The organism is Mesorhizobium sp. M0991, from assembly GCF_040318915.1.
Taxonomy (GTDB): Bacteria; Pseudomonadota; Alphaproteobacteria; order Rhizobiales; family Rhizobiaceae; genus Mesorhizobium.
Genome location: NZ_JAMYNE010000003.1, coordinates 55035 through 108892, shown reverse-complemented (window position 1 = coordinate 108892; position 53858 = coordinate 55035). Strand labels below are relative to the sequence as shown.

Annotated in this window: 63 protein-coding genes (2 of these 63 cut by a window edge); 25 read left to right on the top strand and 38 right to left on the bottom strand. The window is 63.1% G+C overall.

Annotated elements, in window-relative coordinates; all coding sequences use genetic code 11:
• From NKH70_RS06255 to NKH70_RS06230, 6 genes are all read right to left on the bottom strand, one after another.
• Positions 1-382 carry the 5' portion of a cation:proton antiporter domain-containing protein gene (locus tag NKH70_RS06255; RefSeq protein ID WP_352977719.1) on the bottom strand. Its footprint begins 1955 nt before the window's first position, so 382 of the gene's 2337 nt are visible here — the first part of the coding sequence; it begins with the start codon at positions 380-382; its stop codon lies off the left edge, out of view.
• A 71-nt stretch (positions 383-453) separates the two neighbouring features.
• A complete protein-coding gene (locus tag NKH70_RS06250; protein ID WP_502908322.1) occupies positions 454-1140 on the bottom strand; it encodes a DUF2270 domain-containing protein in 687 nt (228 codons plus the stop codon).
• A 68-nt stretch (positions 1141-1208) separates the two neighbouring features.
• On the bottom strand, positions 1209-3317 hold the full coding sequence (locus NKH70_RS06245) for a molybdopterin-containing oxidoreductase family protein (protein ID WP_352911392.1): 2109 nt from the start codon (positions 3315-3317) through the stop codon (positions 1209-1211).
• Positions 3318-3359: 42 nt separating this feature from the next.
• Positions 3360-3554 (bottom strand): hypothetical protein, encoded by a 195-nt coding sequence (locus NKH70_RS06240; protein WP_352911394.1) that lies wholly within the window; start codon positions 3552-3554, stop codon positions 3360-3362.
• 4 nt (positions 3555-3558) lie between these two features.
• Complete coding sequence (locus NKH70_RS06235) at positions 3559-5436, bottom strand: ABC-F family ATP-binding cassette domain-containing protein (RefSeq protein ID WP_352911397.1); 1878 nt, start codon at positions 5434-5436, stop codon at positions 3559-3561.
• 437 nt (positions 5437-5873) lie between these two features.
• A complete protein-coding gene (locus NKH70_RS06230) occupies positions 5874-6053 on the bottom strand; it encodes a hypothetical protein (RefSeq protein WP_254820275.1) in 180 nt (59 codons plus the stop codon).
• 132 nt (positions 6054-6185) lie between these two features.
• Between NKH70_RS06230 and NKH70_RS06225 the strand changes: the two genes are divergently transcribed.
• The 3 genes from NKH70_RS06225 to NKH70_RS06215 all read left to right on the top strand — a co-directional run bounded on the left by NKH70_RS06225 (position 6186) and on the right by NKH70_RS06215 (position 9000).
• Positions 6186-6359, top strand: coding sequence for a hypothetical protein (locus NKH70_RS06225; RefSeq protein ID WP_023677660.1), 174 nt, complete (start codon positions 6186-6188; stop codon positions 6357-6359).
• A 93-nt stretch (positions 6360-6452) separates the two neighbouring features.
• Entirely contained in the window at positions 6453-8534 is a 2082-nt protein-coding gene (locus NKH70_RS06220; RefSeq protein WP_352911400.1) for an ATP-dependent helicase, read from the top strand.
• Between the two features lie 163 nt (positions 8535-8697).
• Entirely contained in the window at positions 8698-9000 is a 303-nt protein-coding gene (locus NKH70_RS06215; protein WP_352452964.1) for a DUF982 domain-containing protein, read from the top strand.
• A 12-nt stretch (positions 9001-9012) separates the two neighbouring features.
• Here NKH70_RS06215 and NKH70_RS06210 read toward each other — a convergent pair whose 3' ends face one another.
• The 3 genes from NKH70_RS06210 to NKH70_RS06200 form a co-directional block, all read right to left on the bottom strand.
• Positions 9013-9801, bottom strand: a complete 789-nt coding sequence (locus NKH70_RS06210) for a GGDEF domain-containing protein (protein WP_352717597.1) — start codon at positions 9799-9801, stop codon at positions 9013-9015.
• A gap of 130 nt (positions 9802-9931) precedes the next feature.
• A complete protein-coding gene (locus NKH70_RS06205; protein ID WP_352911406.1) occupies positions 9932-10297 on the bottom strand; it encodes a hypothetical protein in 366 nt (121 codons plus the stop codon).
• A gap of 52 nt (positions 10298-10349) precedes the next feature.
• A complete protein-coding gene (locus tag NKH70_RS06200) occupies positions 10350-10862 on the bottom strand; it encodes a DinB family protein (protein ID WP_352717594.1) in 513 nt (170 codons plus the stop codon).
• Positions 10863-10939: 77 nt separating this feature from the next.
• On the opposite strand from NKH70_RS06200, the gene NKH70_RS06195 reads away from it, so the two are divergent.
• The 5 genes from NKH70_RS06195 (at position 10940) to NKH70_RS06175 (ending at position 14480) form a co-directional block, all read left to right on the top strand.
• Positions 10940-11650: a glutathione S-transferase family protein gene (locus tag NKH70_RS06195; protein ID WP_352717592.1), complete on the top strand. Its 711-nt coding sequence runs from the start codon at positions 10940-10942 to the stop codon at positions 11648-11650.
• A 414-nt stretch (positions 11651-12064) separates the two neighbouring features.
• Positions 12065-12700 carry a 5,6-dimethylbenzimidazole synthase gene (bluB, locus tag NKH70_RS06190; protein ID WP_352911410.1) on the top strand — a complete coding sequence of 212 codons (636 nt, stop codon included), beginning with the start codon at positions 12065-12067 and terminating at the stop codon, positions 12698-12700.
• Between the two features lie 156 nt (positions 12701-12856).
• A complete protein-coding gene (locus tag NKH70_RS06185; protein ID WP_352911412.1) occupies positions 12857-13153 on the top strand; it encodes a DUF1905 domain-containing protein in 297 nt (98 codons plus the stop codon).
• 142 nt (positions 13154-13295) lie between these two features.
• On the top strand, positions 13296-13718 hold the full coding sequence (gene ndk / locus NKH70_RS06180) for a nucleoside-diphosphate kinase (protein ID WP_023719783.1): 423 nt from the start codon (positions 13296-13298) through the stop codon (positions 13716-13718).
• 153 nt (positions 13719-13871) lie between these two features.
• Positions 13872-14480, top strand: a complete 609-nt coding sequence (locus NKH70_RS06175; protein WP_352911415.1) for a class I SAM-dependent methyltransferase — start codon at positions 13872-13874, stop codon at positions 14478-14480.
• 71 nt (positions 14481-14551) lie between these two features.
• Here NKH70_RS06175 and NKH70_RS06170 read toward each other — a convergent pair whose 3' ends face one another.
• Positions 14552-14821, bottom strand: coding sequence for a hypothetical protein (locus tag NKH70_RS06170; protein WP_352911417.1), 270 nt, complete (start codon positions 14819-14821; stop codon positions 14552-14554).
• A gap of 271 nt (positions 14822-15092) precedes the next feature.
• Positions 15093-15548, bottom strand: coding sequence for a MarR family winged helix-turn-helix transcriptional regulator (locus NKH70_RS06165; protein ID WP_352911420.1), 456 nt, complete (start codon positions 15546-15548; stop codon positions 15093-15095).
• Between the two features lie 65 nt (positions 15549-15613).
• On the opposite strand from NKH70_RS06165, the gene NKH70_RS06160 reads away from it, so the two are divergent.
• Positions 15614-16084, top strand: coding sequence for a cupin domain-containing protein (locus NKH70_RS06160; protein ID WP_352911423.1), 471 nt, complete (start codon positions 15614-15616; stop codon positions 16082-16084).
• Between the two features lie 79 nt (positions 16085-16163).
• Here NKH70_RS06160 and NKH70_RS06155 read toward each other — a convergent pair whose 3' ends face one another.
• Positions 16164-16931, bottom strand: coding sequence for a YbaY family lipoprotein (locus tag NKH70_RS06155; RefSeq protein ID WP_352911426.1), 768 nt, complete (start codon positions 16929-16931; stop codon positions 16164-16166).
• Positions 16932-17226: 295 nt separating this feature from the next.
• Between NKH70_RS06155 and NKH70_RS06150 the strand changes: the two genes are divergently transcribed.
• From NKH70_RS06150 to NKH70_RS06135, 4 genes are read left to right on the top strand one after another with little or no spacing between them, the layout of a single operon-like run.
• Complete coding sequence (locus NKH70_RS06150) at positions 17227-17550, top strand: BufA1 family periplasmic bufferin-type metallophore (RefSeq protein WP_352479258.1); 324 nt, start codon at positions 17227-17229, stop codon at positions 17548-17550.
• Positions 17551-17583: 33 nt separating this feature from the next.
• Complete coding sequence (gene bufB / locus NKH70_RS06145; RefSeq protein WP_502908321.1) at positions 17584-18504, top strand: MNIO family bufferin maturase; 921 nt, start codon at positions 17584-17586, stop codon at positions 18502-18504.
• Positions 18491-19291: an HvfC/BufC family peptide modification chaperone gene (locus tag NKH70_RS06140; protein WP_352911430.1), complete on the top strand. Its 801-nt coding sequence runs from the start codon at positions 18491-18493 to the stop codon at positions 19289-19291. The genes bufB and NKH70_RS06140 overlap by 14 nt, the downstream gene beginning before the upstream one ends.
• Before the next feature lie 5 nt (positions 19292-19296).
• Positions 19297-19791 carry a DoxX family protein gene (locus NKH70_RS06135; protein ID WP_352911433.1) on the top strand — a complete coding sequence of 165 codons (495 nt, stop codon included), beginning with the start codon at positions 19297-19299 and terminating at the stop codon, positions 19789-19791.
• Positions 19792-19811: 20 nt separating this feature from the next.
• Here NKH70_RS06135 and NKH70_RS06130 read toward each other — a convergent pair whose 3' ends face one another.
• The 5 genes from NKH70_RS06130 to NKH70_RS06110 all read right to left on the bottom strand — a co-directional run bounded on the left by NKH70_RS06130 (position 19812) and on the right by NKH70_RS06110 (position 24093).
• Complete coding sequence (locus NKH70_RS06130) at positions 19812-20282, bottom strand: molybdenum cofactor biosynthesis protein MoaE (RefSeq protein ID WP_352667162.1); 471 nt, start codon at positions 20280-20282, stop codon at positions 19812-19814.
• 3 nt (positions 20283-20285) lie between these two features.
• Positions 20286-20543 carry a molybdopterin converting factor subunit 1 gene (gene moaD, locus NKH70_RS06125; protein ID WP_023677674.1) on the bottom strand — a complete coding sequence of 86 codons (258 nt, stop codon included), beginning with the start codon at positions 20541-20543 and terminating at the stop codon, positions 20286-20288.
• 1 nt (position 20544) lies between these two features.
• Positions 20545-21141, bottom strand: a complete 597-nt coding sequence (gene pgsA / locus NKH70_RS06120; RefSeq protein WP_023719790.1) for a CDP-diacylglycerol--glycerol-3-phosphate 3-phosphatidyltransferase — start codon at positions 21139-21141, stop codon at positions 20545-20547.
• A 100-nt stretch (positions 21142-21241) separates the two neighbouring features.
• Positions 21242-23320: an excinuclease ABC subunit UvrC gene (gene uvrC, locus NKH70_RS06115; protein WP_352911436.1), complete on the bottom strand. Its 2079-nt coding sequence runs from the start codon at positions 23318-23320 to the stop codon at positions 21242-21244.
• Positions 23317-24093: an SDR family oxidoreductase gene (locus NKH70_RS06110; protein WP_352717574.1), complete on the bottom strand. Its 777-nt coding sequence runs from the start codon at positions 24091-24093 to the stop codon at positions 23317-23319. The genes uvrC and NKH70_RS06110 overlap by 4 nt, the downstream gene beginning before the upstream one ends.
• 420 nt (positions 24094-24513) lie before the next feature.
• Here NKH70_RS06110 and NKH70_RS06105 point away from each other — a divergent pair, with 420 nt between their 5' ends.
• On the top strand, positions 24514-25164 hold the full coding sequence (locus tag NKH70_RS06105; protein ID WP_292662341.1) for an outer membrane protein: 651 nt from the start codon (positions 24514-24516) through the stop codon (positions 25162-25164).
• Between the two features lie 77 nt (positions 25165-25241).
• On the opposite strand, the gene NKH70_RS06100 is transcribed toward NKH70_RS06105, so the two are convergent.
• Complete coding sequence (locus tag NKH70_RS06100) at positions 25242-25838, bottom strand: glutathione S-transferase family protein (RefSeq protein WP_352911438.1); 597 nt, start codon at positions 25836-25838, stop codon at positions 25242-25244.
• Positions 25839-26332: 494 nt separating this feature from the next.
• On the opposite strand from NKH70_RS06100, the gene NKH70_RS06095 reads away from it, so the two are divergent.
• Positions 26333-26794: a hypothetical protein gene (locus tag NKH70_RS06095; protein WP_292662348.1), complete on the top strand. Its 462-nt coding sequence runs from the start codon at positions 26333-26335 to the stop codon at positions 26792-26794.
• A gap of 451 nt (positions 26795-27245) precedes the next feature.
• Here NKH70_RS06095 and NKH70_RS06090 read toward each other — a convergent pair whose 3' ends face one another.
• Positions 27246-27776, bottom strand: a complete 531-nt coding sequence (locus NKH70_RS06090) for a DinB family protein (protein ID WP_352911441.1) — start codon at positions 27774-27776, stop codon at positions 27246-27248.
• Between the two features lie 61 nt (positions 27777-27837).
• Between NKH70_RS06090 and NKH70_RS06085 the strand changes: the two genes are divergently transcribed.
• Positions 27838-28473, top strand: coding sequence for a TetR/AcrR family transcriptional regulator (locus NKH70_RS06085; RefSeq protein WP_352911443.1), 636 nt, complete (start codon positions 27838-27840; stop codon positions 28471-28473).
• Positions 28474-28626: 153 nt separating this feature from the next.
• On the opposite strand, the gene NKH70_RS06080 is transcribed toward NKH70_RS06085, so the two are convergent.
• The 5 genes from NKH70_RS06080 to NKH70_RS06060 form a co-directional block, all read right to left on the bottom strand.
• Entirely contained in the window at positions 28627-29379 is a 753-nt protein-coding gene (locus tag NKH70_RS06080; RefSeq protein ID WP_352911445.1) for a sulfite exporter TauE/SafE family protein, read from the bottom strand.
• A 125-nt stretch (positions 29380-29504) separates the two neighbouring features.
• Positions 29505-29957, bottom strand: coding sequence for a hypothetical protein (locus NKH70_RS06075; RefSeq protein ID WP_352911446.1), 453 nt, complete (start codon positions 29955-29957; stop codon positions 29505-29507).
• Between the two features lie 124 nt (positions 29958-30081).
• The gene (locus NKH70_RS06070) at positions 30082-30930 is read right to left on the bottom strand and encodes a 23S rRNA (adenine(2030)-N(6))-methyltransferase RlmJ (RefSeq protein ID WP_352911448.1); all 849 of its coding nucleotides are present in this window, start codon (positions 30928-30930) and stop codon (positions 30082-30084) included.
• Complete coding sequence (locus NKH70_RS06065) at positions 30927-31538, bottom strand: hypothetical protein (RefSeq protein ID WP_353024961.1); 612 nt, start codon at positions 31536-31538, stop codon at positions 30927-30929. Before NKH70_RS06065 ends, NKH70_RS06070 begins: the two co-directional genes overlap by 4 nt.
• Positions 31539-31542: 4 nt before the next feature.
• Entirely contained in the window at positions 31543-32214 is a 672-nt protein-coding gene (locus NKH70_RS06060; RefSeq protein WP_352911451.1) for a TetR/AcrR family transcriptional regulator, read from the bottom strand.
• A gap of 85 nt (positions 32215-32299) precedes the next feature.
• On the opposite strand from NKH70_RS06060, the gene NKH70_RS06055 reads away from it, so the two are divergent.
• A complete protein-coding gene (locus NKH70_RS06055; protein ID WP_352911453.1) occupies positions 32300-32701 on the top strand; it encodes a carboxymuconolactone decarboxylase family protein in 402 nt (133 codons plus the stop codon).
• Positions 32702-32818: 117 nt separating this feature from the next.
• On the opposite strand, the gene NKH70_RS06050 is transcribed toward NKH70_RS06055, so the two are convergent.
• From NKH70_RS06050 to NKH70_RS06030, 5 genes are all read right to left on the bottom strand, one after another.
• A complete protein-coding gene (locus tag NKH70_RS06050) occupies positions 32819-33694 on the bottom strand; it encodes an aminoglycoside phosphotransferase family protein (RefSeq protein WP_353024958.1) in 876 nt (291 codons plus the stop codon).
• A gap of 120 nt (positions 33695-33814) precedes the next feature.
• Complete coding sequence (locus tag NKH70_RS06045) at positions 33815-34264, bottom strand: DNA polymerase III subunit chi (RefSeq protein ID WP_352911459.1); 450 nt, start codon at positions 34262-34264, stop codon at positions 33815-33817.
• A gap of 37 nt (positions 34265-34301) precedes the next feature.
• A complete protein-coding gene (locus NKH70_RS06040) occupies positions 34302-35798 on the bottom strand; it encodes a leucyl aminopeptidase (RefSeq protein ID WP_352911461.1) in 1497 nt (498 codons plus the stop codon).
• 85 nt (positions 35799-35883) lie between these two features.
• On the bottom strand, positions 35884-36267 hold the full coding sequence (locus NKH70_RS06035) for a VOC family protein (RefSeq protein WP_292664497.1): 384 nt from the start codon (positions 36265-36267) through the stop codon (positions 35884-35886).
• 73 nt (positions 36268-36340) lie between these two features.
• Positions 36341-37507, bottom strand: a complete 1167-nt coding sequence (locus tag NKH70_RS06030) for a flavin-containing monooxygenase (RefSeq protein WP_352911464.1) — start codon at positions 37505-37507, stop codon at positions 36341-36343.
• 354 nt (positions 37508-37861) lie between these two features.
• On the opposite strand from NKH70_RS06030, the gene lptF reads away from it, so the two are divergent.
• From lptF to NKH70_RS05995, 7 genes are all read left to right on the top strand, one after another.
• Complete coding sequence (lptF, locus tag NKH70_RS06025) at positions 37862-39064, top strand: LPS export ABC transporter permease LptF (RefSeq protein WP_292664502.1); 1203 nt, start codon at positions 37862-37864, stop codon at positions 39062-39064.
• Positions 39061-40146, top strand: coding sequence for an LPS export ABC transporter permease LptG (gene lptG / locus NKH70_RS06020; protein WP_352911633.1), 1086 nt, complete (start codon positions 39061-39063; stop codon positions 40144-40146). The genes lptF and lptG overlap by 4 nt, the downstream gene beginning before the upstream one ends.
• Entirely contained in the window at positions 40146-42563 is a 2418-nt protein-coding gene (locus tag NKH70_RS06015; protein ID WP_352911467.1) for an LPS-assembly protein LptD, read from the top strand. The genes lptG and NKH70_RS06015 overlap by 1 nt, the downstream gene beginning before the upstream one ends.
• Positions 42564-42680: 117 nt before the next feature.
• The gene (locus NKH70_RS06010) at positions 42681-43607 is read left to right on the top strand and encodes a peptidylprolyl isomerase (RefSeq protein ID WP_352911469.1); all 927 of its coding nucleotides are present in this window, start codon (positions 42681-42683) and stop codon (positions 43605-43607) included.
• Positions 43608-43619: 12 nt separating this feature from the next.
• On the top strand, positions 43620-44639 hold the full coding sequence (pdxA, locus tag NKH70_RS06005; protein ID WP_352911472.1) for a 4-hydroxythreonine-4-phosphate dehydrogenase PdxA: 1020 nt from the start codon (positions 43620-43622) through the stop codon (positions 44637-44639).
• A 55-nt stretch (positions 44640-44694) separates the two neighbouring features.
• Positions 44695-45534: a 16S rRNA (adenine(1518)-N(6)/adenine(1519)-N(6))-dimethyltransferase RsmA gene (gene rsmA, locus NKH70_RS06000; protein WP_352911474.1), complete on the top strand. Its 840-nt coding sequence runs from the start codon at positions 44695-44697 to the stop codon at positions 45532-45534.
• 75 nt (positions 45535-45609) lie between these two features.
• Entirely contained in the window at positions 45610-45903 is a 294-nt protein-coding gene (locus NKH70_RS05995; RefSeq protein WP_352467161.1) for a DUF1330 domain-containing protein, read from the top strand.
• Here the strand turns inward: NKH70_RS05995 and gmk are convergent, their stop codons facing one another.
• From gmk to fabD, 9 genes are all read right to left on the bottom strand, one after another.
• Positions 45904-46560, bottom strand: a complete 657-nt coding sequence (gmk, locus tag NKH70_RS05990) for a guanylate kinase (RefSeq protein WP_023677701.1) — start codon at positions 46558-46560, stop codon at positions 45904-45906. It lies immediately after the preceding gene.
• Positions 46561-46593: 33 nt separating this feature from the next.
• Positions 46594-47484 carry a YicC/YloC family endoribonuclease gene (locus NKH70_RS05985; RefSeq protein WP_352911478.1) on the bottom strand — a complete coding sequence of 297 codons (891 nt, stop codon included), beginning with the start codon at positions 47482-47484 and terminating at the stop codon, positions 46594-46596.
• Between the two features lie 136 nt (positions 47485-47620).
• On the bottom strand, positions 47621-48841 hold the full coding sequence (gene mltG / locus NKH70_RS05980; RefSeq protein ID WP_352911481.1) for an endolytic transglycosylase MltG: 1221 nt from the start codon (positions 48839-48841) through the stop codon (positions 47621-47623).
• 93 nt (positions 48842-48934) lie between these two features.
• Positions 48935-50197, bottom strand: coding sequence for a beta-ketoacyl-ACP synthase II (fabF, locus tag NKH70_RS05975; RefSeq protein ID WP_352911483.1), 1263 nt, complete (start codon positions 50195-50197; stop codon positions 48935-48937).
• A 34-nt stretch (positions 50198-50231) separates the two neighbouring features.
• Entirely contained in the window at positions 50232-50468 is a 237-nt protein-coding gene (locus NKH70_RS05970) for an acyl carrier protein (RefSeq protein ID WP_006203723.1), read from the bottom strand.
• A 187-nt stretch (positions 50469-50655) separates the two neighbouring features.
• Positions 50656-51393 (bottom strand): 3-oxoacyl-[acyl-carrier-protein] reductase, encoded by a 738-nt coding sequence (fabG, locus tag NKH70_RS05965; RefSeq protein WP_292663869.1) that lies wholly within the window; start codon positions 51391-51393, stop codon positions 50656-50658.
• Positions 51394-51447: 54 nt separating this feature from the next.
• Positions 51448-51714, bottom strand: coding sequence for a type II toxin-antitoxin system RelE family toxin (locus NKH70_RS05960; protein ID WP_352911486.1), 267 nt, complete (start codon positions 51712-51714; stop codon positions 51448-51450).
• Positions 51698-51919: a type II toxin-antitoxin system RelB family antitoxin gene (relB, locus tag NKH70_RS05955; protein ID WP_352467166.1), complete on the bottom strand. Its 222-nt coding sequence runs from the start codon at positions 51917-51919 to the stop codon at positions 51698-51700. The genes NKH70_RS05960 and relB overlap by 17 nt, the downstream gene beginning before the upstream one ends.
• Before the next feature lie 65 nt (positions 51920-51984).
• Positions 51985-52950: an ACP S-malonyltransferase gene (fabD, locus tag NKH70_RS05950; protein ID WP_352911489.1), complete on the bottom strand. Its 966-nt coding sequence runs from the start codon at positions 52948-52950 to the stop codon at positions 51985-51987.
• A gap of 248 nt (positions 52951-53198) precedes the next feature.
• Between fabD and NKH70_RS05945 the strand changes: the two genes are divergently transcribed.
• A protein-coding gene (locus tag NKH70_RS05945; protein WP_352911492.1) for an LTA synthase family protein crosses the window boundary here: on the top strand, positions 53199-53858 show its 5' end (the start). Its footprint extends 1266 nt past the window's final position; 660 of the gene's 1926 nt are visible here — the first part of the coding sequence; the start codon lies at positions 53199-53201; its stop codon lies beyond the right edge, outside the window.

The window sequence follows — 53858 nt, the reverse complement described above, 5'->3', positions numbered from 1 at the left end:
CCATGCCGGTCAGCAAAAGCAGCATCAGGATGCCGAGCTGCGAGACCGCGTCGATCATGCCCTTTTGCGCGGGATCGCTGGGAAAGATCAGGTGCTGAGCCGACGGCCACAGCCAGCCGAACAGCGAAGGACCAAGCAGGATGCCGCCGATCAGTTGGCCCATGATTGCCGGCTGGCCATAGCGCTGCAGCACTTCGCCCAGGCCGCGCCCGACAAGCAGCAGAAGCACGATCTCGGCGACGAAAGCGCCCTCGCCCGAACCGCCCATGCCGGAGGCCTTGGACCCGGCAACAAGCGTCTCCGCCGCCCAGGCCGCGCCTGCGGGGACGAAAGCGCAAACCAGCAGCGCCAGGCTGGAACGTGTCGGAGCCTGCCAAGCCATGAAACCCCCATCGCCCAATGCACGTGTCCAACAACGCGCGACAGCGCGTTGCGTTGCCAGACAGGGCGTTGCTAGACGTGGACGTCACCGAAGGAGAGTTCGCCGTCGTCGCTCTCCGTCAGGAAGGCTGCCACCAATAGGCCGGCATAGAGGACGGCGACCAGCACGACGATGACCGCGCCCGGAACTGGGCCTAAGGCAGCACTGGTGACGGCCTCACGCATCGACCCAACGAAACCGATGCGGACGCCTTCGTTTAAGAGGCTGGGGGTCGACAGTTTGAGGATCCAGGCCAGCAGCAGGATCAGCAGCATGTAGATGTAATTGCGACGCAGGCGGCGCGCCAAAGCCACTCGTTGCGAAATCAGGAATTTTGGTGCGCGCAGGCTCTCGCCGACGATCAACAGCCAATCGGACGCGAAATCCGGCCGCGGCGAGAATACCTGCGCGAAATAGTGCCGTTCGAACTGGCGCACGCGAGCCCGATAGAAGTCGAAGAAGCGGTATCGCCGCGCCTCTATCCACAGCAGCAGCAGAACAAGCAGCATGGCAAACAGCAGCACGCCGTGGTGAGCGCTGGCTGTCGAAAGCGAGACAGACAGCATCGCCGCGACAACCGTTATCGCCCAGTTGCTCGTCCGGTCCAGGCGGTCGCGCCACCCAGCCATGCGCGCAATCTCGGCGCGATGAAAGTGGGACATCGTGGTTACGAGTTCGCCGGACGACAGTGTCCTTCCGATGGGATCCGGCGCCGCCAACGCTTCTGCCATGACCATGCCTCCACCCGCCACGCGAAAACGGCCGGATGGAGATATCGTTCCGACGCTCAATCCGCCGGGCGCAGCCAGACCTTGTTGTCGTGGAAGGCGGCGCCGCCATAGGGCGCCGGCGCATCGGCGCCGGTCAGCACGTTGATGCCCTCGCCGCGCTCATGGGCGCTGTTCGGCCAGATGCCTTCGGCGACGACCACGCCGCGCCTGATGCCGTCAAACAATCTTACGTGCAGCACCACCTCGCCACGCTGGTTGCCGACTTCGACACGGCCGCCGTCAGCAACGCCGAGTGCCGCCGCATCATCGGGATGCAAGAGCAGCTCCGGCCGGCGCTCTTTTGCCTGCGACACCGGCGTTTCGGCAAAGGTCGAATTGAGGAAATTGCGCGCCGGCGAGGTAGTCAGCCGGAACGGGTGCGCCTCGTCCGCCACCTCGATCAGGTCGACATGATCGGGGAATTCCGGCAGGCGCGCCACCGGCCCGAACAGGCCCATGGTTTTCGGTGGCCGATTGGGCGACGCCTGGCCCGTCCAGTCGGCGCGAAAATGGAATTTCTTGTCGGCATGGCCGAAGCCGTCCAGGAAGTGCGCGGCCGCGAAATTCGGCTGCAAATCGACCCATTTCTGCTCTTTCAGGCTCGAAAAGCTGCCCAGCCCGCGTTTGCCGAGAATGACATCGATATGCTGCTGCTCGGTCATGCCGAAGCCCGGGCGATCGGCGACACCGAGCCTTTTGCCGAGCTCCTCGATGACGAAATGATTGGTGCGCGGTCCTTCCGGCGGGTCGATCAGCTTCGGCCCGAGCGTGATGTGCTGGTTGCCGCCGCCCTTGTAGACGTCGTCATGCTCGAGAAACATCGTCGCCGGCAGCACCACATCGGCGAGTTTGGCGGTGTCGGTCATGAACTGCTCGTGCACGCAGGAAAACAGATCGCCGCGCAGAAAACCTTGCTTCACCAGCCGCTGCTCCGGCGCGACATTGACCGGATTGGTGTTCTGGATCAGCAGCGCCGTCACCGGCGGGCCGCCATAGAGCGCATCCTCAGCCCCGGTCAGCACCGGGCCGATGCGCGAATGATCGAGATGACGGATCGCGGGGTCGCGCATCCGCGTGCCTTCGAGCAGTTCCTGGTTGAGCTTGAAGATGCCCGAATTGGTATGGAAGGCGCCGCCGCCCTCATATTGCCAGCAGCCGGTGACCGCCGCGATCGAGGCCGCGGCATGCATGTTGACCGAACCGTTGCGCTGCCGGGAAAAACCGTAGCCGAGGCGGAAATAAGTCTTCTTCGTCGTGCCGACGAGACGGGCGAAGGCCTCGATTTCGTCGACGGAAAGCCCGGTGATGTCAGCGGCCCATTGTGGCGTCCGCGTCTTAAGATGCGCTTCTAGACCGTGCGGATCGTCGGTGTATTTTTCCAGATAGGCGCGGTCGGCCATGCCGTCACGGAACAGCACGTGCATCACCGCGCAGGCCAGCGCGCCGTCGGTGCCGGGCTTCAGCACCAAGCCGAGATCGGCCTGCTTCATTGTCGCATTTTCGTAGACGTCGATGACGACGATCTTGGCGCCGCGTTCCTTGCGCGCCTTGATTGCGTGTGTCATGACGTTGACCTGCGTGACCACGGCATTGGTACCCCAGATCACCACGCAGTCGGACTTCGCCATTTCGCGCGGATCGGGGCCGCGCAGCGCGCCGGCGCCCATCATCCAGCCGGTCCAGGCCAGATTGGTGCAGATCGAACCGAAGAAGCCGGAGTATTTTTTGGCGTGCCTGAGCCGCTCGATGCCGTCGCGCTGCACCAGCCCCATCGTGCCGGCATAGTAATAGGGCCAGACCGTCTCCGAGCCGTATTTCGCCTCCGCCGCAATGAACTTTTCGGCGACGAGGTCGAGTGCGGCCTCCCAGCTCGCTTCCTTCCATACGCCCTCGCCCTTGGCGCCGGCGCGGACCAGCGGCTTCAGCAAACGGTCGGGATGATGGATGCGGTCGGCATAGCGGGCGACCTTGGCGCAGACAACGCCGGCCGTATAGCTGTTGGCCTTGGCGCCATGGACCCGGCCGATGCGCCTGGCGTCGAGCAATTCGACCTCGAGCGCGCAGGTCGACGGGCAATCATGCGGACAGGCCGAATGGCCGATTTTGAGCTTGGCGTGCTGATTCATGGGAGCAAACTAGCCGGTTGTGATAGCGGCGTGTAGGGCCAGTTACCCGCCATCAATGCTCTTAAGCAAGGCGTTGTAGGCGCCGCATTTCGGGCAATGTATGTGGCGCTCGACATGCGATGATCCGGCTGCGTCGATGACCAGCAGATTGCCGTCTCCACACTCAGGGCATTTTACGACAGCTTCGGAATTGACAACCAAAACCTTGGCAGCTTCGATCCAGAGTTTTGTCGACATCGTCCTACTCCGCCGTGCCTTCCTCGTACTCCGCCGACATCGACAGCCATTTTTCCTCGTGGCCGGCCAGCTGTTGCGCAAGTTGTGAGCGCTCCTTGGCCAGCCTTGTCGCGGTTGAGGGGTCCTTTTCGTAGACGGCCGGGTTGGCGAGTTCATCCTCGATCAGGTCGATGCGCTTACGGAGGCGGTCCATCAGCGCTTCGGTGGCGCGGATTTCCTTGGCCAGCGGCTCGAAGGCAGCGCGGCGCGCGGCTGCATCGCGGCGGCGGTCGGCTTTCGAGGCTTTGTCCGCCTCGCGCTTGCCGCGGCGGTCGCCGGAGACGCCGGTGACCAGCGTCTTGTAATCTTCGAGGTCGCCGTCATACGGATTGACCGCGCCGTCCTTGACCAGCCACAGCCGGTCGGCGGTCGCTTCGAGCAGATGGCGGTCGTGCGAGATCAGCATGACGGCACCAGGAAAATCGTTCAGCGCATGGATCAGCGATTCACGGCTGTCGATGTCGAGATGGTTGGTCGGCTCGTCGAGGATGAACAGGTTCGGCCCCTCGAAGGCCGACAGGCCCATCAGGAGCCGGGCCTTCTCGCCGCCGGACAGATCCTTGGCGGCCGTGTTCATCTTTTCGGTGGTCAGGCCGAACTGGGCGACGCGGCCGCGCACCTTGGATTCCGGCGCGTCCGGCATCAGCCGGCGGACGTGCTCATAAGCGTTTTCGTCGGGCCTGAGGTCGTCGAGCTGGTGCTGGGCGAAGATTGCCGCCTTCAGCCCGGGCGCCACCGTCATGCTGCCGGTCTCCGGTTTCAGCCGGCCGGCCAAAAGCTTGGCGAAGGTCGACTTGCCGTTGCCATTGGCGCCGAGCAGCGCGATGCGATCGTCGGCATCGATGCGCAGCGTCATCTTTTTCAGGATCGGCTCGCCCTCGGTATAGCCGACATTGACGTTGTTCAGCGCAATGATCGGCGAGGCAACCGTCTTCACCGGCTCCGGAAAGGAGAACGGCCGAACCGTGTCGTTCACGATCGCGGCGATCGGCTTCATCTTCTCCAGCGCCTTGATGCGCGACTGCGCCTGCCTCGCCTTCGACGCCTTGGCGCGGAAGCGCTCGACGAAGGATTCCATGTGCTTGCGCGCGGCCTCCTGCTTGACGCGGCCCTTCTCCTGCAATTCGCGCTGCTCGGTATATTGGCGCTCGAACTGGTCGTAGCCGCCGCGCCAGAAGGTCAGCTTCTTCTGGTCGAGATGGACGATCGAGTTGACGGCGCGGTTGAGCAGGTCGCGATCGTGCGAAATCAAGAGCACGGTATGCGGGTATTTCGATACGTAGTTTTCCAGCCACAGCGTGCCTTCGAGGTCGAGATAATTGGTCGGCTCGTCGAGCAGCAGCAGATCGGGCTCGGCAAACAACACGGCGGCCAGCGCGACGCGCATGCGCCAGCCGCCGGAGAAGGACGAGGCCGGGCGCCGCTGCGCGGCATCGTCGAAGCCGAGGCCGGCGAGAATGGTCGCCGCGCGTGACTCGGCCGAGTGCGCATCGATATCGGCCAGCCGCATGTGGATGTCGGCGATGCGGTGCGGATCGGCCGCCGTCTTTTCCTCTTCGAGCAGTGCACTCCGCTCAAGATCGGCCTTGAGCACGATCTCGATCAGCGGCTCCTCGGTGCCCGGCGCTTCCTGCGCGACCTGGCCGATGCGCGTGTTTTTGGGCAGGCTGATCGAGCCGGTCTCGGAGGCGAGATCGCCGGTGATTGCCTTGAACAAGGTCGTCTTGCCGGTGCCGTTGCGACCGACAAGGCCAGCCTTGCTGCCGGCCGGCAAGGTCAGCGAGGCATGGTCGAGAAGCAGGCGTCCGGCCATGCGGAGCGAAAGGTCGTTGATGATCAGCATGGCCGCGCTTTTGCACGGGACAACCATGCTTCGCAAGGGCTGGAGCCCCGGTTCGCCGCATAAGGCGCGAAAACCGGCAAGCAGGTAAGTCAATCCGCCTGGCGGCGACTCCCGCAAGACGCAAAAAGAACCCGCTATCCTGAGGGGGGACAAGGAGAGCGGGTTCTTTCGTGAACGGCGGCCTTGGGAGCGTCCGATCGACACCCAAACACGCAGCAGGCGGGTTTGTTCCATGTGTTGATGAACAAACGCTGGCGTGGCCGGCAGGTTTGTCCACAGGGGCGTGCCGTCTGTACGCTATCGACCATGACGCTGCGGAAAGACTCGGCTATCCTTGGATGTGCGGCGGGCCTGATCTCCGCCTGGCCGGCGCCATCAGCTTCCTCCCAAGCGGCGCCGGCCACCTCTTTGACCGGTGCCGATGCTATTTCAGGTGGTCATTGTTTCGGCGGCGTGCCGGGCTGATCGCCGCCGGTCGTCGACTTCGGCACCGGATTCTTGTCGACCTGCGGGTTCTGCTCGACCGTGTCGCCAGGGGCCTTGGTCGGCTGGATGTTGTTGTCGCAACCCGCAACCGTCAGAGCTGCCATAAGCAGCAGGATTGAGCGCTTTTTCATCGCAGTCTCCTCTCGCCCGACAACGAGGCGTCGGCGATTTGGTTGCGCGGCCGGTGTCGTTCCTGCATTCGCCAAGGGGCCTGGGAACAAAATGCCGCGTCTCCGGTTGCTCCACAATCAATGGAGGAAGGCATGATCCGTCTGCTCATCGCCGGGGCAATCGTCTATGTCGCCTATCGCGTCGCCAAGAAAGTGATCGACGAGGTACCCGACGATTTTGATCCGCTGCTGCTGCCGCCGCCACAGGACGATCGCGAGGCGCTGCGGCGGCAATCGGCAAGGATGGGCGTCGAGCCCGAGCGTTAGTCGACAGGTCCGCCCGCAAGGCTCCGTCGCTCACGAGCCCTATTGGTCTCCGCAAACCGTTGCGAACAAAGCAGAAACGATGCTTGATGAGCGATGAACCTCGCCGCCAGTGATTCGTCTTTCCAGCCGGCCTATCTGGCGAAGCTCAATGCCGAGCAGCGGCTTGCCGTCGAACATGGCGACGGCAAGATCGCCGGACCGTTGCTGGTCATTGCCGGCGCCGGCTCCGGCAAGACCAACACGCTGGCGCACCGGGTCGCCCATCTGATCGTCAGGGGTGCCGACCCCCGCCGCATCCTTTTGATGACATTTTCGCGCCGTGCCGCAGCGGAAATGGCCAAGCGGGTCGAGCGCATCGCCGGCGAGGTGCTGGGCCGCGATGCTTCTGTCATCACCGATGCGCTGAGTTGGGCCGGCACATTCCACGGCATCGGCGCCAGGCTGCTGCGCGATTATGCGCTGGAGATCGGTCTCGATCCGGCCTTCACCATCCACGACCGCGAGGATTCCGCCGACCTGATGAACCTCGCCCGCCACGAGCTTGGGTTTTCGAAGACCGAAGCCCGCTTCCCGACCAAGGGCACCTGCCTTGCGATCTATTCGCGTGCCGTCAATGCACAGGCGCCGCTCGGCGAGGTGCTGGGTTCGGTGTTCCCGTGGTGCGCCGGCTGGGCCGAGCAGCTGAAACAATTGTTCGCCCGATATGTCGAGGCCAAGCAGGCGCAGAACGTGCTCGATTACGACGACCTGCTGCTCTACTGGGCGCAGATGGCCGGCGAGCCGGAAATCGCCGCGCATCTGGGTGCACGTTTCGACCATGTGCTGGTGGATGAATACCAGGACACCAACCGGCTGCAGGCATCGATCCTGACGGCGCTGAAGCCCGACGGATCGGGGCTGACGGTGGTCGGCGACGACGCGCAGTCGATCTATTCGTTCCGCGCCGCGGAAGTGCGCAATATCCTGGATTTTCCCAAGCAGTTCGCGCAGCCGGCCGAGGTCGTCATGCTGGAGCGCAACTACCGCTCGACCGAGACGATCCTGGCGGCGGCCAACGCGGTGATCGGCGAAGCGTCGGAACGTTTCACCAAAAATCTCTGGTCCGAGCGCAAATCGGCGGAAAAGCCGAAGCTGGTGAGCGTGCGCGACGAGACCGAGCAGGCGAGCTATGTCTGCCAGGCGATACTCACCGAACGCGAGGCCGGCACCGTTCTCAAAGCGCAGGCCGTGCTGTTTCGCGCCTCGCACCATAGCGGCCCGCTGGAGATCGAGCTGACGCGCCGCAACATCCCCTTCGTCAAGTTCGGCGGGCTGAAATTTCTCGATGCGGCTCACGTCAAGGACGTGCTGGCCGTGCTGCGCTTTGCCGAGAACCCGCGCGACCGCGTCGCCGGCTTTCGCGTGCTGCAACTTCTGCCCGGCATCGGCCCTTCGGCGGCGAATGCGATCGTCGAGACCATGGCCACGTCGCTCGACGAGACGATGGGGCTTGCCCGCTACCGGCCGCCGCAGCGGGCCGCCGACGACTGGCCGGGCTTTGTCGCGCTCTATTGCGGCCTGCGCGCCGGCGCGCAAAAATGGCCGGCCGACATCGAGCAGGTCAGGCTCTGGTACGAGCCGTATCTGGAACGCATCCACGAGGATGCAACGACGCGCCGGGCCGATCTCCTGCAGCTCGAACAGATCGCTTCCGGCTATGCCTCGCGCGAGCGCTTCCTCACCGAGCTGACGCTCGATCCGCCGGACGCGACCAGCGACGAGGCCGGCCCGCCGCACCGCGACGAGGATTATCTGATCCTGTCGACCATCCATTCGGCCAAGGGCCAGGAGTGGAAGAGCGTCTTCGTGCTCAACACCGTCGACGGCTGCATCCCGATCGATCTCGGCGTCGGCAGCAAGGAGGACATCGACGAGGAGCGGCGGCTGCTCTACGTGGCGATGACGCGGGCCAAGGACAGCTTGCACCTGGTCATGCCGCATCGCTTTTTCGTCCACGGCCAGGCGGCGCGCGGCGACCGCCATGTCTATGCCTCGCGCACGCGCTTCATCCCGCGCTCGATCCTCGGCGCGTTCGAGCAGGTGGCTTGGGCCAGCGTCCAGGCCAGAGACGATCCGCGCCGCCAGCCGCAGGTGCGTGTCGATCTCGGCGCCCGCATGCGCGGCATGTGGAAATAGGCACCCGCCTCGCCGCTGGCGCTGCTCGCCCGGCGACCGCTCCCAGAGCCGGCGAAAAACAATCCCGGCAACATGGAACCTCGCGCCGTGATCCGCGTTTCTGCCCGACCCCCAGACCGGAGAACGGCGTCCGCCGTGACCTCCGCCCATTCGAGAGGCCAGAATGCACGACAGGACGTTTTCCACCCCGGTCGCCCTAACCGTTGGCGCCGGCTACAAGCGTACGATCGCTTCGTTCTCCGAGATGCACGAATTCCTGACCGAGTTCCCGCCTTCGCGCCGGCGGCTGAGCTATGGCGCCGCGGTAAAGGCCTGCGAGGCGGCACGTGCCGGCGAGATCTCGGCCGAAGCGGCACGCGACGCCCTGATCACCTTCGCCGTGACGGCAGGCATCCTCTGGCCGGCCGCGCAGCCGGCAGTCTCGGTCAAGCCGGTCGCCCGGGGCCTCGGCGGCTACGCCGCCTGACAGAAACGACCGTCAATGGACCGTCATCGGGCCGCCGCCCGGCGGGTCGCCCGCTGCCGCGGTCTCGAAACTGACCTGATCGCGGCCGTTCGATTTGGCCTTGTAAAGGTGCTTGTCCGCCACCACGAACATCTCGGCGTAGGTGGTCGGCCCGCTGAAGGCGACGCCGCCGATGCTGACCGAGAGAGGACAGGGCCGGCCGCCAGGCGAGAACTCCGCCTCACGGACGCGTCGGCGAATTGTCTCCGCCACCAGCCAGGACTGCGAAGGATCTGCGCCGGGAAGGAAAACCGCAAATTCCTCGCCGCCGATCCGGCCGACGATATCGGCGCCGCGCAGCTGGCCCTGGATCGTCCTGGCGATCAGCTTGAGCGCCTGGTCTCCGCAGTCGTGGCCGAGGCGGTCGTTGACGGATTTGAAATGGTCGGCATCGACGATCAACAAGGCGCCGGCATTGACGACGGAATGGCTGCGGGCCTGTTCGAGATAGGCTTCGACGAGCATCGAAAACGCACCCCGGTTGAACACCGCCGTCAGGCTGTCGGTCGCCGCGACGATGGCCAGTGCCTTCTGCGCGATGGCCAGCTGGCGCATTTTCCACATCAGGAAAAAGAAGAACGAGCCGGCCAGCACAAGCGGCAGCAGCAGGTCGGTGAGCTGCGCCCGCCACAGCGCTTCCGGCGACAAATACGGGAAATTGAAGGAATCGACGAAGAACGCGGCTGCAATGCAGACCACGGTGCCAGCGACGGTAACCGCCACGACCCTGCCCCAGCTCGTCGGGGACAAATCGATCCGCATTTTTTTGCTCCTGCTTCAGCCGGCCACCTTGAAGCAACAGCGCAAACGAAGTCCTAAGACTTTGCTTTCAATTCGATCGCAGTCGAAGCGAACCGGCCGTCGAGATGGCGGCCAGATAAGCGGGTCGGTCCTAAATCAGCTGCCTTCTGACACTCATCCGGGTCACCGCAGTCACAAGAATGGCGCCGATCATGAAATAGATGGTCGCGACGATGTCCCCCTGGTGGAAATAATAACCGGAGTTGAGGAGCGCCAGGACCACGGCGAAGAACGCCACAAGGCGCAAGGGTTCATTGGGCATGCGTGCCAATTCTCGCTGTTGCTGCTGAATGCTGCTGAAGCGGCCGCCCTCACGACCGTGCGCTCCATAAAATGTTTTGGCGCGTTTTGCAATCTCGGCAGATCGTCCTCTATCCACCGTCCGCTTCACCAGCCGCCCCAGGGTTAATGCATGTCGCGCAAAAGTGTGCAGCGGTTTTGCGATTACGACATGCATCAAACAAGAACCTAAAGCGCGTCGCATGGAGGCCGGTCGAACGCGACGCGCTTTAGGCGAATGCTCTGCCCTCCTCGCTGCGCTGGAACATCGTCAGGTCCAGTCCGAGGCTTGGCTTGCCCAGAACGGTCAGGATCGCATGCGCCTGGCCGCGGTGGTGGGTCTGGTGGTTGAAGAAGTGATCGAGCGCCGGCGCCAGCCGCTGCGAGACGGTGCGCATATCCGAGACGGTCATGTAGGAGAAGCGGCCCGACAGCGCCTTGTCGCTCAGGCCGTCGACCCAGTCGATGATCCGTTTGTCCTCGGCCTCGCGCGCCAGCCGCAAGCCGGGCAAGGCGCGGTGCAGGATCGTGTCGAGCCTTGCCGGCGCGTCGCCCTCGCCGGTGAAGCGTTTCATCCAGATACGGTCGGCTGCCAGGAGGTGGTTGAGCGTTCCCATCATCGAACCGAAGAAGACGCCGACATTGCGGTCGAACTCTTCCTCGTCGAGATCGGCGGCGGCGTCGTAGATGCGGCCGTTGGCCCATTGATTGTAGGCCGCAAACATCCTGAAATGCTGTTTCATTCTTCTCTCGACCTGCGAGACCCTGTTTCGCGCGGGTCTGTTTCGGGCATAGTTAGACTGCAAGGACGCTGCCGCCAATGACCATTCTGCTCTATGACCTTGTCGGACGCGACGCCGCCCGCCCATTCAGCCCACATTGCTGGAAGGCGGCGATGGCGCTGGCCCACAAAGGGCTCGACATCACCAGCGTGCCGACCCGTTTCCTCGAAGTGCCGAAGGTGGAAGGCGGCGTCTCGAAGCTCGTTCCGGTGATCCGCGACGGCGAGACGGTGGTCGCCGATTCCTTCGCCATCGCGCTCTATCTCGAGGAGGCCTATCCCGAGCGGCCGACATTGTTTTCCGGCGACGGTGGTAAGGCGATGGCGCGCTTCATCGAACGCTGGTCGCAGCTGACCATCCATCCCTACGTCACCACCGCTGCGATACTGGACCTACACGCCATGCAGGACGAGGCGAACGCCGCCTATTTCCGGCAGACCCGCGAGCAGCGCTTCGGCAATCGCCTGGAGGCGGTATACGCCACCCGCGACGCTGGGCTCGCCAGCTTCCGCGCCTCGCTGGAGCCGCTCCGCTCGATGCTTGGCTATCAGCCCTTCATCAGCGGCCAGTCGCCGCTATTTGCCGACTACATCGTTTTCGGCGCGCTGCAATGGGCGCGCATCGCCACGCCCTACCGGCTGCTCGACGACAGCGACGTCGTGGCGCAATGGTTCGAACGATGCCTCGATCTGCATGGCGGCGTCGGCCGCACGGTCGCGCCGGCAGCGATCGCCCCGCTTGAGGGGTGAAATCGGCAGTTTCATCGGCAACGCCACATTTTGTTCTTGCTTTGTGCGGCAGCTATGCTACTAATTTGGGTATGGTGCTGATTCGTACCGACGACCCGCCCGGCTTGCCGAGGCGGGTTTTGTTTGCCGATCAAGGTCCAACGGCGTAGATCGCGGCAATGTCGTCCAGCCTTGGCTAGAGCGCGTCGCGTCCGACCGGCCTCATGTGACGCGCTTTAGGTTCTTGTTTTGATGCATGTCGTTACCGCAAAACCGCTGCACACTTTTGCGCGACATGCGTTAGAATTGCCGCCCGGCGAAATGCGACAATGCGGGTAGCAGACGTGTCGCTCGAAGCGCCTCATCAGCACCCGGATCGCAGCAAACAAGACGAACATCCGGCGAACCGGACAATCACAACAAAGGCAGCGCGCCATGACCGCAAACCCAGAGTTCCCGGCCGACTTTCGCGCCGGGCTCGCCAATCTCTTCCTGTGGCGACGCGACGTCAGGCGGTTCAAGCCGACGCCGCTCCCCGAAGGGGCGCTGGAGCGGCTGCTCGAGCTTGCCAGCGCCGCGCCGTCCGTCGGGCTGAGCCAACCTTGGCGCTTCGTCGTCGTCGAGAGCGTAGTATGCCGCGCTGCCGTCAGGACATGCTTCGAGCGCTGCAACGCGGAGGCACTCCAAACCTTTTGCGGCGAACGCGCCGCGCTTTATGCGCGCCTGAAGCTTGCGGGCCTGAATGAGGCACCCTGCCAGCTTGCGGTTTTCGCCGACCGTACAACCTCGCAAGGGCATGGGCTCGGCCGCCTGACCATGCCAGCCACCATAGACTATTCGGCTGTCATGGCGGTCCACACGATGTGGCTGGCTGCGCGCGCCGAAGGAATAGGCATGGGCTGGGTCTCGATCCTCGATCCGGCCGAGATGGCGACGATCCTGGACGTGCCGCCGGAGTGGACACTGATCGGTTACTTCTGCATCGGCTACCCGAGCGAGAACCACAGCGTGCCGGAGCTGGAACGGGAAGGCTGGGAAATCCGGCGGCCGTCTATCGTGACAAGGCGGTAGTGGTATGGCGGCGCTGCCATCCTCTTTGCGGGGAAGAATGACTCCTCCGCTGCAGGGCTGTGGATATCATGGATGGTTTCGCCGATCGTCAGCATTGCCAACAAGACACCATGGCAAAGCCGGTCGTGACGACCTTGACCTGAGGAAGGGCATAGAATGTTTCGCTACGACATGCAGGCCGAGATCTGGGTCTATCCGGGCAAGGGCGGCTGGCATTTCGTGACGTTGCCGCCGGAGCTTGGGACCCGGATCAAAACGGCGATGATGGGGATGGCACGGCCCTGGGGTTCGCTTGGCGTGGAAGCCGTCATCGGCCAGACCAGATGGCGGACATCGCTGTTTCCCGACAAGAAATCCGGCAGCCTGCTCCTGCCGATCAAGACGGCGGTGCGGGTCCGCGAAGGCCTTCGGGCTGGCGACACCGCCAACCTGACGATCGAGATGCAGTTATGACGACATTGGCCCTGACGGTGACGCGCTGTGCGGCGGCTAGTGCAGAAATGCGCGCCGCGCCAGCGTCCCCTTGGCAAGCCGGCGGGCGGCTTGTATAGAGCCCGCCACCCTCAATTCCACTCTCCATCACAAGGACGATCCCATGGCGCTCGAACGCACCTTTTCCATGATCAAGCCGGACGCGACCCGCCGCAATCTCACCGGCGCCATTACCAAGATACTGGAAGATGCCGGCCTGCGCGTCGTCGCTTCGCGCCGGGTGTGGATGAGCCGCCGCGAGGCGGAAGGTTTTTATGCCGTCCACAAGGAGCGTCCGTTCTTCGGCGAGCTGGTCGAGTCCATGTCGTCGGGCCCGACCATCGTGCAGGTACTGGAAGGCGAGAACGCCATTGCCAAGAACCGCGAAGTGATGGGCGCCACCAATCCGGCAAGCGCCGCCGAAGGCACCATCCGCAAGCTGCACGCGCTGTCGATCGGCGAGAATTCCGTGCACGGTTCTGATGCGCCGGAAACCGCCGCGCAGGAGATCAAATACTGGTTCTCGGACACCGAGATCGTCGGCTAAGCCGGCATCCCGAACCCCATCAAAGAGGCCGGCGCAACGCCGGCCTTTTTTGTTAGCGGACATTTTCAGCTTCAGGCTCCTCGACGGATCATGGGTGCGTTAAGCTCGAGGGCACCGATCAAACGCGGTCCCGACAATGGAGCCGACCAGGCCATGACCAGCACCATTCCCGGCTTCTTCCAGGGCACCGAAATGCCGACCGGCGGCTGGTGGGAAGCGCTGTGGCCCGAGCCTGCCAGTGTCGTGGCGGCAGTAGGCATGAAGCCCGGCACGGACGTGGTCGATCTTTGCTGCGGCGACGGCTGGTTCACGCTGCCAATCGCCAGGGTCGCCCGTCATGTAGTCGCCATCGACATCGATGCCGATCTCCTCGAAGTCGCCCGGCGGCGACTGGCCGAAGGTGGCGCGAGCAATTGCGAGTTTGTGGCGGGCGATGCCTATGAGCTTGCCAGGCTGGTGCCTCAAACCGTCGACTTCGTCTTTATGGCCAACGCTTTCCACGGTGTTCCGGATCGGCCGCGCCTTGCCCGCGCCGTGCGCGCGACGCTTGGCCCTGCTGGTCGTTTTGCCATCGTCAACTGGCACCAGCAGCCGCGCGAGCAAACCACGGTCCTCGGCGAGCCGCGCGGGCCAAAGACCGAGCTGAGGCTGTCACCCGAACAGACCACCGCGGCGGTGGAAGCGAGCGGGTTCAAGCTCGCCGAGCTGGTTGATGTGCCGCCCTATCACTATGGCGCGGTATTCAAACTCGCAACAAATTGAGAATGCCTGGTGTATGCGGTCGTCGCCCGATAGATCTCGCCCGCCGCCCCCTAGCGGCGGGTTCTGCCAGTCTATTTCGCCTGGCGTTCCTTCACGTTCGCATGTTCATTCGCCGCGTCCGTGTCGGTGGCCGGGGTCTTGGTCTCCTCACCTGTGAACGGGCTGCCCTGCCCGGGCGCGAGATCGCCGCTATGACCAGCCTTGTTGGTCTCGAAAGGCTGGCTGTCAGGACTGAGACCATGCTGAAGGGCATCGAACAGATGGTCGTCCGCCTTGGCAAGACCGGTAAAGGCAAGAAGCGATGCACCGGTGGCGGCAACGATAAGCGTATGCGTTTTCATCTCTGGACTCCTTTGAGTGGCCAGAACGAGCCGCAGCCATTCTGGCGGCTTCAACGAAGGGACAAACGTCCCTTTTGCCTTACCCGCCATCTTATGAACGACTAACGCGCCCCCTGCCCGGCCTATTCCCGCTGAAACACAACGTGATCGGCATGCGGCCGATCAGGCGACCGAATAGCCGCCGTCTGCGAGCAGGCCGTGGTCGGAGACAAACGAGGCGTCATCCAACGCCTCGGGAGTGAGCGGAGCGTCGAAGCTGCCGATCTCCTTCTCAGCGAATGAGCGGCGTGTCCCAAAGGTCGCCGAGCAGCATCTTCAGCTCATGAAAGCGTTTTGAGCCAAGTTCCTCAGCCCATTCCCGCTCGATATCCAGCAATATGTCGGCCATCTTCTGATAGGCGGCGCGCCCGCGGTCGGTGAAATTGACGATCGTCCCGCCGCTTTCGTCAGGTGCTGCGGAGCGCCTGATGTAGCCCATCGTTTCCAGCGTCTTCAGCAGCTGGTTCATGGCCTGTTTGCTCATGGCGGCGCGCTCGGCAAGCGCGCTTGGCCTCAGGCCGTCAGGGCCGGGATATTGGATCACGGCCATATGCGGCGGGCTGAGATCCTCGAAACCCGATGCCCTGAGTTCTCTGATCAGCTTGCGGTGGATGGCCATGGCAGGCACGCGCAGCAGCGCGCCGATCAGCGGCGGCTTCCTTGGCGGATCTTCAATGGGCGATGGCATTGACACCTTGGTAAATTGAGTTTACTCGTCATCGGTAAATTCGATTTACCACATGGGAGGATGGAATGCTAGAAAAAGCCAGCCAGGTCCGCGTCAATCCTGCTGACGAGACGATCAGCCATGGCGGTCTTGCCGTGCGTTTCCTGCTCACCGGCGATCAATCGGCCGGCAGCATCGCGGCCTTCGAACTGACTGTCCCCGGCTCGCAGCGCCTGCTCGCGCCGGCACACAGCCACGACCACTACGAAGAGACGATGTACGGGATCGATGGCGTGCTGACGCTGACCGTCGACGGATACCGGCACGATTTGGGGCCTGGACAGGCACTGTGCATTCCGCGCGGAGCAATCCATCGCTTCGACAATAACGGCACAGAGACGGCCAAGGTGCTCTGCATGGTGACGCCGGCGGCGATCGGGCCGGAATATTTCCGCGAGGCCTTCGCCATCTTCGGCGCCGGCGGCCCGCCCGACCGCGCCAGGATCATGGATTTGATGCACCGCTTTGGCCTGACGCCTGCGCCACCACAGGTGTGATCGTTTCGGAACGGTCCAAGGCCTGTTGAGATTCAGGGCAGGCCGAGCCGGTGAAGCCCTTACCTGAATAGCGACAGGCTCAGCTCGCAGCATTGAACCGCAGGATGACGCGATCATCCTTGTCGGCGATGATGAGCTTGCCGGCGTCGATATGGTACGACGCTGCCTTGGCCAGCGCCTCGAACAGCGCCTTTTCCTCGGCCATGGTCTCGGACGCGCAGGCCTTGAAGGTGGAACCGATGTCACTGATGGTAATCGTCGAACCATCGACTTTGGCGGTGGCGAAGTAGACGTTGCAAGGGCCGCTGCCGCCGGCCTTGCCGGCTTCGCTGATCCGGAACGTCGCCCGCGGCTCGGCAATCACGCCGATGCCGTCGATATATTCGATCAGCCAGCTTTGACCGAACACGGAGGCTGCCGCCGGCTCGTCGCTCGGCGCCGCCATTTTCAGCATGATGGTCAGCGGTGCATCGCTCAGCGGGTCGACCTGATGACGCTCGTCGGAGATGAACAGCAGCCTGTCGTCGGCGGTGATGCGTGCCTGCAGCACGTAGGTCATGTTCGGCCTGATCGCCTGCGGATCGAAGCTGATCTCGAACTTGATCGGCACCTGGCCGGTGGGCACGATCTTGCGTTCGCCGATAATTGCGGCCGGCGCGTCGGCCAGCGATACGTCGGCAAGCTGCACGGAAAGCACGGCGTTGGGCGGCAGCGTGATGCGCTCGCGATACATCACCTCGCCCTTGAGGGTCTTTTCGGCGGCCACGGAGTGATCCGGAACGGCCAGTATGCCGACGGCCAGCGGCACCAGCCCGAAGATGAAGAACTCGGCGATCCTGTCCAGCATGATCCTGCTCCCCTTCCGGCCAAAGGTCTCGCAGGATTGCGGTCAATGAATGGCTGGCGGGGTATGGGCACGGCTGTCCCAGGGATTTATTTGGACGGCGGGCGCTTCCAGTGGCCCGCCGCCTTGTCGTCGGCCTTCTTGGCCGCTCCGCAAACCCTGTTCAGGCCACCCTCGGCCAAGCCTCAGGCGATCACGAATTCGTGTTCCAAACAGACGTAACACGGCGGGCGTCCGGACCGAACTGACCAATGCGCACTGAGGAGAGTGCGCTTGAAACCCAACCGGAGGTGAAATCATGTCAACGAGATCAACCGTGAGCGCGGCCTTACTGGCCAGCGCCGTTGCCACGGCTCTTGCTTCTTTTGCGACGGCCGCGCCGCTGACCGAGGCACAGGTCAAGGCAGCAATGGACGCCGGCAAGGAGAAGTGCTTTGGCGTCGCCTTGAAGGGACAGAACGACTGCAAGGCAGGCCCGGGAACCACCTGCCAAGGTACCTCGACCGTCGACTATCAAGGCAACGCCTGGAAGTTCGTCGACGGCGGCACCTGCACGACGATGGACCTACCCGGCGGCCGCAAGGGCTCACCCACCGAGCTGACCCGCGACGTCCCATCGTAAGCGATGCACCCTGCCCGGAAAGTGGCGATGACAATGAACGGACCGACCCGTCCAGCATCCCGCATGTCGAAGACCTCGCGCTTTCCGGCGCACCCGGTCGCCGGCCTTGCCGGCACCAGTTTCAAGCATGAGCGTTTATCCGCAATCCTCGGCGACGGTCCCCAAAGCGGCTTCTTCGAGGTTCATGCGGAAAACTACATGGGCGCCGGCGGCCCGCCGCACGACGCGCTCGCCCGCATCCGCCGCAATTATCCCGTCTCGCTGCATGGCGTCTGCATGTCGATCGGCGGCCCGCAGCCGCTCGACAAGGCGCATCTTGGTCGTTTCAAGGCGCTGGTCGATCGCTACGAGCCGGCGCTCGTTTCAGAGCATCTCGCCTGGTCGACGCACGACACCACCTATTACAACGACCTGCTTCCCCTGCCCTACACGCCGGCAACGGTTTCGCGCGTGGCTGATCACATCGACGAAGTGCAGGGCACGATAGGCCGCCCGATCCTGCTCGAGAATCCTTCGACCTATGTGCTTTTTCCGGAATCGACGATGAGCGAGACGGATTTCATCCGCGAGCTGGTTCGGCGTAGCGGCTGCGGCCTGCTGCTTGACGTCAACAACGTCTTCGTCTCGGCCACCAATCACGGCTATTCGACACGTTCTTATCTCGCGGACTTCCCGCTCGAACATGTCGGCGAAATCCATCTGGCCGGGCACGCCAAGCAGGAGGACGACGAAGGCGACCTGCTGCTCATCGACAGCCATGACGGCCCGGTTGCCGACGCGGTCTGGAAGCTCTTCGATACCGTCATCGGCCGATGCGGGCCACTGCCGACGCTGATCGAATGGGACAGCGACATTCCCGAGTGGCTGGTGCTCAAGGCGGAGGCCGCCGCCGCCCAAGCCATCCTCGACCGTCATGCCGACAGCTATTTCGGAAAAGCCCATGCCGCAGGATGAGCTCCAGTCGGGCGATCTCGGCCACCGGTTTGACTATGCCGCGGCATTCACCGCCGGTTTGCTCGATCCTGACCGTGCCCCGCCTGACTCTGTCTCGGGGCCGAACGGGAAGGCTGTGGTCAAGCGATATGCCGTCTACCGCAACAACGTCACGGTCAGCCTGATCGATGCGCTGGCCGCCAGCTTTCCAGCGACGCTGCGCATCACCGGCCCGGATTTCTTTCGCGCGATGGCGCGCTTTCACATCCGCGAAACGCCACCCACCTCGCCGCTTCTATTCGAATATGGCCGCGACTTTCCCGATTTCATCGAGCGCTACGAATACGCGCAGTCAATGCCGTGGCTGGCCGACGTGGCGCGCATCGAGCGGGCCTGGCTCGACGCCTATCATGCCGCCGACGCGGAGGCGCTGTCGGCTGAGGCACTGGCGTCGATCCCTTGCGAGAGGCTTGCCGATACCGTGCTGCGGCCGCATCCGGCGACGCGGGTCGCGCGCTCCCGGTTCCCGGCAGTCACGGTCTTCGCGGCAAACCGGAACGAGGCTCCTGTTGGGCCGATCCGGGCAACGGGCGCTGAAGATGCGCTGGTCACGCGGTCCGGCCTCGAGGTCTTCGTTCGCCACCTGCGGCCCGGCGGCGCAGTGTTTATCTCGCATCTGATCGCGGGCGAGGCGCTCGGCGCGGCGGCCGCGGCGGCATTTGCGGAGAGTGCCGAATTCGAGCTTTCCGCCAACATTGCCGGCGTGCTGGAAGCGGGAGCCTTCACGACGGCACATCAGGAAAGGTGAGCACGATGAGCGATGGGCAGAACGCGAGCACCGAACCGCGAGGGGTCGCCGCTCTCGTCGAAAGGCTGAATGCCGCCCTGCGCACGATCGCGACGCCATCGCTGACGCAGCTTGTTCTGCGCTGCGCCCTCGCCGTCCCGTTCTGGCGGTCCGGCGTCAACAAATGGGACGGTTTTCTACAGTTGAACGATGTCGCCGTGCTGCTTTTCAGCTCGGAACTCAAATTGCATCTGCCGGGCGGCCCTTACGATTTTCCGGCACCTGGGCTGGTGGCGTTCGCCTCAGGGTCAGCGGAGATCGTGTTGCCAGTTCTCCTTGTTTTCGGCCTGGTGACGCGACTGGCGGCATTCGGGCTGCTGCTGATGACGCTGATCATCGAGCTCACCGTGCCGGACGGCTGGCCGCTGCACATTACCTGGGCGGCGATGGCGCTTGGCATCGTGGCTTGGGGACCCGGCCGGATTTCGCTCGATCATTTGATCGGCACCGACAAAGGCTGACGCCCTCGCGGAAAGCCTGGTCAGTCTCGCTTCCAGCGGCTCGCCGCCTTGTCGTCGGCCTCCTTGGCGTCGACCCAGCCGCCCTCGGAACCGTCGCTATGGTGTTCCTTTTTCCAGAACGGCGCCCGTGATTTCAAATAGTCCATCAGGAAATTCGCGGCCTCGAACGCCGCCTGCCGGTGGGCGGAAGCGGCCACCACCAGCACGATGTTTTCGCCGGGAGCGATCTTGCCGTGGCGATGGATCGCGGTGAGCCCCTGCAGTGGCCAGCGCTCGATTGCCTCGCCGGCGATGCGGGATATCTCGGCTTCGGCCATGCCGGGATAATGTTCGAGCTCGAGTGCGGAGAGCCTGCCTTGCTCGTCGCGGCAAAGGCCGGAGAAAGTCACCACGGCGCCGATGTCGTTGCGACCCCTGGTCAGCCTGGCGATCTCGGCGGCGACGTCGAAATCCTCCGCCTGGATGCGCACGACAGGCACCACCGCCGACATGGTTCAGCCACCGGTCATCGGCGGGAACAGCGCGATCTCGCGCGCGCCGGCGATCTTCTCGCGGTGCTCGACATGTTCCTGGTTGATGGCGACGCGGATCACGTCAGGATATTGCAGCGCGTTCTCGTATTCCTCGCCGCGTGATTTCAGCCAGCGCAACAGGTCGGCGACCGTTTCGATGCCGGCCGGCAGTTCGACCTCTTCCTCCGGTCTGCCGATCCGCTCGCGCACCCAGGCGAAATAGATGAGCTTCGTCGACATTTTATTCATCCATGATGTGCTTGAGGCCGGCGCGGAAATAGTCGTAGCCGGTGTAGAGCGTGACCAAGGCGGCGATCCACAGCAGCACCAGCCCGGTCTGGGTGGTCAGCGGGAAGATCTTGTCGCCGGCAGGTCCCGCCAGCAGGAAGGCGATGGCGATCATCTGGATGGTGGTCTTCCACTTTGCCAGTTGCGTCACCGGCACCGAGACCTTCAGGGCCGCCAGATATTCGCGCAGGCCCGAGACCAGGATCTCGCGGCACAGGATGATGATCGCCGCCCACAGCGACCAGCCGGCGATGCCGGCATGGCGGTCGGTGTCGGCGGCGAGCAGCAGCAGGCAAGTGGCGACCAGCAGCTTGTCGGCGATCGGGTCGAGCATCTTGCCGATGTTGGAGGTCTGCTGCCAGGCGCGCGCCAGATAGCCGTCGAAGTAATCGGTGATCGAGGCGAGCAGGAAAATGATGAGCGCCGACCAGCGAGCGAAGTCGCTCGATTTCAAATGCCCCTCCAGGAAAAAGCACAGCACGACCAGCGGCACCGCCAGGATGCGGGCGTAAGTGAGCATGTTGGGCAGGTTGAACGCGCGCTGGGACATGTTTTGGGAACTCTTTCTGCCTGCTTAGTCAAATCAGAAGCGAATGTGGGGGGTCAACAGGCCAGAATCGATTAGCCGGCCGAAATATCGGCAATAGGTCTTAGCTCTCGTGAAAATGATTGTAGACCAATTTCGCCACCTGCTCCGAAATGCCGTCGACCTTGACCAGGTCCTCGACGGCGGCGCGGCTGACCGCCTTGGCCGTACCGAAATGCATCAGCAGCGCGCGCTTGCGGCCGGGGCCGATGCCGCTGATCTCGTCGAGCGGGCTCTTGACCATCTCCTTTTTTCGGCGGGCGCGGTGCGAACCGATGGCGAAGCGATGGACCTCGTCGCGCAGCCGCTGGACGAAATAGAGCACCGGATCGCGTACGGGCAGCGAGAATGAGTCCCTGCCCTTGGCGAAGAAGCGTTCGCGGCCGGCGTCACGGTCCTGACCCTTGGCGATGCCGATGGCCACGACGCGGTCCTCGATGCCGAGATCGGCGAGAATCTTCCGCACCGCCGTCATCTGCCCTTGGCCGCCGTCGATGAGGATGACGTCGGGCCAGGCCGGGAAGCCGCCGGCGTCCTCGATATCGTCGCCCGGTCCGGTAGGGCTCGCCTCGTCCGCGCCCTCGGTTTGCGGGGCATCGCCATGTTCCTTCAACAGCCGCGAGAAGCGCCGCTGCATCACCTCGCGCATCATGCCGAAATCGTCGCCCGGCGTGATCTCGGTCGAGCGGATGTTGAACTTTCGATACTGGTTCTTCACAAAACCTTCCGGCCCGGCGACGACCATGGCGCCGACGGCGTTGGTGCCCATGATGTGCGAGTTGTCATAGACCTCGATGCGCACCGGCGGCTTTTCCAGGCCGAAGGTCTCGGCAAAGCCATTGAGCAGCCGCGCCTGGGTCGAGGTCTCGGCGAGCCGCCGGCCGAGCGCTTCGCGCGCGTTCTGCAGCGCGTTGTCGGTCAGGTCCTTCTTCTCGCCGCGCTGCGGCACGGAGATCGACACCTTGCGGCCGGCGCGGGTGGAGAGGGCCTCCGCCAGCAATTCCTGGTCCTCGATGCCATACGACAACAGGATGGTGCGTGGCGTCGGCTTGTCGTCGTAGAACTGCGCCAGGAACGAACCCAGCACCTCGCCAGCTTCGAGCGCCGGATCGGCCTTGGGAAAATAGGCGCGGTTGCCCCAGTTCTGGCCGGTGCGGAAGAAGAACACCTGGATGCAGACCTGGCCGCCCTCCTGATGGATGGCGAAGACATCGGCCTCGTCGACGGTCTGCGGATTGATGCCTTGATGGCTCTGCACATGCGACAGCGCCGCCAGCCGGTCGCGATAGATGGCGGCCCGTTCGAAATCGAGGTTCTCCGAAGCCTGCTGCATGGCGGCGGAGATCTCCGTCTTCACCTTCTGGCTGCGGCCGGAGAGAAAATCCTTCGCCTCGGCGACGAGCCTGGCATAGTCGACATGCGAGATTTCGCCGGTGCACGGGCCGGCACAGCGCTTGATCTGGAACAGAAGGCAAGGCCGGGTGCGGTTCTCGTAGAAGGAGTTGGTGCAGCTCCTGAGCAGGAAGGCGCGCTGCAGCGAGTTGATGGTGCGGCCGACGGCGCCGGCTGAAGCAAAGGGGCCGAAGTAGTCGCCCTTGCGCGAGCGCGCGCCGCGATGCTTGTAGATGCCGGGCGAGACATGGTCGCCGGTCAACAGGATATAGGGGAACGACTTGTCGTCGCGCATCAGCACGTTGAAGCGTGGCCGCAAGCGCTTGATGAGGTTGGCTTCAAGCAGCAGCGCTTCGATCTCGGTGCGGGTGACAACGAACTCCATCGTCGACGTCTCGCGCACCATGCGGCCGATGCGGCTGGTGTGGAACCGGCCTTGCGCGTAGTTGGTGACCCGCTTCTTCAGGCTGCGTGCCTTGCCGACATAGAGCACGTCGCCGGCGGCATTCATCATGCGGTAGACGCCGGGCGCATTGGGCAGCCGCTTGACCAGCGTCTGAATCACCTCGGCGCCGACCATGCCGTCGGCGTCGCCGGCATGCGGGGTCCAGTCGATGGCGGTGAAGGTGACGTCCGGACCGCTGGCTGCAGGCTCGACGACCTCCTCGGCCGCCTCGTCCTCGAGGTCGATTTCGGGCGGCAGGTCGTCGGCGCCGCCGCGCGTTTTGTGTTTCTGGTCCATCGGGCTCATTCGGTCATGCCTGTCACATCGGGCGTCTGCCATGCAAGATGCTGGCCGCCGTCAAGCGCGATCATCTGGCCGGTAACCGAGCGTGCCGCCCAGAGATAGCGGATAGTGGCACCGAATTCCGGCAATTCCGGGCCGCGCTTCAGGATCAGGCCGGCAATCTGGGCATCGAAATCGCTGTCGTGCTGGCGCGTGTTCTTCAAGGTCGGGCCAGGACCAATGGCGTTGACGCGGATGCGGGGACCCAGCGCCTGCGCCATCATCTCGGTCGCTGCCCACAAGGTCGACTTCGACAGCGCATAGGAGAAATAACGCGGCGTCGGCCGCCAGACGCGCTGATCGATCATGTTGACGATCAGCCCCTCACTGTTCTGCGGCAAGGCCCGGGCGAAAGTCTGCGCCAACAGCGCCGGCGCCTTGACATGCACGGCGAAATGGCGATCCCAGGCCGGCCAGTCGAAATCCTCAACGCTGTCGTGCTCGAACAGCGAGGCGTTGTTGACCAGCAGCGAGACCGGCCCGAGCGCCGCCGCCGCGCGGCCGACAAGGTTGCCGACGGCGTCCATGTCGGTCAGGTCGGCAGCAATCACAGCGGCCCGGCCATGTCGACCAAAATGACCACTGTTGATTTCGGCCGCCAGTGCCTCCGCCTCGGCCAGCGAGCGATTGCAGTGGATGGCGACGGCAAAACCATGCGCGGCAAGGTCCTCGACGATCGCCCTGCCGATCCGCTTCGCGCCGCCCGTCACCAGTGCCGTCGCGGCGACCTTGCTCATCTGTCAATCCTCAATCCGATGCCGATTCATACCTGCCGGGATCGTGCCGGCGAAATATGGCCCGCCAAGCGTTAAATCCCATTTCCACCTGGGGCAGGATTGTGGCAAAGTGGCCGGTGGGCGTTCTGGCTCGACCGGAATTCGGGCCAGCCCGTCCGCAATATAGGGCGCTGGAGCCCTTACACCAAGCCGTGTGCAGTGCAGCACGGCGAACCTGCTGACATTCGCTGTTGCGAAGATGCAACGTCAAGGTTCTGCCTCATTCGTGCCAGGGAATGACCCAAGTTCAGGTTCGCTTCAGCCGCATTTCGACACGACATTTGGAACCGTTGAACGCCGGATCCGTTTCACCCCCCGGACGGGTTGAGGGCGCTCATTAAAAAACAAGCCTGTGTCCTGTGGCTTAAGGAGTAAAGAACAATGCAAGCCAATCTTAAATTTGCGCGACCGCTCGCGGTGGCGTTTGGGCTGTTCGCCCTCGGCGGAACTGCCTATGCCGCGGACGTGGTTCAGGAAGAGCCGCCGGCACCTGCCCCGATTGCAGAACTTCCGGTCGCATCCTGGGCCGGTCCCTATGCCGGTGTGAGCGTCGGCTACGGCTTCGCCGGCCATGCCAAAGCCAAAGACATTGGTGTCGACGTCGACACGAAGGGTTTTGTCGGCGGCGTCTTCGGCGGCTATAACTGGCAGCAGGAGAACTTCGTCTACGGTGCTGAAGCCGATATCGGCTACAACGGCGTCAAGGGCGACGATGCCGGCATCGAGGCCAAGGGTGGCTTCGAGGGCTCGTTGCGTGCCCGCCTCGGCTACGCTGTCACCCCGGATATCCTGCTCTACGGCACCGCCGGTGGCGCGCTGAAGAACCAGAAGATTGAAGCGGCCGGCGTCAGCGACACCAACACCCAGTTTGGCTGGACAGCCGGCGTGGGTACCGACATCAAGATCACCGACAATGTGTTCGGCCGTGTCGAGTATCGTTACACGGACTTCGGCAGGAAGGACTTCGACGGTATCGGCAAGGTCAAGTCGACCGACAATCGCGTCACTTTCGGCGTCGGTATGAAGTTCTAAGTCGTCCAAGCCACGACACGAAAAAGCCGGGCCTCGCGCCCGGCTTTTTTTGTGGGCACCGGCTGAGACCCCCGCCCTCAAGCCGGGATGCCGGGCTTCAGCTCCGGGAATTTCTCGTCGAAGCGTGCCGCCCAGCGCGTCAGCCGGCCGCGGCCCTTTTCCCATTTTCCGGCGAAGCGCAGCGAGAGATAACCGAGGCAGGCGCGCAGCGCGATCTGACCGACGGTGATTTTCTTCGGCAGCTTCGGCGGGTTGGCGTTGAGCAGATCGAGCGCGGCCGAAATCTTCGTCCACTGGCGGTCAAGCCACGGCTGGTAGACCATCTCTTCCGGCCGCGTGCGCCGCTCATAGACCATCGACAGCGCGCAGTCGCAGATACCGTCGGCCAATGCCTCCAGCACCTCCGCCTCAAGGCGCTTGTCGGGATTGCGCGGAATCAATGCGTTCTTCGACATCCGGTTGAGATGCTGGGTGATGGCGCGGCTGTCGTGGACCGAGCGTCCGTCATCGAGCACCAGCACCGGGATCTTGCCGAGCGGATTGGCGCCGATCAGTTCGGCCGGCCTTTCCTCGGTCTTTATCGGCACGAGATCGACCGCAATGCCGGCATGAAGTGCTGCCATGCGCACCTTGGAACTGTAGGGAGAAGTAGACGCGTAGAGCAGTCTGGGCATTGTCGATTCCTGTTTGCCGGCTACAGCTCCATATGCCCTGTTGGACGCGCAAAAGGACGCGGTAGCATTGTGACTTCGCCATGACCCGTACCGAAAATCGATTCCGACAGGGGCTCGTGCGTGGGCACTGTTGACTGATCATGCAGTGTTCATCAACGGCCAGAGGCGGAAAACCGCGCCGCCAGCGTGCAACCATAGTCTCGACTTCGGATGTGATGAGCCGGAGGTGCGGCGGCAGACGCGAGCAGGTCGGACGATCCAAATCCGATCAGCTACCAACTCGGCCATTGCACCGAAGGTTGGTCTTTGGCAGCCACGAAAATCCCACCGGACTTCGCCGCATGGCGAAGTCCTGGGAGCTGCGAAAAGACGTCTTCCTCCCGCCTCTTTCTCGTCCTGCCCGATCGTCAACCAGCAAGCGAGGCGCCTGTTCGGCATCCCGCCCTGGCCGTCTTGAGTACTGTCCCCGGCGGTAGCAGGGCGGCGGCTACTTCTTGGCCTTCGCCTTTGCGGGCGCTGCCTTTGGCTTGGCCGCGGGCGCTGCCTTCTTCACTGCTGCAGAAGATTTCGCAGCGGCGGCCTTTGCCGGTGCTGCCTTCTTCGCAGCGGGCTTCGCCGCGGCCTTTGCAGCCGGCTTCTTGGCCGGTGCCGCCTTCTTAGCCGGTGCAGCCTTGGCCGGTGCTGCTTTTGCCTTGGCAGGTGCTGCTTTCTTCACGGCCGGTTTTGCCGCGGCCTTGGCGACCGGCTTTTTGGCTGGCGCTGCTTTTGCCTTAGGCGCAGCGGCTTTCGCTTTGGCAGCGGGTGCTGCTTTCTTCACAGCAGTTGCGGTCTTTGCCGCGGCTGCTTTTGCTGGTGCTTTCTTTGCCGGTGACTTTGCCGGTGCCTTGGATGCCGGCGCTTTGGATGACTGCTTAGCCATATCATGCCCCTTCCGTTGTGCCGACGGCCGTTATTGACCCGGCGCGCATTGCATATCTGACTCGCGGCTTGCTAGCCAGCGAAGCATTAGAATGATTTTTGCAGCTTAAGTTTCCGTTACGGCGAGCGCGCGACCATTTTACCGGCGCAAAAATCGGCTGCGAATCTTTGTGTCCCGCAGCGAAGTTCTGCGACAGAAATTCTGGTCGCTCTATCTCGACCGGTCTTCTCGTCAAGCTCAGGACCTTTTCGACCAGCTTAGCGCTTCAACGTCCGACGCTCGGCGCGAACATTGTCAAGAGCGAAGGCGGTCGCCCGCCTCGTCTTGTCCGAAACGATAAACTACAGGTAAGTAGGAAGCAACGCGACGAGCACGCCGCTGCACTATCTTGCACGACACGATGAAAGTAAGCAGATAGCTCGCATTTCTGAAAGACAGGATATCGCTCGATAGATCCGGTCGAGCCGACCTCGAATGCGCTCGGCTGTTCAGGCGCCGAGCGGCTCGCGCTGCATCTGCAGCCGGCGCGAAGGCTCGGCCCTGTGGAGGTGGACGGCGAAGGTATCCCATGGCGGCATGACGGAAATCTGCGCCAGGATGCGCCCCGCTTCACCGCGATGATAGCCGCCGTGCAGTACGACGTGGGTCAGCATTTCCTGTCGCGACATCAATGCCTTATCCCCGTCGGTGAACACGAATGCGACGGGCTCCGACAACTGCCGCGACGAAACGGTTTCGAGATAATCGAAATACCAGCGATCGGTCGCCGCGACCGCGGCGCGAAGTTCGTCGAACGCCGGCGTGTCCTCGGTGGTGTCGGCGGAGTAGCCATGGCTTGCGGCAATCAGGTGCGCCGAGAATATCCGCGACACCACATGGCTGTGATCGACGAGCCGTATCACGGCCTGCCGTTCCTTACCGTGAACGTGCGGGTCGAGACTCGCGAGCTTTTCCAACAGTTCGTCATTGGCCCAGGCCTGATAGGCAAACAGGCTGCGAAGCAGAGCGAGCGCACTCATGGTCCTGTCCTTTTTCGGAAATGCGAGTATGTTGTCTATATTTTCAGGGGAATGAGCGGGCGTGTCTACTCGCATTGCAAAACCGCATCCGCGCATGCGCAAGCAGCCGCGCCAGGCGCGTTCCAGGGCAACCGTCGAGGCGATCATCGAGGCGGCGGCTCATGTTCTGAGCGGGCTGGGCTGGGCCGGCTTCACCACCAACAAGGTGGCCGAGGCGGCAGGTGTGAGCATCGGCACGCTCTACCAGTATTTTCCCGACAAGCTTTCCCTGCTCGAAGCCGTCCGGCGCCGTCACTTCGATCATGTGCTGTCGGTCATTCGCGATTCGGCGGAAGACCAAAAGCCGCTCAGGAAATTCGCGCAGGAGCTGGTGCGCGGCATGATCGCGGCGCACAGCATTCACCCGACACTACACCAGGTGCTGCTCGACGAGGCGCCGGGCGATCGCGGCTCCAGGGCCGCCCATGCTTCGTTCCAGGCACAATACCTCAATCACTATGCGACTGCTGTCGCCACTTATCGCAAGCCAAGGAAAGGCGCCGACATGGAGACCGTGGCGCGCGTGCTGTCGTCGGCGATCGAAGGTGTGATTCATAACGCGGCACGCCGGAACATGCTCGCCGCGCCGGAGCTGCAAAAGCAACTCGTTGAACTGATCAGCGCCTACCTATCGGGAGCGGGCCGCATCGGTCGATAGCGCAGGCCACGACTGTGCACGTGCCGTTATAGGCGACACCAAGCCGATGGCGCGCCTTTTCACGACCATGTCGTGTTGCCGACATCTCAATTGCAACGCCGCGGCATTGGCAAACGACCTACGGCGGAAGTCGGGGATTTCTGTATGTCGGATTCAAAACCGGCTCATGAGATGCGGCAAGGACGATGCCAACAATGCTGCACCTGATGCGGCCAAGAGCGTAAGGACGATCTTTCGAAAAGTCGCCTCGCTAATGCCGATGTAGAGACTCGCGCCAAGGAGTGTCGGTATCAACATCGCCGGCGCGACGATGGCAAACATCGGCAGCATTTCGAGCTTGATCTTTCCGGCCGCAAGATACGCGGCCATCGTCATGGAGAGGGTCACAAGATTGAAATTCTGGATGACAATGCGCTGCCTGTCCTTTTCCCATTGGCGCAGCACGCACCACAGCGTTGGAACCGGGCCGGTGAAGCCGCCAAGTCCACCCATGATGCCGCCGACCAGACCTATTGCACCGTCTGCAACAGGACCCCCGACCGTGATGGGAGGGAGGCGACGCGCAAAGAGCATCAAGGGACACCAAACGACCAGCAGCGCGCCGAAGACCAGCTTGAACAACTGCACATCCAGCAAGGGCAGGATGGCCACACCGACCGGAATCCCTATGGTCCCGCCGATCAGGAAGGGCAGCAGAAGCTTGAGGTCGAAACCCCGGCGGACGGTGACGGCAGCGATGATCTGACCGGTGAGCGCCCCAAAGACCGCCATGGCGGCAGCAAGCTGGGGCTCCACGGTCCAAACCCAAAACGACATGGCAACCAGGCTGAAAGCGAACCCGGACAGCCCCTGGACGAAGCCAGCAACGACCGCCCCGAGAGCAACAACGTAGACAAGCGAATCCATGTAGTGCTGCTTCCCTGCAAACTCGTGACAGCAGATCGCGCTTCCCGCGAATGCTGCGCCGCGTGGAAGCGGTGACGGTCGATCAGGTGACCGGTGCTAAAAAGTCGGAATCAGCGAGTGCGCGATCAGCGCAGGACGCGGCAGCGGCCGTTATACACCATCCAGCGGTCGAAGCCCGAGACGCAGAATTCGACATTGTCGCCGATCGAGGCAAAGCCCTGGCCTTCTTCGATCAGGTACCAGATGGTGCGGGCGCGGCCGTCGGAGAGGCTAACGGTGGCGCCGCAATAACGGCGGCCGATCGGCCAGGTGTCGTCGGCCGGCAGATAGCGATGCTGGTGGATACGCTGGAAGTCGACGATCTGCACGTCGGGCAGATGCGGCACGTGATGCACCTGATAGGAGAAGCGGTCGGTGATCTTGTTCAGGACCCAGGCGTCGCCGCAGACGCCGCTATCCTCGTCGGTATAGATTGCAAGGTCGGCCGCCTGGACTGCCTGGGTGACGCCAAGAGGTGCGGCCAGCGGCGTGCAAAAGGCGAGCAGTGCGGCAAGGGCGGATTGGGCGAAGCGAGTCATGGCAGCCTCTCAAGGTCGACTGCGCGCACTGTGCGGATTCGCTGACGCGCGGTCAAGCGGTTGTAGTGACGATGGTTGTAGTGACGCGGTTGCGCTGACGGAACGGCAAGGACTGCATCTCAAACTACTCTCCCGCGAGCCAATCCAGCGTCCAATGCGACGGCTGCTCGAGTGCAAGCAGCCGGTGCAGCGCCGGCAGCAGTGTCCGTAACTCGCCTTCCAGCGTGAAGGGCGGATTGACCACCACCATGCCGCTGCCGTAGAGGCTCGGCTCGACGGAGGCCGGTCTGATCTCAAAACCGATGTCGAGCAGCTTCGGAATGCCCGTCTGCTTCAGCGCCTTTCGAAAGGCGGCGACCACCTTGCGGTCCTTGAGCGGATACCACAGCGCGTAAATCCCTCCTGGCCAGCGCCGATGGGCTCTTTGCAGCCCGTCGACCAAGCGACCGAACTCGCCCTCTTCCTCGAAAGGCGGATCGATGAGCACGAGGCCGCGCTTCTCCTTTGGCGGCAGATGCGCGCCGAGCGCCAGCCAGCCGTCGAGTTCGATCACCCGGGTCTGGAAGTCACCGTCGAACAGCGCCTTTAGCCTGGCAACATCCTTAGGGTGCAGTTCGACCGCCGACAGCCGGTCCTGCTTGCGCAGCAGGTGCCGGGCGATCAGCGGCGAACCCGGGTATTTTTTCACGCCGCCGTCCGGATTGAGCGAACGGACGGCTTCAAGATACGGCGCCAGCAGTGTTGCCGCCGGGGCATCCAGGGCCGCATCGACCAGCCGGCCGATGCCGCCTTGCCATTCGCCGGTCTTTTGCGCTTCGGTCGAGGACAGATCGTAACGGCCGATCCCGGCATGGGTGTCGATGACGCGAAACGCCTTGTCCTTCTGCTTCAGATATTCGATCAGCCGGCTGAGCACGACATGCTTGACGACGTCGGCGAAGTTTCCGGCATGGTAGGCGTGGCGATAGTTCAATTGGAGCCCCTGCCCCAGCGCGGCGGTGGCGGCTGCGAGTTCGGATTTTCCGGCCGGCGGCCGCCGAAACGAAATGCCAGCACCAGCCCGACCAGGCCGGCCGCCATCAGGGAAAAACCGACCGGGCGCGCCCGGCGGTCGACCTCGCCGGCAGCCGAGCGCAGCATGATGTCGACGGCCCGCATCGGAATGCCCTCGGCGTCGCCCGGACCGACGGTGAAGATGTAGGGCCCGGCGGCAACGCTCGGGATCAGGCCGGCGTCGTCGCGAAAGATCCTGTCCGGCAGCTGTGGACTGACCTGGCGCGGATTGTCGGAATGGTTGAACTGCAGCGTCGAGGCGAGCACCGTCCTGCCGCCGGTGGCGGCAGTGAGGGTTAACACGGTGCGCTGCTGCGACACGATGCGCTCGGCTCTTGCCGTAAGGTCGACCAGCACGCGCACCGGCCCGTCGCGTGCGCTCAGGGGCACCGTCACCGGCTTGAACCGGCCCTGGTCGTAAACCCGCCAGGTGCCGATCTCATGGCAGGAGAAGTTGGTCATCGCCCAGGGGTAGACGACGCCGATGCTGGTGCCGATGAGCAGGATCAGGGCGAACAGAGAGCGCATGAGGTCAAGACCCGGTGTTCGGCGCGCTGGTGCCGTCGCGGGCGCGCTCCATTTCGTCCAGGAGCATGTCAAGGCCGAGATCAAACGTCCGGTCGAATTCGGCGGTGCCGAAATAACGCCCGGCCGCAGCTACTTTTGGAAAATCCTGCGCCAGTTGCTCATCGCTGACGGTGGTCACGGCCGAAGGCCCCTTCGCATAGCCGGCAGTCTCGTCGAGGATGGCACCCATCAGATAATAGCCGGTGGTGCGGAACAGCCGCGCACCAAGTTCCGGTCCGAAGCCGCCGGCCTCGAACAGGCCGAGGATGCCGTTCAGCCACGCAAGGCAGGTCGGCGAGTTCATCCGGTAGGTGACGAAGAAGCTGGCGAAAGCCGGGTGCTCACGCGCGACGCGGCGGAAATCCTGCACGGCGATGGGCAACCTTTGTCGCCAAGGTAGGTCCGCGTCGGGCATTTCGAGGGAGCCGATCAGCCGATCCACCAAGGCTGCGAAGAGATGCGCCGCCGAAGGAAAGTGGTGATAGATGCTCATTGCCTCGCAGCCGAGTGCAGTCGCCAGCTTGCGCATCGAAAAACCGGCGAGGCCCTCGCTCTCGATCACCTTCAAAGCGGCATCCTCGATCATCTCGCGAGACAGCCGGCCGCGGGGTCGCTTTTTTTTGATCGATGTGTCCATGATGCCGCTTAACAACTTACGCTGTAAGGTTCATTTTCAACATTACCTTACATCGTAAGGCCAACAAAAACCAGAGGAGAACATCATGTCTGTCTGTCGTACTCGTTCATCAAAGCATTCTTCCGTCCGCCGTGCCTGCCTGCTCGCCGCCGCCTACGGGCTGACCCTGGCTGCAGCCCCTTCTTATGCCGATGAGTATGACGCAACCGTCAAGGACATCCAGTCGACCATGGGCGGGGTGCCCGGTTTCGTAAAGCAGTTCCCGAAAGCCGGTCTGCCCGGTGCATGGGCCGAGGTCAAGGCCATCCAGCTCAGCGACAAGACGGCGCTGCCGCCGAAGGTCAAGTCGCTGATCTCGCTGGCGGTGGCGGCGCAAATCCCGTGCAACAACTGTATCTGGTCGGACACGCAGGACGCCAAGCGCGCCGGCGCCACCGACGAGGAGATCCAGGAGGCGGTCGCCGTTTCAGCGCTGACCCGCCATTGAAGCACCATCTTCAACGGCATGCAGGTCGATTTCGATACGTTCAGGAGGGAGATGGGCGGGCAGTAATGCTTTCGTTATTAGAGCGGGATGCGTTCAAACTGAATTAGCCATCCCGCTCTAACGGTTTGTATGATCCGCCAGCACCTCATTGATAAGTCGCCACGATTTTTCCGCCTCGCGCTGGTTGCTGTCATGTCCCGAAGCGACGATCAGCGCCTTCCACAACGCCCAGCCCCTTGCGCGCGCCCAGCTGTGCTCGTCAAGGGCAATGCCGTCGCGGAACGCCTGACGGCTCTCGCCGTAAAATTCCGTCCACGCGATCACCAGGTCACAGGCAGGATCGCCGATAGCCGAACTGCCGAAATCGACGACCGCACAGAGCTTGCCATCTTCGACGAGCAGATTGCCCGAGGCGACGTCGCCATGGACCCAGACCGGCGGCGCTTGCCATCCAGAGGCAAGCGCAGTCGCCCACACCGCCTCGGCGGCGGCCTTGTCGATGCGGCCGCCGAGCGCCGAAAGCGCACCTCGGGTCTCGGCGTCGTAGACCGAAAGCCGGCCACCGCGGTGGAAATTATGCTGCCCTGCCAGTGGCCCACCGACGGCGTCGATCCGGTAGAGCGCGACCAGAAAGCCGGCCAGCGAACGGGCGAACTCAGTGAGATCGGCAATCAGTTCACCAGCCGCCGGTCTGCCGCCAAGCCAGCGATAGACGGACCAAGGCCATGGATAGCCTTCCCCGGGCGCGCCTTTGGCCAGCGGCACGGGTATCGGCAGAGGCAGGTGAGGCGCCAGGCGGGGCAGCCAGCGATGCTCCTTCTCGACCTGGGCAACATAGGCGGCAGCGCTCGGCAGCCGCACCGACATGCTGTCGCCCAGCCGGAACGTGCGGTTGTCCCAGCCGCCAGGCTCGACCGGCTCTACCGGCAGGTCCGCCCATTTGGGGAACTGCGCGACAATCAGCCGGCGAACAAGTGCGGCATCTATGGGCATGCCTGGTGTTCGTTCATCGTGCGGCATCGGGCTTGCTCAGATCTTCTGGATAGCCGGCGGTCCATCTTTTTGTTTTTCGCATTCTTGCGGCGCCAGTGATTTCACTTGGCTGCAAATGCTCTAAGCTTTGCGTTCCCAGCGCCGGTCGGGCGTTTGCTGCCAGTAGGTCACGGTGTGGCCGGCCTCCTTCATTGTCTTCCAGTACGTGCGTGCCGCCTCGACCTGAGCCGCATCGTGGCCGTCGAACAGGAACACGGCGCGCTGGTAGCCGCCAAGCTCCGGCGGCACCGCCCCATCGACCAGGAAGCGTATCTGCGCCTGGTTCGGATTGTCGGGGCCGACGGTCAGAAGCACCGGCTGCTCGGCGGGATGGGCTTCGCGGTCCGTTGCGTGGGCCAGGAACGAATCGTCCCGGAAAGTCCACAGATGCTGGTCCAGCGCGTCGCGCCGTTCCTCGGTGCCGGTCTGCACCACGGCGCGCCAGCCACGATCGATACTGCGCTCCAGGAGGCCGGGCAGCGCATCCTCCAGCGTCGATTCGGTCAGGTGATAAAACAGAATCTCGGCCATGCGTTCAGTCTACATTGTCGGAGTCCGCCCCAGCCGCTCATTGCTCGTAATGATCGCGTAGCAGCCGGTCGAGCAGCCTGACGCCGAAGCCGGAAGCCCATGACTGGTTGATCTCGTTGGAGGGCGCGCCCATCGCGGTGCCGGCAATGTCGAGATGCGCCCAGGGCGTGTCCTTGACGAAGCGCTGCAGGAACTGCGCGGCGATGATGGCGCCGCCATGGCGGCCGCCGATGTTCTTCATGTCAGCATTCTTGGAATCGATCAGCTTGTCGTATTCGGCGCCGAGCGGCATGCGCCACACCCGCTCCTGCGTCGCCTGTCCGGCCGCCGTCAGCCGGTCCGCCAACTCGTCATTGTTGGAGAACAGGCCGGCATAATGCTGGCCGAGCGCGACCATGATGGCCCCGGTCAGCGTCGCCAGATTGATCATGAATTTCGGCTGGAAGCGGTCGTTGCAGTACCACAGCGCATCGGCCAGCACGAGGCGGCCCTCGGCATCGGTGTTGAGCACTTCGATGGTCTGGCCAGACATCGAGGTGACGATGTCGCCCGGTCGCTGAGCGTGGCCGTCGACGGCATTTTCAACCAGCCCGACAATGCCGACGACATTGACCTTCGCCTTGCGCGCGGCCAGCGCGTGCATCAGCCCGGTGACGGCAGCAGCGCCGCCCATGTCGCCCTTCATGTCCTCCATGCCGGAGGCCGGCTTGATCGAATTGCCGCCGGTGTCGAAGGTGACGCCCTTGCCGACGAAAGCGACCGGGCTTTCCTTGGCCTTGCCGCCGTCCCACCGCATGACCGCGATGCGGGCGCCACGCGGCGAACCCTGCGCTACGCCCAGCAGCGAACCCATGCCGAGCTTCTTCATCTCCTTCTCGGCCAGGATCTCGACCGTGACGCCGAGCGCCTCCAGTTCGGCGATGCGAGCGGCGAATTCCACCGGTCCCAAAACATTGGCCGGTTCATTGACCAAATCGCGTGCCAGCAAGACGCCGTCGATCACCGCCGCTTCATCGGCGAAGGCCTTCTTTGCAGCTGCCGGATCGGCGGTGTGAATAGTCACCTTGATCGGCTTTTTTGGCTCGCGCTTGTCGTCACCATTGTTCTTTTTGGTCTTGTACTTGTCGAAGGAATAGCTGCGCAGCAGGATGCCCGCTGCAAGCTGAACGGCTTGCCTGCCGCTGACGGCCGCACCGGGAAGATCGAGCACGACGGCCACTTCGGTTGCCTTGCGAAAAGACGCGGCAATCGTGCCGCCGAGCTTCAGCCAACCGTAATCATCGAGATTGGAGCCCCTGCCGGCACCGACCGCCACCAGCCGCTCGAGCGATGTCCCTTCCGGTGCCAGCACTTCGACCAGGCTGGCGAATTTGCCGGTGAAGTCGGCGACCGGAAAAGCCCGCTCGAGGGTCTTTGCCGGATCGCAAGCCCTGGCGGCATCGCTGAGGCCGCCCTCGTCGGCCGCCAGAACGAAAACGCTGCCCTTTTTGGGCGCGGCGAATTTGGCGAAGGCGATCGAGGGTCTCGAATTCATGATGTCCTGCTTTCGGGAAGTGCGTTGGATTATCGCGGGAGGCGTTCGATTGGGCAGATCGGACCGAAGGTGCCGTGTTGTTGCGTCAGTGAGCGGCGGGTTGAAACAGCTCGATGACATTGCCCGATGGGTCTTCGAGCAGGGTCTGGGAACCGCCGACGCCCGTTATGATATCGTTGCGAAAGACAAGTCCAGCACTCTTGAGGCGCGCAACCTCTTCTTTCAGGTCCGGCACCACCAACAGGATGCGGTTCCAGCCTCCCGGAACCGGCTGCCGGCCATCCGGCATAGCCCGTGCACCCGAACTGCCGGGTCCGCTTAGAAGGAGCCGTAACGCGCCGCGCGTGACGGAAGCAAAAGCCGGTCGCGCGTCCTGTTCGACGGCGAAGCCAAAATGTCCACAGTAGAAGTCGATCGAGGCGGCGACATCATCGACCATGTAGCGAATGCTGACTGGCGTCATGATCATTGACCTTTCGGTTCGAGCACGTTTCGACAAGGCGTGTCTATTGCGGGCGGAACAGTCGGCACAGTCCTGCTCATCATCGCTGCTTGACAATCCGCGCCGCTATCGCCCTGGCCTGAATGCGGGCATTGGCGAAACAACCGCGAATGCTCGGCCGCATGCCGGCAAACCACAGGCCGGGCAATTTCGGATCGGCATCGCCGCCGTTGAAAAGCGGAACGCCCTTGCCGTCGAGAACGCCGAGCTTGCCGACCATCTGCTCCAGACCGGTGCGATAGCCGGTCGCTGCAATGACGATGTCGGGCGTGATCAACCTGCCGTCATTCAGTATGATGCCGTCTTGGGTAAATTCCCGCAATGGTGGCACCACCACGATCGTGCCTGCCTTGATGGCGCGAACCGCGCCGTCATCGGCTGCGATCGCGGTGTAGTCGGCGCTCAGACGGCTCGCACCGCCTATGGGAGCCGGCGGAAGCCCAAATTTCGTCAGGTCGCCGAAAACCAGGCGCTGGGTTGTCGTCATCACCGCATCGGCAATCCGCATCGGCAAACGCGCCATGACAGGCGAAAGCCTGTGGACGGCGATCTTGCCGATGCGTTTCGGCAGCAGCGACGGGCCGTTGCGGGCCGACAGCCAGATGCTTTGGGCGTCTGCATTCGCAAGATGATTGAGTGCGTCGAACCCCGAATTGCCGGCACCGACCACCAGCACCTTTTTGCCGGCATAGTCCTTCGCCTTGCCAAAATCGGCCGAATGGATAATTCGGCCGGCAAAATCGTTCATGCCTTTCCACGCGGGAATAAACGGCTGCCGGTCGCGCCCGGTGGCGACGACGACATGGCGCGCCAGACGACGTCCGGCGTTCGTCCGCACGGTCCAGTGATCGCCATCGAACGTGATCTCTTCAACGGCAGCGCCGAATGCGATCGGCAGACCATGCGCCTGGCTGAAATCGTTCAGATGGCGAATGACGGCCGATTTGTGCGGAAAAGCCGGGGTGCCTGCGGGATAGCCGACGCCGGGCAGCGTCGAGAGATCGCGATGTGTATTGAGGTGCAGCCGCTGGTGCCGCCGATGCCAGGGTTCGGCAAGCCGGCTCTCCTTTTCCAGGACGAGCGTCGGTACGCCGGCCTTCACCAAGGCGTGGGCGGCGGCAAGGCCGGCCGCGCCGGCGCCGACCACGATCGCGCCGTCAAAGACGGTTTCCCGACCGGTTTGACTGCGCAATTTTTCCGCTTCCATGCTGGGGCTCAACAGATCCTGACCCGTCTTATCACGCCGCGGCGGTCGCGACCGGCGCGACATTTGGTCGTTTTGCCGCATTTGACAAGACTTTGGCCGAAATCGCTCCCATATGCGATATCGAACCATCTACGATTCGTCGCGGCACGGCCCCGCTTCCCGCCGCAACCTGTTGTTAACCAACAATGTTCGCCCTTTCTTATCCATTGCCGCCGACACTCCGGCCCAGCGGAATTTGCGATACGGGACAGAACCCAGATCGAACCGCCAAACTGAGCCAGTTGTGCAGCCGGCGCCGGACGACTACCTTGTTCCAAGGCATGATGCCGTTCGAAATCGCCGAGAAAAGCCTTCATGAAGGTCGTTGAACGTTACATCATGCGCCGTGCTTTCGCGGTATTCGCGCTGGCGCTCGTCTGGACGCTGGCGATCGTCTGGACGACTCAGGTGCTCGCCCGCATCGACCTCGTCACCGATAGCGGTCAGTCGGCCCTCACCTTCTTCGAAGTCGCAGCGTTGATCATCCCGACGATTGTTCCGATCGTCGTGCCGTTCGCCCTGGTGGTCGCGGTCGCTCAGATACTCAGTGTGATGAATTCGGATTCGGAGCTCGCCGTCATCAATGCCGCCGGCGCTTCACGCTGGACCATCGTCAGGCCGATCATGCTTCTGGCGCTCGCAGCCAGCGTTTTTTCGTTCGCCGTCGACAATGGCGTCGACCCTTACGCACGCCAGAAGAACCGCGAGTTGATTGCGTCGTCGCGTGCCGATCTGTTGTCGTTGATCATCCAGGAAGGCACCTTCCGCAAGATCGATGACGGCCTGTTCCTGCAGGTTGGCGAACGGCTTCCCGACAATCGCCTCGGCGGCATCTTCGTCGCCGATTCGCGCGAAGAAGGCGTCAATCTCGTCTATTACGCCAAGACCGGCAGCATCATCGAACGCGGCGACGAGAAGGTGCTGATGATGAATGACGGCGTCATCCATCGCAAAACCATGACCGGCGACCTCTCGGTGATCCGGTTCACCTCCTATGCCTTCGACCTGTCCGCTTTCATGTCGGCCTCATCTGACATCCTGCTTTTGCCGAAGGACCGGACGACCCAGTATCTGCTCAATCCCAGTCCGAACGACAAGCTGTACCAGCAAAAGCCGAACAGGTACCTGGCCGAGCTCAACCAGCGTTTTTCCGAGTGGTCCTATTCGCTCGTCTTCGCGCTGATCGCGCTTGCGGTCGCCGGAGATGCGCGCTCGCATCGCGAGGCGCGTGTGCACCCGCTGATCACGGCAATCGCGATTGCGCTGTTCGTGCGCTGGCTCGGGTTCTTTGCCGCCGGCAAGGCCGACAAGGTGCCGCAATATGCCTATATGGTCTACGGCGTCCCGATCGTGGCATCGGCGATCGCCATCTGGTTCATCGTGTCCAACCGGACCATGGAATTGCCGGTTGCCTGGGCCGATTGGATAACCAATCTTGCCGGCCGCTTCAGTGACGGCTGGAGCGCCATCAAGCTCCGTTTTGCCAGGCGTGGCGCATCCGGACAGGGGGCCGGCTGATGGGCTGGACTCTGGGTCGGTACTTCTTCTTTCGCTATGTGACGATCACCATCTGGTTCTTCATCGGCCTCTTGGCGCTGGTGTTCCTGATCGATTTCACCGAGCTTTCCGGCCGCACGACCGGCGTGCCGGGCTTCACCTACGCAACTGCGTTCGCCATTTCGGGGCTCAGGATGCCGATGATCATGCTGCAGACGGTGCCGTTCGTCGGCTTGTTCTCGGCGATGGCGACGTTGGTGTCGCTCAACCGCAAATATGAATTGGTCATCGCCCGTTCCGCCGGCGTCTCTGCATGGCAGTTCCTGCTGCCATGCTGCATCGGGGCGCTGCTGTTTGGAGCCTTGTCGGTCGGCGTCATCAATCCGGTAGCCGCGCACGCCTATTCCTGGTCCGAGGAGATCGAGACCCAGCTCCGTTCGGGCAAGTCGAACAGCGTCTCGGCCGATGCCGCGCCCTGGATCAGGCAGAAAACCAACGCCGGCGACACCATCATCGGCGCGCGCGCCATTCTCAACCAAGGCCTCGAGATGGCCGACGCGGTCTTCTTCAGTTTCAGCCCGCAAGGCGACATCATCGAGCGCAAGGATGCGGCGCGCGCCTTTTTGCGGGACGGCTACTGGGAATTGCAGGACGTGAAGGTGTTCCGGGACGGCACCATCCAGTCGTTATCCAGCGATCGGCTGCCGACCAATCTCAAGCCGGAATTCGTGCAAGAGCGGTTGGCGCGCCCTGAGACCATTCCCTTCTACGATCTGCCCGGCAAGATCGAGGTGGCCCGCTCCTTCGGCCTCAAGGCAAATGCCTTCGCCATGCAATTCAATTCCCTGATTGCGCTGCCTTTCCTGCTTGTCGCGATGACGCTGATTGCGGCAACGGTATCAATGCGATTTGCGAGGATGGGGCAGTCGGCAACGATGATTCTGGGTGGCATCGCGGCCGGCTTTCTGCTTTATGTCGTTTCGGTGCTGGTCAAGGCATTCGGCGTAGCGGGATTCGTACCCACTGCCGTAGCGGCTTGGGTCCCGGTTGTCGTGGCTATGTTCTTCGGGGTGACATTCCTGCTATACAAGGAAGACGGCTAGTGAGGGAGGCGGTTTTGCGCAGCCATAGGCACGCCGGTTTGGCACGCCTCTCTGCGGCGAGCGCCTTGGCATGCCTGCTTGCCAGCGTCGCCCCGGTTGCTCCGGCTTTTGCCCAGGACATCAGTGACCTGGCAACGAAGGTTCCGAGCGGCACGCAGATGCTGCTGGCAGCCGATACGCTGGTCTACGACAACGACAAGCAGACCGTGACGGCCGTCGGCGGCGTCCAGATCGACTATGGCGGCAACCGTCTGGTCGCCCAGCGGGTCGAATACAACCGCAACACCAAACGCCTCGTCGCCAGCGGCAATGTCGAGCTCGTCAATAGCGACGGAACCAAAATCTATTCGCAGCATGCCGACATCACCGACGATTTTGCCGACGGCTTCGTCAACGCGCTGCGTGTCGAGACCATAGACAAGGCGTATTTCGCCGCCGAAAGCGCGGAGCGCATGGGCGGCGTGCTGACGACGTTCCACAATGGCGTCTACACCGCCTGCGAGCCGTGCGAGGACAAGCCCGACAAAGCGCCGACCTGGCGTATCAAGGCCAGGAAGATCATCTGGAACGGCGAGAAGAAGACGGTTCGCTTCGAGAACTCGAATTTCGAGTTCTTCGGCTTTCCGCTGGCCTATCTGCCGGCTTTCGAGATCGCCGACCCAACGGTCAAGCGCAAGAGCGGCTTCCTGATCCCCGGCGTCGCCTACAAGAGCGATCTCGGCGTCGGTGTTAAAGTTCCCTATTATTTCGCGCTCTCGCCGACCTACGATCTCACTGTCACCGGCAGCGGCTATACCAAGCAAGGTTTCCTCGGTGAGGCCGAGTGGAGGCAGCGCTTCAACAACGGTCAGTACAGCCTGAAGATTGCGGGCATCCGGCAGGAGAATCCCGACGCCTTCATCGACGACAATGGCCACAACGTGAATTCGGGTACCGAAGGCGACCCGAACAGATTCCGCGGCATGATGGGCACCCAGGGCCAGTTCGCCATCAACCCGCGCTGGGACTTCGGCTGGGACATCCTGCTGCAGAGCGACAAGAATTTCGCGCGCACCTACGACATCGATGGCTTCAACGATAGCGTGCACCGCTCCGAGGTGTACCTGACGGGGCTCAACGATCGCAATTACTTCGATGTGCGCGCCATGCACTTCGACGTTCAGGAAGACACGCTCGCCAGCGATCCGACCGCACGCGCCGCCAAGCAGCCCTGGGTGCTGCCCTCGCTCGACTACGCCTATATCCCCGACATGCCGGTGGCCGGCGGGCAGCTGTCGTTCGACGTCAACGCGCGGGTCATTGACCGCGACAGGCTCGATACGGCTCTTGCAAATTCGGGCATCCCTTCGTCCGTCAACAACGTCCGCGGCATCGACGGTCAATCCGGCCGCCTTACCGCGGAAGCCGAATGGAAGCGCACCTTCACCACCGATGGCGGGCTGCTGCTGACACCGCTCCTGGCGCTGCGCGGCGACGCCGGCTACGTCAACGCCTCCTCGGCCTCGCTCGACGCCATCAACCAGATGGCGACCAATCTCGGCGTCGAGGACGATATGCGTTCATCGCTTGCCCGCTACATGGCGACCGCCGGCCTTGAGATGCGCTGGCCGGTACTGTTCTCGATGACCAGTTCCAGCCATGTCTTCGAACCGATGGCGCAAGTATTCATGCGTCCGAACGAGCAATATGTCGGCGGGCTGGCGGTCCCCAACGAGGACGCCCAGAGCTTCGTCTTCGACGCCACGACGCTGTTCGAGCGCGACAAATTCTCGGGCTATGACCGCATGGAAGGCGGCACACGCGCCAATGTCGGGCTGCGCTATTCCGGCGCATACGACAATGGCTGGGGCACTAATGCGGTGTTCGGCCAATCCTACCAGCTCGGCGGCCAGAACTCGTTCGGCACGCCGGACCTGGTCAATGTCGGCGCCTATTCGGGTCTTGAAACTGCAACCTCCGACTATGTCGGCCTTGTCGGCTTCAACAGCCCCAGCGGGTTTTCCGGCTCGGTCAGTGGCCGTTTCGACGAGCAAAGCTTCGAAATCCGCCGCGCTGAGGTAAAGGCCGCCTTTTCAGGCCTGCCGGTATCGCTGAGCGCCAAATACGCCTTCATCCAGGCGCAGCCGCTCTATGGGTTCTCGACCGATCGCCATGAAGTTACGCTCGGCGCCTCGACACATCTTGCCGAGAATTGGCGCGTCTTTGGCACCGGCACGTACGATCTGGAGCAGAGCGTTCTGGTCAAGGACGGGGTCGGCTTTGCCTATAGTGATTCGTGCTTTACCTATTTGATGACGTTTTCGGAAAGACGTGACCTGAACACCAAGGAAGTATCGCAGAACGTCGGCTTCAACCTGTCGTTCCGCACGCTCGGCGATTTCGGCTCGTCGCAACGCTCCATCGACACCATTCAATAACGGGCAGCGGTCGGCAACGGGGCGGCTGGCGGACGACATTGTTTCGCCGCATAGAGCAGGCACGAATTTCAGCGGCTTGAACTGGGATAGGTTGGGCCGAATCGGGATGGAATTGGGATGCTTTCGATGAGGAAATACCTCTTTTCGGCAGGGTTCGCGCTGCTGGTGGCGTTCTCGATCACCGCAGTGACGCGGCCAGTTTTCGCCACCGAGATCAAATACGTCGTCAACAATATACCGATCACCACCGGCGACATCCAGCATCGGGCCGCTTTCCTGCGCCTGCAGCACAGAAAGGGCGATGCCGGCCAGGAAATGATCGACCAGACGCTGCGTCTGGCCGAAGCCCGGCGGCTCGGCATCCGCATCAGCGACGCGCAGGTCGATGCCGCTTATCAGCGTTTCGCCACCAGCAACAAGATGCCGCTCAAGCAGCTTGACGGCGCCATGGCGCAATCCGGCGTCACCAAGGAGCATTTCAAGGAGTTTATCCGGGCGCAGATGGCCTGGAACCAGGCGCTGACCGCGCGTCACCGTTCTAGCGACGGCGGCGGCGCCATGAGCGAGCAGGACCTCGTCAAGCGCATGCTCGAAAAAGGCGGCAGCAAACCGAGCGCCACAGAGTACATGCTGCAACAGGTCATCTTCGTGGTGCCGGCCGCCGAGCGAAGCGCGACGCTGGCCAAGCGCAAACGCGAAGCCGACGCCATGCGCGCCCGCTTCAACGGCTGCAACACCACGCGCGAATTCGCCAAGGGCCTGATCGATGTCACGGTTCGCGATCTCGGCCGGGTGCTGGCGCCGCAATTGCCGGCGGACTGGGCCGAGCAGATAAAGGCTACAAAGGTCGGCGGCGCCACCACGACGCGCGAAACCGACCGCGGTGTCGAATTCATCGGCATCTGCTCGTCGCGCGAAGTGTCAGACGACAAAGCCGCGCAGATGGTGTTCCAGAGTGAAGGTTCGAACGACAAGAACGCCGACGAACTCTCGAAGAAATATGTCGAGGAGTTGCGGAAGAAAGCCCGCATAATCGAGCGCTGAAGTCGAAGCGCCGTGCCTGACGTAGAGCTTCCGCTGGCGTTGAGCGTCGGCGATCCGTCCGGCGTGGGGCCGGACATCGCCATCGCTGCTTGGCAGGCCCGCGATAGCGCTGGCGTTCCGTCTTTTTATCTCCTTGCCGATCCGGCACTGATTGCCGCGCGGGCGCACAGGCTCGGCACCGATATCGCGATTGCCGAGACGACGCCGGCGCTAGCGCCGGGGGTGTTTTCGCGCGCGCTGCCGGTGGTGGCGCTTGCTGCCCGTTTCGTCGACAGTCCCGGCCGCCCGGATCCAGCCAACGCCGCCGGCATCATCGAGGCGATCGACCGCGCCGTTGCCGACTGCCTGGCTGGCCGCGCTGCCGCGGTCGTCACCTGCCCCATTGCCAAGAAGCCGCTCTACGATGTCGGCTTTCGCTTTCCCGGCCACACCGAATACCTGGCGCATCTGGCATCGCTTCACACCGGCACCGAATTGACGCCGGTGATGCTGCTTGCCGGCCCGGACCTGCGCACCGTGCCGGTCACCATCCACATCGCACTGGCCGAGGTGCCGAAGGCGCTGACGACCGACCTGATCGTCGCCACCGGGCGCATCACCGCCGCCGACCTTGCAAACCGCTTCGGAATTGCCAAGCCGCGGCTCGCCGTTGCCGGCCTCAACCCGCATGCCGGCGAAGGCGGCGCGATGGGCACCGAAGACGAGCGGATCGTGCGCCCGGCGATCGACCGGCTGAGGCAGGAAGGGATCGACGCCTTCGGGCCATTGCCGGCCGACACGCTGTTTCACGCCCGCGCCCGCGCCGGCTACGACGTGGCGCTCTGCATGTATCACGACCAGGCGCTGATCCCGGCCAAGGCGCTGGCGTTTGACGAGGCGGTCAACGTCACGCTCGGCCTGCCCTTCGTCCGCACCTCGCCCGACCACGGCACCGCCTTCGACATCGCCGGCAAGGGCATCGCCCGTGCCGACAGCCTGATTGCGGCGCTGAAACTCGCTCGCCTGCTTGCCGATACCGGGAAAAGGCCGTAGGCCCCTGAGCCCAATGAGCCCAATTCCATGGCATTAACCCGATGAGCCCAGCCCGATGAGCATAGACGGCCTGCCGCCACTGCGCGAGGTGATCGAGCGCTATGGGCTGCAGGCGAAAAAGGCACTCGGCCAGAATTTTCTGCTCGACCTTAACCTGACAAGCAAGATTGCACGGATCGCCGGCGACCTGTCCGATGTTACGGTTATCGAGGTCGGTCCCGGTCCGGGCGGGCTGACCCGGGCCCTGCTCCTCAATGGCGCCCGGCGGGTCGTCGCGATCGAGCGCGACGAGCGCTGCCTGGCGGCCTTGGCCGAGATCGCGAACCACTATCCGGGTCGGCTCGAGATCGTAGCCGGCGATGCGCTGAAAACTGATTTTGCAGCGCTTGCCAAAGGAGTGCCGGGAAGCGGCGGGTCGGCGAAAATCGTCGCCAACCTGCCTTACAATATCGGTACCGAATTGCTGGTTCGCTGGCTGACCGTGACCGAGTGGCCGCCTTTCTACACATCGATGACGCTGATGTTCCAGCGCGAGGTCGCCGAACGCATTGCAGCCAGCCCCGGCAGCGAGGCCTATGGTCGGCTCGGCGTGCTGGCCGGCTGGCGGACGGAGGCGAGGATTGCGTTCGACGTGCCGCCGCAGGCGTTCACGCCGCCACCCAAGGTGACGTCCTCGGTGGTGCATCTGGTGCCGCGCCCCAACCCCTTGCCGGCAGAGGTGAAACGGCTCAGCCGCGTCACCGAAGCGGCATTCGGCCAGCGCCGGAAAATGCTGCGGCAGAGCGTGAAAAGCCTCGGCGGCGAGGCACTGCTCACCCGCGCCGGCATCGATCCGACCAGGCGTGCGGAGACGCTCAGCGTCGAGGAATTCGTTCGCCTGACCAACGCGGTGTGATGCAGGGAAGCGTCCGCGTGGAATTTCCGCTCTCATGGCATAGATAGCCTGACAAACCTTGCCCGGAGACAAACAGTGGCCGCCTATGTCATTTCCGACGTCGCGATCCGTGACGCAGAGGCTATCGAAGCCTATCGCGCCCGCGCGGCTGCCTCCATCGCCCAGCATGGCGGGCGCTATCTGGTACGCGGCGGCGAGGTGGAAATGTTGGAAGGCGACTGGTCTCCCGGGCCGCTGATCATCGTCGAATTCCCCGACATGGACACGGCGCGGCGTTGGTATCGCTCCGCCGAATATGCCGCGGCATTGGAACTGCGCGACGCCGCACTCAGTCGCAATCTGATCCTGGTCGCGGGGACAGCGCCTTGATCAATCCGTCTTTTCGTCGAGCAGCCCCGAGACGAAATCGAACAGGCCTGGCCGGCGATCGCGTCTGAGCCGTTCGGCCGTGACGATGCCCCGCACCTCGGCGAAAGCGCGGTCGAGATCGTCGTTGACTATGACGAAATCATATTCCTTCCAGTGCTCGATCTCGTTGCGGGCGTTCTTGAGCCGCGTCTCGATCACCGCTTCCTGATCCTCGGCGCGACGCTTCAGCCGCGCCTTCAATTCCTTCATCGATGGCGGCAGGATGAATATCGAGACGATGTCGGCGCGCATCTTCTCCTTGAGCTGCTGAGCGCCTTGCCAGTCGATGTCGAACAGCATGTCGCGGCCTTCGGCCAGCGCCTGTTCAGCCGGCTCGCGCGGCGTCGCGTAGCAATTGCCGTGCACCTCCGCCCATTCGAGCAGCGCATCGGAATCGCGCAGCCGCTCGAACTCGCGCATGGTGCGGAAGTGGTAATGGACGCCCTCGATCTCGCTGCCGCGGCGTGGCCGCGTGGTGACCGAGACCGACAATTCCAGGCTGGAATCGCTCTCCAGCAGATTGCGCGCAATCGTCGACTTGCCGGCGCCTGACGGCGACGACAAGACCAGCATCAGCCCGCGGCGCCGAATGCGGGAACCCACATCCCTAGCGGTCATGGGGCTTGGCAGTCATGTGGCTTGGCATCGGGATCATTCCAGATTCTGGACCTGTTCGCGAAACTGGTCGACGACCGCCTTCAGCTCCAGCCCGATGGCGGTGACCGCAGCGGCATTCGACTTGGAACACAGCGTATTCGATTCGCGGTTGAATTCCTGTGCTAGGAAATCGAGCTTGCGGCCGATGGCGCCACCGCCGGCGAGCAGCGCCCGGCCCGACGCCACGTGCGTCTTCAGCCGGTCGATCTCCTCGCGTATGTCGGCCTTGGTGGCCAGGAACGCCGCTTCCATATGCAGCCGGCTGGCGTCCAGGTTGGCGGACGCGTCCATCAACAGGCGGATCTGCTCGGCGAGCCTTTCGCGGATCGTGGCCGGCTCGCGTGATGGATCGGCCTCGGCCCGCAGCGTCAGCGCCTCGATGGCGTCGATATGGCCGGACAGCAGGGAACTAAGTGCGGCACCTTCGCCCTGGCGCGCCTGCTGCAGCCCGTTCAGTGCTGCTTCCAGCGCCGACAGTATCGCGGTATCGAGCACACTGCGCGCCTCTTCGGTTTCGATGGTTTCGGGAATGTCGAGGACGCCGCGCAGCGCAAGCAGCCCGTCGGCCGCCGCAGGTGCTACTCCGAACTGCTCCTGCAGTCGCTTGGCCAACCCCGCCAGATCCTTCAGGAAAGCCTCGTTGACCACGGGTTGCGCTTGAGCGCCGGCGGCGCGGCCAATGGTCAGCGTCATCTGGAAATTGCCGCGCGCAAAACGCTTTTGCACCGTCTGCCGGACGGCCGGCTCCAGCCGGTCGAAACCTTGCGGCAGCCGCAGCCTGACCTCGACGCTCTTGCCGTTGACGGACTTGGCTTCCCAGGCAATCGAAGTGCCGTCGTGTTCGGCGACACTGCGCGCAAAACCGGTCATGCTCTGCAAGTTCATGTAGCCGTGCGTCCCTTTGCCGAATGCTCTCAAGCCGGAACGATTTCTCCGGACAGGATCATGTGAATTTCAATGTCATAGCTGCCCTTGCACATCCACCCGGACATGCACAGGGCGAACCTGATGGCGTCCGGCCCTACTGGGCGGCGGTGGCGCCCGCATCGTCAACGATGGCTCCCGCCGGCGTGTCGGCTCCGGTATTGGTTGCCCCGGCCTTGGCGGCGTCCTGCGCCTGCTTTTTCAGCAGTGCCCGGTAGCGAGCGACATTCTCGTTATGCTCATCGAGGGTCGAGGCAAAGACGTGGCCGCCACTGCCGTCGGCAACGAAGTAAAGATCGCTGGTCTTCGACGGATTGGCGACTGCCTCCAGCGCCGCACGACCGGGATTGGCGATCGGCGTCGGCGGCAGGCCGTTGATCAGATAGGTGTTGTAGGGCGTCGGCTTCTGGATGTCCGACTGATAGATCGGGCGGTCGATGGGTTTGCCCTTGCCGCCGAACAGGCCGTAGATGATGGTCGGGTCCGACTGCAGCCGCATACCCTTGGCCAGCCGGTTGAGGAAGACGGCGGCTACGCGCGAGCGTTCATCGCCCTTGCCGGTCTCCTTCTCGACGATCGAGGCCAGGGTGATAAAATCCTCAACGTTGGCGATCGGCAGATCCGGCGCTCGGCGCTGCCAGACTTCGTCGACCAGCTTCTTCTGGTCGGCCAGAAGCTTGTCGACCATCTGCTGGCGTGTTGCGCCGCGGGTGAAGCGCAGCGTGTCGGTGGCGAGGCTGCCCTCGGGTGGAGTGGTCGACGGCATATCGCCGGTCAGCGCGTCCTGCTCGGCGATCCGTTGCAGCGCCTGCTCGACCGTCAGTCCCTCGGGGATAGTCAGCGAATACATCACCGACTTGCCGCTCTTCAACAGTTCCATGATATCGTGCATCGACGCCTGCGGCTTGATCTCGTATTCGCCGGCCTTCAGGGCGGAATCATTGCCAAAGGCGCGCACGCCAAGGCGGAAGATGCGGGCGTCGCTGATCAGCCCTCGCCGCTCAAGCTGGTCGGCGATCTCCTGGACGCCGCTATTCGGCTTGACCAGGAACGTGTCGCCATTGGCCGACGGGCCGGGCTCGTTGAACTCCTGCTTGCCGAAATACAGCGCAACGCCTGCCGCCAGAACCATCAGCATCACCGAAGAGATGACGAAGTTCATGAACACGACGAACTGGCTGCGCGAGGCACGCGAGCGCTTCGGCGGCGGCGTGCCGGCCTCGGGCCGCAACGCCTCGCTGGCCGTCTTCGGCACGATCGGGCCGGGCGTTGCTGGCCGCTGCCCGAATTCGCCGTTATCGGCCGGATTTGTGTTCATAGCGCCCTACCATTTGATCTTGCGACGAATCCCCTCGGGCAGAGTAGGGGCGAATATGGCAAAATTGACGGCAGACGGAAACCGGCGGAGCGGTCAGCCATTGTAGCGCTGGAAGACGAGCGAGGCGTTGGTGCCACCGAAGCCGAAGGAGTTGGACAGCGCCACCTCGATCTGCCGGGCCCGCGGTTTGTGCGGCACCAGGTCAATCGCCGTTTCGCGCTCCGGATTGTCGAGATTGATGGTCGGCGGCGCGATGTTGTCGCGAATGGCGAGGACCGAAAAGATCGCCTCGGCAGCACCCGCCGCGCCCAGCAGGTGGCCAATCGACGATTTGGTCGACGACATCGATATCTTCGAGGCGGCGTTGCCGACCAGCCGCTCGACGGCGCCGAGTTCGATCGTATCGGCCATGGTCGAGGTGCCGTGCGCGTTGATGTAGTCGACATCGGCCGGCGTCAGCTTCGCCCGGTTCAGCGCCGCGGTCATGCAACGGAAAGCGCCGTCGCCGTCTTCGGCAGGCGCGGTGATGTGATAGGCGTCACCGGTCAGACCGTAGCCGGTGACCTCGGCATAGATCTTGGCGCCGCGGGCCTTGGCGTGTTCGAGCTCCTCGAGCACGACAACACCGGCGCCCTCGCCCATGACGAAGCCGTCGCGATCGCGATCGTAGGGGCGTGAGGCCGTTTGCGGCGCGTCGTTGCGCTCGGTGGAGAGCGCGCGGCAAGCGGCGAATCCGGCGATCGAAAGCCTCGTCACCGGCGCTTCGGCGCCGCCGGCGACCATAACGTCGGCATCGCCCCAGATGATCAGCCGGGCGGCATCGCCGATGGCGTGCGCACCGGTCGAGCAGGCGGTGACGACGGCATGGTTGGGGCCTTTCAACCCATGCCGGATCGAGACCTGACCGGAGACGAGGTTGATGATCTGGCCGGGGATGAAGAACGGGCTGATGCGGCGCGGACCGCGTTCCTTGAGGATCATTGCATTCTCGGCGATGCCTTCGATGCCGCCGATGCCCGAACCGATCAGCACGCCGGTGGCGCACTGTTCCTCATGCGTCTTCGGCTGCCAGCCGGAATCCTTGAGTGCCTCGTCGGCGGCCGCGATCCCGTACAGGATGAAGTCGCCGATCTTGCGCAATTCCTTCGGCTCGAGAACGGCTTCAGGATTGAAAGTGGCATTGGAGCCGTCACCGCGCGGAATGACGTGGGCGACCTTGCAGGCAAGGTCTTCCACCTCAAATTCGGTGATGCGCTTGGCTGCGCTGCGGCCGGTCAGAAGCTCCTTCCAGCTGTGCTCGAAGCCCATGCCGAACGGCGAAAGCAGCCCAAGGCCCGTGACGACGACACGCCTCATCGCAGGTCCTCCCCGGTAATGACTGCAAATAGCGTCAGGCGGAGGCCTTGTCGATGTATTTCACCGCATCGCCAACAGTCAGGATGGTCTCGGCCGCATCGTCCGGGATCTCGACACCGAATTCTTCTTCGAACGCCATGACAAGTTCGACCGTGTCGAGGCTGTCCGCGCCCAGATCATCGATGAAGCTCGCCTGCTCCGTCACCTTGTCGGCATCGACGCCAAGGTGCTCGATGACGATCTTCTTGACGCGCTCTGCGGTGTCACTCATTTGGGCATCCTCGTCTTTTGGTTGTCTGTCTTCGTTAGCGGGCAGAATGCCGCTAATCAAGCTGAAAGATGGTCCTGCCGGAAACGCAACGGAACAGGACCGGTTTTTGCCCGAACCGCCGGGTTGCGGGCGGCATTACACGAAAAATCCCGTGCATCCAAGACGGAATGAAGCGTTTTCCCAAGTGTTAGATCATTGCCATGCCGCCATTGACATGAATGGTCTGGCCGGTGACGTAGGCTGCCTCGTTGGAAGCTAGGTAAGCGACGGCAGAGGCGACTTCGGCGCCCGTGCCCATGCGCCGGGTCGGGATCGCCGCCATGATCGCCTCTTTCTGCTTGTCGTTGAGCTTGGCGGTCATCGCCGATTCGATGAAGCCCGGGGCGACGCAGTTGACGGTGATATTGCGGGTGGCGATCTCCTGCGCCAGCGATTTGGAAAAGCCGATCATACCGGCTTTGGAGGCGCAATAATTGGTCTGGCCGGGATTGCCGGTGACGCCGACCACTGAGGTGATGTTGATGATGCGGCCATGGCGGCGCCGCATCATCGGATGGGTAAGCTCGCGGGTCAGCCGGAACACGGCGGTCAAGTTGACCTCGAGCACGCTATCCCAGTCGGCGTCAGCCATGCGTACGAACAACCCGTCCTTGGTGATGCCGGCATTGTTGACGAGGATATCTACGCCTTCGAGATCGGCCTCCGCCTTCTGGCCGAGCGCCTTGACGTCGTCGCGATTGGAAAGATTGGCCGGGAAAAGCTTTACCCGGTCGCCCAGTTCGGCGGCCAGCGCCTCCAGTTTCTCGATACGTGTGCCGTGCAGGCCGACGATGGCGCCCTGGGCATGCAGCACGCGGGCGATCGCCTCGCCGATGCCTCCCGATGCGCCAGTGACGAGCGCCTTGCGGCCGGTCAATTCGAACATGTTTTATCCTCTTCCCAAATCATACTGGCCAATCATAGGGGCTGGCGAGTTCGGCTATCTTAAAACGTCGCCGCGGTGGCCTATGGTTACCACCAGAATGACGAGCCGGTTATCCTGCACATCGCAAATGATGCGATAATCTCCGACGCGATATCTCCAAAAGGTTGCGAGCGGACCCTTCAGCGGTTTGCCGAGTTCACGCGGGTTGTCGAGAACGGCAATGCGGTTTTCGATAAAATCACGGATACGGTGACGTGTCTGCGGATCCAATTCTTCGACAAATTTTCGCGCCGAGCGGGCGTATTCAAGCGTCCAGGCCACGCCAGAAGTCCTCGGCTCTCATGACGTCTTCTTCACCACGCCTGATCCGCTCAACGACTTCGGCAGCCAAGTAGTAATCTTCCAAGTCCTCCAGACCACGTTCAATGAGCTCGCGCAGATAGTAGGCCTTGCTGCGACCAGTCTTGGCGGCGAGAAAATCCAGGCGCTGCTCGACTTCAGGAGAAAGGCGGATCGATGTGGGCATGCCGCACCTCGTTGCGATACATGTATTCATCTAGCGGCAAGCACCGATGAATTCAAGCTACGTGGTCACCCCAAGGCGGCAAGTGCCGTCTCGACCTCCGCCGCCGATCCGATGCTGCTGGTGGCAATGTCGCGGTTGATGCGGCGGGCCAGCCCCGACAGCACCTTGCCGGCGCCCACTTCGTAGAGCGTCGCAACGCCATTCGCGCCGAACCACTCCACCGTTTCGCGCCAGCGCACGCGCCCGACCACCTGTTCCACGAGGCGGCGGGCAATCTCGTCGGGATCGCTCGTCGGGGTCACCGTAACATTCGAGACCAGCGGCACGACCGGCGCAATCTTCGTCACGGCGGCCAGCGCCTCCCGCATGATCTCGGCCGCCGGCTTCATCAGCGCCGAATGGAAGGGCGCCGAGACCTGCAGCATCAGCGCCCGCTTGGCGCCCTTCTCCGTGCATAGCTTCGCCGCCAGTTCGACCGCCGGCCGGGCGCCGGAGATCACCAGCTGGCCGCCGCCATTGTCATTGGCGATCTGGCAAACCAAGGCTTGTGCGGGATCTTTAGCCGCGCCTTGGGCGGCCTCTGCGCAAGCGGCCTCGACGTCGGCTTGTTCCAGCCCGATGATCGCCGCCATGGCGCCCTCGCCTGCCGGTACCGCCGCCTGCATGGCGTTGCCGCGGATGCGCAACAGCCGGGCAGCGTCCGCGACCGAAACGAAACCGGCGGCCGCAAGTGCCGAATATTCGCCGAGCGAGTGGCCGGCCACATAGGTGACCTTGCCTTTCAGGGAGAAGCCGCGCGCCTCCAGCGCCCGGATTGCGGCAAGCGACACCGCCATTAGCGCCGGCTGGGCATTGGCGGTCAGCGTCAGCATCTCTTCCGGCCCTTCCCAGATCAGCTGCGATAGTTTTTCGCCGAGCGCGTCGTCGACTTCCTCGAAGATCTGCCGCGATTCCACAAAGGTTTCGGCGAGGTCCTTGCCCATGCCGACAGCTTGGCTGCCCTGCCCCGGAAAGGTGAATGCGATGGCCATCGTCGGCTCCCAGCTGCTGGTTCTCGTTGCCTGTGACGCAAGGCGTGCGGCCAAGTCAAGTCCAACCTTCACCTCGTAATGGCGGCCGAGTGCCTGTTTCGGCAGGCCTTTTTGGCGATCACTCATGATGAAAACCGCTCACGATTTGTTTGCTGGCTCTTCTTATTTTCGCCGCAGGCGCTAGGCTTTGCGTCACAGTTCGATGACAATCGAGTGACGCTTTTGTTGCGGGCCGGGGAACTATTGAAGTGGCAAAGACCAAGCAGAGCGCAGCCGAGGCGGCGCCACAGTTTCTTGAAGGCGATCCGTCGACCGGCTATCTACCGGAGCGCAAATGGCCTGTCATCCGCTATGGCCTTATCAGCTTGCTGGCCGCGGCCATCCTGGTGTTTGCCATCGAACTGATCGTGCGCGGCAACTTTGCCGGCACTGTCGATTTCTTTCTGCAGCCTTTCAAACCCGGCTGGACCACGATCATCATTTTTGCGCTGATCCTCATCGGCCTCGACGCCGTGCTCGGCCGCAGTCATCAGAGCCTGATGATAGTCGCGCCGCTGACGCTGTCGCTGGCGTTCGTCGGCCACCAGAAGTCGCTCTATCTCGGCGATCCGCTCTATCCGACCGATTTCCTCTATTCCCGGCAGATCGTGGCACTGATGCCGCTCCTGGTCCGCGATCGCCCGGGAACCGCCATTGCCCTGGCGATCGGCATTGTCGGCGGGCTGTCGCTGCTCGTCTATGGCTGGCGGCTATGGCGCCGCCGCGTTCCGGCACTCAGCCATAAGGGCCGCCTTGCCCGGCTGACACTGACGGTGCCGCTGATCGCCTTCTTCGTCTCCATCATGGACTATGCCACTTTCTCGTGGACGCGCGACCGGCTGCAGATCATCCCGATCATGTGGGACCAG

Bases quoted from the DNA above. Each gene is read 5' to 3' on its own strand.
- NKH70_RS06030 (WP_352911464.1), bottom strand. From the start codon at position 37,507: ATGGAAGCGGAAAAATTGCGCAGTCAAACCGGTCGGGAAACCGTCTTT.
- NKH70_RS06230 (WP_254820275.1), bottom strand. From the start codon at position 6,053: ATGAAAAAGCGCTCAATCCTGCTGCTTATGGCAGCTCTGACGGTTGCG.
- uvrC (WP_352911436.1), bottom strand. From the start codon at position 23,320: ATGAGCCCGATGGACCAGAAACACAAAACGCGCGGCGGCGCCGACGAC.
- NKH70_RS06050 (WP_353024958.1), bottom strand. From the start codon at position 33,694: ATGCCCATAGATGCCGCACTTGTTCGCCGGCTGATTGTCGCGCAGTTC.
- gmk (WP_023677701.1), bottom strand. From the start codon at position 46,560: ATGACCGCTAGGGATGTGGGTTCCCGCATTCGGCGCCGCGGGCTGATG.
- NKH70_RS06040 (WP_352911461.1), bottom strand. From the start codon at position 35,798: ATGAATTCGAGACCCTCGATCGCCTTCGCCAAATTCGCCGCGCCCAAA.
- pgsA (WP_023719790.1), bottom strand. From the start codon at position 21,141: ATGTCCCAGCGCGCGTTCAACCTGCCCAACATGCTCACTTACGCCCGC.
- NKH70_RS06045 (WP_352911459.1), bottom strand. From the start codon at position 34,264: ATGGCCGAGATTCTGTTTTATCACCTGACCGAATCGACGCTGGAGGAT.
- fabD (WP_352911489.1), bottom strand. From the start codon at position 52,950: ATGGCCATCGCATTCACCTTTCCGGGGCAGGGCAGCCAAGCTGTCGGC.
- bufB (WP_502908321.1), top strand. From the start codon at position 17,584: ATGAACGGACCGACCCGTCCAGCATCCCGCATGTCGAAGACCTCGCGC.
- bluB (WP_352911410.1), top strand. From the start codon at position 12,065: ATGACCGCAAACCCAGAGTTCCCGGCCGACTTTCGCGCCGGGCTCGCC.
- NKH70_RS06105 (WP_292662341.1), top strand. From the start codon at position 24,514: ATGCAAGCCAATCTTAAATTTGCGCGACCGCTCGCGGTGGCGTTTGGG.
- NKH70_RS06090 (WP_352911441.1), bottom strand. From the start codon at position 27,776: ATGAGTGCGCTCGCTCTGCTTCGCAGCCTGTTTGCCTATCAGGCCTGG.
- NKH70_RS05970 (WP_006203723.1), bottom strand. From the start codon at position 50,468: ATGAGTGACACCGCAGAGCGCGTCAAGAAGATCGTCATCGAGCACCTT.
- NKH70_RS06150 (WP_352479258.1), top strand. From the start codon at position 17,227: ATGTCAACGAGATCAACCGTGAGCGCGGCCTTACTGGCCAGCGCCGTT.
- NKH70_RS06165 (WP_352911420.1), bottom strand. From the start codon at position 15,548: ATGCCATCGCCCATTGAAGATCCGCCAAGGAAGCCGCCGCTGATCGGC.
- moaD (WP_023677674.1), bottom strand. From the start codon at position 20,543: ATGTCGACGAAGCTCATCTATTTCGCCTGGGTGCGCGAGCGGATCGGC.
- NKH70_RS06245 (WP_352911392.1), bottom strand. From the start codon at position 3,317: ATGAATCAGCACGCCAAGCTCAAAATCGGCCATTCGGCCTGTCCGCAT.
- NKH70_RS06110 (WP_352717574.1), bottom strand. From the start codon at position 24,093: ATGAGCAAGGTCGCCGCGACGGCACTGGTGACGGGCGGCGCGAAGCGG.
- NKH70_RS06215 (WP_352452964.1), top strand. From the start codon at position 8,698: ATGCACGACAGGACGTTTTCCACCCCGGTCGCCCTAACCGTTGGCGCC.
- NKH70_RS06135 (WP_352911433.1), top strand. From the start codon at position 19,297: ATGAGCGATGGGCAGAACGCGAGCACCGAACCGCGAGGGGTCGCCGCT.
- NKH70_RS06060 (WP_352911451.1), bottom strand. From the start codon at position 32,214: ATGGACACATCGATCAAAAAAAAGCGACCCCGCGGCCGGCTGTCTCGC.
- NKH70_RS05985 (WP_352911478.1), bottom strand. From the start codon at position 47,484: ATGAACTTGCAGAGCATGACCGGTTTTGCGCGCAGTGTCGCCGAACAC.
- NKH70_RS06055 (WP_352911453.1), top strand. From the start codon at position 32,300: ATGTCTGTCTGTCGTACTCGTTCATCAAAGCATTCTTCCGTCCGCCGT.
- NKH70_RS06220 (WP_352911400.1), top strand. From the start codon at position 6,453: ATGAACCTCGCCGCCAGTGATTCGTCTTTCCAGCCGGCCTATCTGGCG.
- NKH70_RS06065 (WP_353024961.1), bottom strand. From the start codon at position 31,538: ATGCGCTCTCTGTTCGCCCTGATCCTGCTCATCGGCACCAGCATCGGC.
- NKH70_RS06225 (WP_023677660.1), top strand. From the start codon at position 6,186: ATGATCCGTCTGCTCATCGCCGGGGCAATCGTCTATGTCGCCTATCGC.
- fabF (WP_352911483.1), bottom strand. From the start codon at position 50,197: ATGAGGCGTGTCGTCGTCACGGGCCTTGGGCTGCTTTCGCCGTTCGGC.
- NKH70_RS06240 (WP_352911394.1), bottom strand. From the start codon at position 3,554: ATGTCGACAAAACTCTGGATCGAAGCTGCCAAGGTTTTGGTTGTCAAT.
- NKH70_RS06155 (WP_352911426.1), bottom strand. From the start codon at position 16,931: ATGCTGGACAGGATCGCCGAGTTCTTCATCTTCGGGCTGGTGCCGCTG.
- NKH70_RS06195 (WP_352717592.1), top strand. From the start codon at position 10,940: ATGACCATTCTGCTCTATGACCTTGTCGGACGCGACGCCGCCCGCCCA.
- mltG (WP_352911481.1), bottom strand. From the start codon at position 48,841: ATGAACACAAATCCGGCCGATAACGGCGAATTCGGGCAGCGGCCAGCA.
- rsmA (WP_352911474.1), top strand. From the start codon at position 44,695: ATGAGCATAGACGGCCTGCCGCCACTGCGCGAGGTGATCGAGCGCTAT.
- lptF (WP_292664502.1), top strand. From the start codon at position 37,862: ATGAAGGTCGTTGAACGTTACATCATGCGCCGTGCTTTCGCGGTATTC.
- NKH70_RS06010 (WP_352911469.1), top strand. From the start codon at position 42,681: ATGCTTTCGATGAGGAAATACCTCTTTTCGGCAGGGTTCGCGCTGCTG.
- NKH70_RS06170 (WP_352911417.1), bottom strand. From the start codon at position 14,821: ATGAAAACGCATACGCTTATCGTTGCCGCCACCGGTGCATCGCTTCTT.
- NKH70_RS06200 (WP_352717594.1), bottom strand. From the start codon at position 10,862: ATGAAACAGCATTTCAGGATGTTTGCGGCCTACAATCAATGGGCCAAC.
- NKH70_RS06035 (WP_292664497.1), bottom strand. From the start codon at position 36,267: ATGATCATGACGCCAGTCAGCATTCGCTACATGGTCGATGATGTCGCC.
- NKH70_RS06205 (WP_352911406.1), bottom strand. From the start codon at position 10,297: ATGCATGTCGTAATCGCAAAACCGCTGCACACTTTTGCGCGACATGCA.
- NKH70_RS06160 (WP_352911423.1), top strand. From the start codon at position 15,614: ATGCTAGAAAAAGCCAGCCAGGTCCGCGTCAATCCTGCTGACGAGACG.
- NKH70_RS06185 (WP_352911412.1), top strand. From the start codon at position 12,857: ATGTTTCGCTACGACATGCAGGCCGAGATCTGGGTCTATCCGGGCAAG.
- NKH70_RS06130 (WP_352667162.1), bottom strand. From the start codon at position 20,282: ATGTCGGCGGTGGTGCCTGTCGTGCGCATCCAGGCGGAGGATTTCGAC.
- NKH70_RS06075 (WP_352911446.1), bottom strand. From the start codon at position 29,957: ATGACTCGCTTCGCCCAATCCGCCCTTGCCGCACTGCTCGCCTTTTGC.
- fabG (WP_292663869.1), bottom strand. From the start codon at position 51,393: ATGTTCGAATTGACCGGCCGCAAGGCGCTCGTCACTGGCGCATCGGGA.
- NKH70_RS06140 (WP_352911430.1), top strand. From the start codon at position 18,491: ATGCCGCAGGATGAGCTCCAGTCGGGCGATCTCGGCCACCGGTTTGAC.
- NKH70_RS06235 (WP_352911397.1), bottom strand. From the start codon at position 5,436: ATGCTGATCATCAACGACCTTTCGCTCCGCATGGCCGGACGCCTGCTT.
- NKH70_RS06100 (WP_352911438.1), bottom strand. From the start codon at position 25,838: ATGCCCAGACTGCTCTACGCGTCTACTTCTCCCTACAGTTCCAAGGTG.
- NKH70_RS06210 (WP_352717597.1), bottom strand. From the start codon at position 9,801: ATGCGGATCGATTTGTCCCCGACGAGCTGGGGCAGGGTCGTGGCGGTT.
- NKH70_RS06080 (WP_352911445.1), bottom strand. From the start codon at position 29,379: ATGGATTCGCTTGTCTACGTTGTTGCTCTCGGGGCGGTCGTTGCTGGC.
- NKH70_RS06175 (WP_352911415.1), top strand. From the start codon at position 13,872: ATGACCAGCACCATTCCCGGCTTCTTCCAGGGCACCGAAATGCCGACC.
- ndk (WP_023719783.1), top strand. From the start codon at position 13,296: ATGGCGCTCGAACGCACCTTTTCCATGATCAAGCCGGACGCGACCCGC.
- relB (WP_352467166.1), bottom strand. From the start codon at position 51,919: ATGCCCACATCGATCCGCCTTTCTCCTGAAGTCGAGCAGCGCCTGGAT.